At 45.0% G+C, this 57,671-nt stretch carries 45 protein-coding genes and 4 pseudogenes (1 of these 49 cut by a window edge); 25 read left to right on the top strand and 24 right to left on the bottom strand.

Features of this window, described 5'->3' with window-relative positions:
* Together AB4114_RS20730 and AB4114_RS20725 are read right to left on the bottom strand one after the other, a co-directional pair.
* A protein-coding gene (locus tag AB4114_RS20730) for a sensor histidine kinase (RefSeq protein ID WP_441990147.1) crosses the window boundary here: on the bottom strand, window positions 1-1,197 show its 5' portion. The gene continues 264 nt to the left of window position 1, outside the view; 1,197 of the gene's 1,461 nt are visible here — the first part of the coding sequence; the start codon lies at window positions 1,195-1,197; its stop codon lies beyond the left edge, outside the window.
* Window positions 1,194-2,186, bottom strand: a complete 993-nt coding sequence (locus AB4114_RS20725; protein ID WP_441990146.1) for a substrate-binding domain-containing protein — start codon at window positions 2,184-2,186, stop codon at window positions 1,194-1,196. The genes AB4114_RS20730 and AB4114_RS20725 overlap by 4 nt, the downstream gene beginning before the upstream one ends.
* A 604-nt stretch (window positions 2,187-2,790) precedes the next feature.
* Between AB4114_RS20725 and AB4114_RS20720 the strand changes: the two are divergent.
* The 8 genes and pseudogenes from AB4114_RS20720 to AB4114_RS20685 all read left to right on the top strand — a co-directional run.
* Window positions 2,791-3,423, top strand: a pseudogene (locus AB4114_RS20720) (ABC transporter ATP-binding protein); the annotation flags it as partial.
* Window positions 3,424-3,514: 91 nt separating this feature from the next.
* The gene (locus tag AB4114_RS20715; RefSeq protein WP_441990145.1) at window positions 3,515-4,309 is read left to right on the top strand and encodes an ABC transporter permease; all 795 of its coding nucleotides are present in this window, start codon (window positions 3,515-3,517) and stop codon (window positions 4,307-4,309) included.
* A 71-nt stretch (window positions 4,310-4,380) separates the two neighbouring features.
* Complete coding sequence (locus tag AB4114_RS20710; RefSeq protein ID WP_441990144.1) at window positions 4,381-5,079, top strand: response regulator transcription factor; 699 nt, start codon at window positions 4,381-4,383, stop codon at window positions 5,077-5,079.
* 1 nt (window position 5,080) lies between these two features.
* Window positions 5,081-6,016 (top strand): sensor histidine kinase, encoded by a 936-nt coding sequence (locus AB4114_RS20705; RefSeq protein ID WP_441990143.1) that lies wholly within the window; start codon window positions 5,081-5,083, stop codon window positions 6,014-6,016.
* 15 nt (window positions 6,017-6,031) lie between these two features.
* Entirely contained in the window at window positions 6,032-6,967 is a 936-nt protein-coding gene (locus AB4114_RS20700) for an ABC transporter ATP-binding protein (protein WP_441990142.1), read from the top strand.
* The gene (locus AB4114_RS20695) at window positions 6,948-7,628 is read left to right on the top strand and encodes an ABC transporter permease (protein ID WP_441990141.1); all 681 of its coding nucleotides are present in this window, start codon (window positions 6,948-6,950) and stop codon (window positions 7,626-7,628) included. The genes AB4114_RS20700 and AB4114_RS20695 overlap by 20 nt, the downstream gene beginning before the upstream one ends.
* Before the next feature lie 216 nt (window positions 7,629-7,844).
* Complete coding sequence (locus AB4114_RS20690; protein ID WP_441990140.1) at window positions 7,845-8,306, top strand: MarR family winged helix-turn-helix transcriptional regulator; 462 nt, start codon at window positions 7,845-7,847, stop codon at window positions 8,304-8,306.
* Complete coding sequence (locus AB4114_RS20685; RefSeq protein WP_441990139.1) at window positions 8,299-9,771, top strand: DHA2 family efflux MFS transporter permease subunit; 1,473 nt, start codon at window positions 8,299-8,301, stop codon at window positions 9,769-9,771. The genes AB4114_RS20690 and AB4114_RS20685 overlap by 8 nt, the downstream gene beginning before the upstream one ends.
* Window positions 9,772-9,832: 61 nt before the next feature.
* Here the strand turns inward: AB4114_RS20685 and AB4114_RS20680 are convergent, their stop codons facing one another.
* The 4 genes from AB4114_RS20680 to AB4114_RS20665 form a co-directional block, all read right to left on the bottom strand.
* Entirely contained in the window at window positions 9,833-11,593 is a 1,761-nt protein-coding gene (locus tag AB4114_RS20680; RefSeq protein ID WP_441990138.1) for an S-layer homology domain-containing protein, read from the bottom strand.
* A 90-nt stretch (window positions 11,594-11,683) separates the two neighbouring features.
* Window positions 11,684-13,432 (bottom strand): carboxypeptidase-like regulatory domain-containing protein, encoded by a 1,749-nt coding sequence (locus AB4114_RS20675; RefSeq protein WP_441990137.1) that lies wholly within the window; start codon window positions 13,430-13,432, stop codon window positions 11,684-11,686.
* A gap of 228 nt (window positions 13,433-13,660) precedes the next feature.
* Window positions 13,661-14,257, bottom strand: coding sequence for a response regulator (locus tag AB4114_RS20670; protein ID WP_441990136.1), 597 nt, complete (start codon window positions 14,255-14,257; stop codon window positions 13,661-13,663).
* 15 nt (window positions 14,258-14,272) lie between these two features.
* On the bottom strand, window positions 14,273-16,057 hold the full coding sequence (locus AB4114_RS20665; protein WP_441990135.1) for a histidine kinase N-terminal 7TM domain-containing protein: 1,785 nt from the start codon (window positions 16,055-16,057) through the stop codon (window positions 14,273-14,275).
* A gap of 279 nt (window positions 16,058-16,336) precedes the next feature.
* On the opposite strand from AB4114_RS20665, the gene AB4114_RS20660 reads away from it, so the two are divergent.
* From AB4114_RS20660 to AB4114_RS20650, 3 genes are read left to right on the top strand one after another with little or no spacing between them, the layout of a single operon-like run.
* The gene (locus tag AB4114_RS20660) at window positions 16,337-18,592 is read left to right on the top strand and encodes an EAL domain-containing protein (protein ID WP_441990134.1); all 2,256 of its coding nucleotides are present in this window, start codon (window positions 16,337-16,339) and stop codon (window positions 18,590-18,592) included.
* Between the two features lie 26 nt (window positions 18,593-18,618).
* Window positions 18,619-20,247 carry a thiamine pyrophosphate-binding protein gene (locus AB4114_RS20655; RefSeq protein WP_441990133.1) on the top strand — a complete coding sequence of 543 codons (1,629 nt, stop codon included), beginning with the start codon at window positions 18,619-18,621 and terminating at the stop codon, window positions 20,245-20,247.
* 11 nt (window positions 20,248-20,258) lie between these two features.
* Window positions 20,259-20,663 (top strand): carboxymuconolactone decarboxylase family protein, encoded by a 405-nt coding sequence (locus AB4114_RS20650; RefSeq protein WP_441990132.1) that lies wholly within the window; start codon window positions 20,259-20,261, stop codon window positions 20,661-20,663.
* A gap of 6 nt (window positions 20,664-20,669) precedes the next feature.
* On the opposite strand, the gene AB4114_RS20645 is transcribed toward AB4114_RS20650, so the two are convergent.
* The 5 genes and pseudogenes from AB4114_RS20645 to AB4114_RS20625 form a co-directional block, all read right to left on the bottom strand.
* Window positions 20,670-20,864: a hypothetical protein gene (locus AB4114_RS20645; RefSeq protein WP_441990155.1), complete on the bottom strand. Its 195-nt coding sequence runs from the start codon at window positions 20,862-20,864 to the stop codon at window positions 20,670-20,672.
* Between the two features lie 302 nt (window positions 20,865-21,166).
* Window positions 21,167-21,417, bottom strand: a pseudogene (locus AB4114_RS20640) (ATP-binding cassette domain-containing protein); the annotation flags it as partial.
* Window positions 21,418-22,081: 664 nt separating this feature from the next.
* The gene (locus tag AB4114_RS20635; RefSeq protein WP_441990131.1) at window positions 22,082-23,887 is read right to left on the bottom strand and encodes a carbohydrate-binding domain-containing protein; all 1,806 of its coding nucleotides are present in this window, start codon (window positions 23,885-23,887) and stop codon (window positions 22,082-22,084) included.
* A gap of 30 nt (window positions 23,888-23,917) precedes the next feature.
* A complete protein-coding gene (locus AB4114_RS20630; RefSeq protein ID WP_441990130.1) occupies window positions 23,918-24,598 on the bottom strand; it encodes a DUF4956 domain-containing protein in 681 nt (226 codons plus the stop codon).
* Window positions 24,595-25,332: a polyphosphate polymerase domain-containing protein gene (locus tag AB4114_RS20625; protein ID WP_171633468.1), complete on the bottom strand. Its 738-nt coding sequence runs from the start codon at window positions 25,330-25,332 to the stop codon at window positions 24,595-24,597. Before AB4114_RS20625 ends, AB4114_RS20630 begins: the two co-directional genes overlap by 4 nt.
* A 224-nt stretch (window positions 25,333-25,556) precedes the next feature.
* On the opposite strand from AB4114_RS20625, the gene AB4114_RS20620 reads away from it, so the two are divergent.
* From AB4114_RS20620 to AB4114_RS20575, 10 genes are all read left to right on the top strand, one after another.
* Entirely contained in the window at window positions 25,557-26,237 is a 681-nt protein-coding gene (locus AB4114_RS20620; protein ID WP_441990129.1) for a response regulator transcription factor, read from the top strand.
* Entirely contained in the window at window positions 26,237-27,502 is a 1,266-nt protein-coding gene (locus AB4114_RS20615; protein ID WP_441990128.1) for a sensor histidine kinase, read from the top strand. Before AB4114_RS20620 ends, AB4114_RS20615 begins: the two co-directional genes overlap by 1 nt.
* A gap of 500 nt (window positions 27,503-28,002) precedes the next feature.
* Complete coding sequence (locus AB4114_RS20610) at window positions 28,003-28,677, top strand: response regulator transcription factor (RefSeq protein WP_441990127.1); 675 nt, start codon at window positions 28,003-28,005, stop codon at window positions 28,675-28,677.
* Between the two features lie 3 nt (window positions 28,678-28,680).
* On the top strand, window positions 28,681-30,120 hold the full coding sequence (locus AB4114_RS20605) for an ATP-binding protein (RefSeq protein WP_441990126.1): 1,440 nt from the start codon (window positions 28,681-28,683) through the stop codon (window positions 30,118-30,120).
* Between the two features lie 43 nt (window positions 30,121-30,163).
* Window positions 30,164-30,949, top strand: a complete 786-nt coding sequence (locus AB4114_RS20600) for a DUF3919 family protein (protein ID WP_441990125.1) — start codon at window positions 30,164-30,166, stop codon at window positions 30,947-30,949.
* A 24-nt stretch (window positions 30,950-30,973) separates the two neighbouring features.
* The gene (locus tag AB4114_RS20595; protein ID WP_441990124.1) at window positions 30,974-32,008 is read left to right on the top strand and encodes an ABC transporter substrate-binding protein; all 1,035 of its coding nucleotides are present in this window, start codon (window positions 30,974-30,976) and stop codon (window positions 32,006-32,008) included.
* Window positions 32,009-32,212: 204 nt separating this feature from the next.
* Entirely contained in the window at window positions 32,213-33,871 is a 1,659-nt protein-coding gene (locus tag AB4114_RS20590; protein ID WP_441990123.1) for an ABC transporter permease, read from the top strand.
* 36 nt (window positions 33,872-33,907) lie between these two features.
* Window positions 33,908-34,984 (top strand): ABC transporter ATP-binding protein, encoded by a 1,077-nt coding sequence (locus AB4114_RS20585; protein ID WP_441990122.1) that lies wholly within the window; start codon window positions 33,908-33,910, stop codon window positions 34,982-34,984.
* A 77-nt stretch (window positions 34,985-35,061) separates the two neighbouring features.
* Window positions 35,062-36,075 carry an extracellular solute-binding protein gene (locus AB4114_RS20580; protein ID WP_441990121.1) on the top strand — a complete coding sequence of 338 codons (1,014 nt, stop codon included), beginning with the start codon at window positions 35,062-35,064 and terminating at the stop codon, window positions 36,073-36,075.
* A 77-nt stretch (window positions 36,076-36,152) separates the two neighbouring features.
* The gene (locus AB4114_RS20575) at window positions 36,153-37,622 is read left to right on the top strand and encodes a methyl-accepting chemotaxis protein (protein WP_441990120.1); all 1,470 of its coding nucleotides are present in this window, start codon (window positions 36,153-36,155) and stop codon (window positions 37,620-37,622) included.
* 46 nt (window positions 37,623-37,668) lie between these two features.
* Here the strand turns inward: AB4114_RS20575 and AB4114_RS20570 are convergent, their stop codons facing one another.
* The 7 genes and pseudogenes from AB4114_RS20570 to AB4114_RS20540 all read right to left on the bottom strand — a co-directional run bounded on the left by AB4114_RS20570 (window position 37,669) and on the right by AB4114_RS20540 (window position 42,558).
* On the bottom strand, window positions 37,669-37,845 hold the full coding sequence (locus AB4114_RS20570) for a DUF2524 domain-containing protein (RefSeq protein ID WP_441990119.1): 177 nt from the start codon (window positions 37,843-37,845) through the stop codon (window positions 37,669-37,671).
* 1,199 nt (window positions 37,846-39,044) lie between these two features.
* Window positions 39,045-39,780, bottom strand: a pseudogene (locus AB4114_RS20565) (NAD(P)H-binding protein).
* A 114-nt stretch (window positions 39,781-39,894) separates the two neighbouring features.
* A pseudogene (locus AB4114_RS20560) lies at window positions 39,895-40,044 on the bottom strand (TetR/AcrR family transcriptional regulator); the annotation flags it as partial.
* A gap of 171 nt (window positions 40,045-40,215) precedes the next feature.
* Complete coding sequence (locus tag AB4114_RS20555; RefSeq protein ID WP_441990118.1) at window positions 40,216-40,392, bottom strand: hypothetical protein; 177 nt, start codon at window positions 40,390-40,392, stop codon at window positions 40,216-40,218.
* Window positions 40,393-40,491: 99 nt separating this feature from the next.
* Window positions 40,492-40,950, bottom strand: a complete 459-nt coding sequence (locus tag AB4114_RS20550; RefSeq protein WP_441990117.1) for a hypothetical protein — start codon at window positions 40,948-40,950, stop codon at window positions 40,492-40,494.
* 52 nt (window positions 40,951-41,002) lie between these two features.
* Window positions 41,003-41,365, bottom strand: a complete 363-nt coding sequence (locus AB4114_RS20545; RefSeq protein WP_441990116.1) for a hypothetical protein — start codon at window positions 41,363-41,365, stop codon at window positions 41,003-41,005.
* Window positions 41,362-42,558, bottom strand: a complete 1,197-nt coding sequence (locus AB4114_RS20540) for an Alp7A family actin-like protein (RefSeq protein WP_441990115.1) — start codon at window positions 42,556-42,558, stop codon at window positions 41,362-41,364. Before AB4114_RS20540 ends, AB4114_RS20545 begins: the two co-directional genes overlap by 4 nt.
* A 300-nt stretch (window positions 42,559-42,858) precedes the next feature.
* Between AB4114_RS20540 and AB4114_RS20535 the strand changes: the two genes are divergently transcribed.
* Both AB4114_RS20535 and AB4114_RS20530 read left to right on the top strand, forming a co-directional pair.
* Complete coding sequence (locus AB4114_RS20535) at window positions 42,859-43,803, top strand: phosphodiester glycosidase family protein (RefSeq protein ID WP_441990114.1); 945 nt, start codon at window positions 42,859-42,861, stop codon at window positions 43,801-43,803.
* 18 nt (window positions 43,804-43,821) lie between these two features.
* A complete protein-coding gene (locus AB4114_RS20530; protein ID WP_441990113.1) occupies window positions 43,822-44,832 on the top strand; it encodes a GtrA family protein in 1,011 nt (336 codons plus the stop codon).
* A 71-nt stretch (window positions 44,833-44,903) separates the two neighbouring features.
* Here AB4114_RS20530 and AB4114_RS20525 read toward each other — a convergent pair whose 3' ends face one another.
* Both AB4114_RS20525 and AB4114_RS20520 read right to left on the bottom strand, forming a co-directional pair.
* The gene (locus AB4114_RS20525) at window positions 44,904-48,293 is read right to left on the bottom strand and encodes a flagellin N-terminal helical domain-containing protein (RefSeq protein WP_441990112.1); all 3,390 of its coding nucleotides are present in this window, start codon (window positions 48,291-48,293) and stop codon (window positions 44,904-44,906) included.
* Between the two features lie 173 nt (window positions 48,294-48,466).
* Window positions 48,467-48,649 carry a carbon storage regulator gene (locus AB4114_RS20520; protein ID WP_056622538.1) on the bottom strand — a complete coding sequence of 61 codons (183 nt, stop codon included), beginning with the start codon at window positions 48,647-48,649 and terminating at the stop codon, window positions 48,467-48,469.
* A 613-nt stretch (window positions 48,650-49,262) separates the two neighbouring features.
* On the opposite strand from AB4114_RS20520, the gene AB4114_RS20515 reads away from it, so the two are divergent.
* Window positions 49,263-49,436 carry a carbon storage regulator gene (locus AB4114_RS20515; RefSeq protein ID WP_441990111.1) on the top strand — a complete coding sequence of 58 codons (174 nt, stop codon included), beginning with the start codon at window positions 49,263-49,265 and terminating at the stop codon, window positions 49,434-49,436.
* Here the strand turns inward: AB4114_RS20515 and AB4114_RS20510 are convergent.
* Window positions 49,425-53,813 (bottom strand): AAA family ATPase, encoded by a 4,389-nt coding sequence (locus tag AB4114_RS20510; RefSeq protein WP_441990110.1) that lies wholly within the window; start codon window positions 53,811-53,813, stop codon window positions 49,425-49,427. The two genes, AB4114_RS20515 and AB4114_RS20510, sit on opposite strands and share 12 nt — an antisense overlap.
* Window positions 53,814-54,294: 481 nt before the next feature.
* Here AB4114_RS20510 and AB4114_RS20505 point away from each other — a divergent pair, with 481 nt between their 5' ends.
* The gene (locus tag AB4114_RS20505; protein ID WP_441990109.1) at window positions 54,295-54,648 is read left to right on the top strand and encodes a DoxX family protein; all 354 of its coding nucleotides are present in this window, start codon (window positions 54,295-54,297) and stop codon (window positions 54,646-54,648) included.
* 66 nt (window positions 54,649-54,714) lie between these two features.
* Here AB4114_RS20505 and AB4114_RS20500 read toward each other — a convergent pair whose 3' ends face one another.
* From AB4114_RS20500 to AB4114_RS20490, 3 genes are all read right to left on the bottom strand, one after another.
* Window positions 54,715-56,364 carry a stalk domain-containing protein gene (locus AB4114_RS20500; RefSeq protein WP_441990108.1) on the bottom strand — a complete coding sequence of 550 codons (1,650 nt, stop codon included), beginning with the start codon at window positions 56,362-56,364 and terminating at the stop codon, window positions 54,715-54,717.
* A gap of 144 nt (window positions 56,365-56,508) precedes the next feature.
* Entirely contained in the window at window positions 56,509-56,970 is a 462-nt protein-coding gene (locus AB4114_RS20495) for a phage tail protein (protein WP_441990107.1), read from the bottom strand.
* A gap of 87 nt (window positions 56,971-57,057) precedes the next feature.
* A complete protein-coding gene (locus tag AB4114_RS20490) occupies window positions 57,058-57,660 on the bottom strand; it encodes a class I SAM-dependent methyltransferase (RefSeq protein WP_441990106.1) in 603 nt (200 codons plus the stop codon).
* Between the last annotated feature and the right edge of the window lie 11 nt (window positions 57,661-57,671).

The following is a 57,671-nucleotide window of genomic DNA, read 5'->3' as shown; positions in this document are numbered from 1 at the left end:
GACTAGCGTTTCACCGCTCCCTTGTGTAATCGTGAGCTGAATGACAGCTCCTTCTTCCATCCCCTCGATGCCGTGTACGAACACGTTTTCGAGTATCGGCTGCAGTGTAAGCATTGGTACGGGAACGTCCAGTCCGCCCTCATCAATCTCCATCACAAACTGAATGCGATTGCGGAACCGAGCTTGCTGAATGGTAAAATATTGTTTGGCATGCTCCACCTCATCCCTAAGCCGCACAGGACGATCTAGCTTTCGCAAATTATAGCGGAGCAGATTCGACATCGTGACCGTCAAATCACTCGTTTGCTCGGCACCCTCCAACAGGGCAAGCTTGGACAGCACATTCAAGGAATTGAAAAGAAAGTGCGGGTTCATTTGATTTTGCAACACCTCGAGCTCCATTTCTTTCAACTGCTTGTCCTTTTCCAATCCTTCCGTTTCCTTCATAATAAGCGCTTTGAGATTATCTTGCATATGTTCAAAAGCTCGCGCTAACACGCCAAATTCATGCTCTGCGGGCAATTGTGGAATAGGCCCCTGTAGATCACCGTTCGACATTCGCTGCGCCACGTGTGCTAGCTGTCTGATTGGGCGCGAGATACCGAGTGAAATGCGATAGGCCAGCACGATACTGATCAAGGTAGTCAGGATGAAAATAACAACCCCCCACTGATTCATCCCCTCCGTTTGGACCAAAACTTGCCGATAGAGCGGCTGATAGTAGCTCAACTCCAAATCAATTAGCTGGTAGCCTTCTTCCTGTATGAATGCCGCCGTCCGCTCTGCTTCTTCATAAAAGGCTATATACGCTAACGTATCTGGGCTGCTGGCTGCTTGAATCACACCGGCTTCTTGTGCCATGAAGGTGTCGACCATATGGGTATAGCTGCGGAACGTGAGGTCGGTCGCCGGAATCGTGATCTGCGAGGCTAATTTCTGCTGCAGGGCCTCCAGCCCCTCCTTCTGACGCAAGAAGGCCAACTTGCTGTCTTCGCTTCGGTCCACGATGTAGCCGTTCATGGCGCGGAGATTGTCCTGCGTTTGCCCGGCAATTTGCTTATATAACAGTACCCGATCAAGCATAACATTATAGCTTTCCTGTACGGATCTGCCACTATGAAAGATGAAATACGCGACCGCGTTATTCAAAATAAACAGCGCAGGCAACACGATAAACAACATGCGACGTATGTTCACGGGGAACTACTCGCAGGCGTTAGCGTCGTCGCATCAAGGATGTAGGTGCCGGTGACATACTGTTGAGGTAATTTGCCACCTAGGAAATGAGAAGCTAGTAACTGTACAGCTACCGAACCGATTTCATGCGGTTGCTGCACAATGGAAGCCTTGATGGCTCCTTCTGTGATCCCCTGCCTTGTCGCTGCGATATCGTCGAAGCCGAACACAAGCATGCCATCTCTATGCGCTGCTTTCACCCCTTCCACGATGCCTGCCGCATCTAAGGCACTAAAGCCCACCATCGTCTGGATGGCGGGATATTGCTTGAGCATCGCTTCCGCCTGTTTCGCTGCCTGAATGCGGGAGATATTCGATGCGCGGATATCTATTATTTCAAATTGAGGCGTACTAGCAATAGCAGCACGGAATCCTTCCAAACGCTGCTGCTGATTCTCCGCCTGCTCACTTCCGATAATGACGCCGATTCGCCCCTTGCCGACTGCGGCTCTCGCTACGAGCTCCCCCATCCGTCTACCCGCTTCTCGATTATCCGTGCCCACATAGGTCAATCTTCGGCTTTCTGGTTCATCCGCATCTAACGTAATCACAGGAATGCCTTGATCGATCGCTTGGCTGATCAACCTATCATACTGCGGCTCTTTGATCCCTTGTATAAGAAGAGCATCCGGCTTAGCTGCTATCGACTTCTCCAGCAGGCTCTTTTGCTCAGCTGGATTGATACGAATTGGACCTAAGTAATCAATCTTCATACCACGGCTTGCAGCGGCTTCGCTCGCGCCCTTCTCCACCGTTCGCCAGAATGGGTTGTCCAGCTCTTGGGCGATGAGCACAATGTGTTTGAACGGCGGCTTCTCGGCCTCGCTATGCGGCTCCATCTGTCCGACAAGCTGGCCAATATGCATCGTGGAGATGAGAAATTGAAGCATCACATAGCAAAAAACAAGAAATAAGCCCAGCAGACCGAGTGTCCAGCCTTTATTTCGCATGGTGGCACCTCCTCATCAGCGCATTCGTCCGCTACCGCTAGGAGGAACGCTTTCTGGTTAGTATGAACCCGGTGGGGCATGCACATGCAGGGTTTGCCACGGGGAGGAACGTTTAGGGACTAACCTGTGAAGACAAGGAGCCTATTTGTGGATTGGGATGCGAAGGTGAAGGTTAGCGCGTGGCCGTGGATTGGGATACGAGAAGAGTAGCTAATTACTGATTAGCTGGAAAACCTCCATCTATTTTCGCCCCTGTAGCCTCGAATGGATGATTAGATGGATTTCATGCAGCTAATTCCTCTATATCCAGCTCAATGGCGTATAAGTGATCGAATTAGCTGTAGGTTTTCCAGTAAATCGCCGAATCGAGCTAAATTCAGCAGAATTAGCTGTATATTTTCCATTAAGTTGCGTTGGGGGGAGCTTTCGAAGAGTCTTCAGTAAGTCCTTAGCGGAATCGACAGCGGACACCAGAGAGTCCCCCCTCCTACTCCCCTCCACATCGAAAGACTTTCGTAAGGTTTAGGAAAGAGTCCTGCATGATGTGTCTAGTAAGATAAGCGTATGAAACTTATTGGAGGTAACGCATATGAACAAGTTGAGCATGCAACCCGTTGTCGAAGTACGTAATCTGACGAAGCGGATTCGACATAAGAACATCGTAGATCAGATCAGTTTTGAGCTTTTTCCTGGTGAGGTATTCGGATTCCTCGGGCCCAATGGCGCTGGCAAAACGACAACCATCCGCATGATAGTCGGCCTCATCGGCATGAGCGACGGCGATGTCGCGATTAACGGCTACAGCATTCGCACCAGCTTCCGGGAGGCGATTCGGCATGTCGGCGCGATTATCGAGAATCCCGAGCTCTACAAGCATCTCACCGGGATGCAAAATCTGAAGCAATTCGCTCGCATGGTCGGCAATCTCCCGCAGAGCCGGATCGACCAGATCGTGCAGCTAGTCGGGCTCACAGCCCGCATTCACGAGAAGGTGAAGACCTACTCGCTCGGCATGCGCCAGCGACTAGGCATCGCCCAAGCCCTGCTCCATAAGCCCGCCGTGCTCATCCTCGATGAGCCGACCAACGGCCTTGATCCCGCAGGCATTCGTGAAATGCGCCAGCTCGTCCGCAAGCTGGCCGCTGAAGAAGGCATCGCGGTCATGGTGTCCTCTCATCTGCTCGCCGAAATGGAGCAAATGTGCGACCGCTTCGGCGTCGTTACCGAAGGGCGTTTACGAACGACCTTCGCACTTGCAGACTTTCAGACGCAGACGAACACACAAACACTCGAAGAGAAATATATCGAGCTCACGGAGGTTGCTAGCTATGCTTAATTTCACCAAACTCGTGCAAAATGAAGGCATTAAGATCTTCACCAAAATCGGAACCTGGATGATGATTGCCTTCATTCCGATACTTGTTATCGCGGTAGCCTTCCTTTGTAAATATGCGAACCAAGAGGAGCTCGCCGTGAACAATGTGTGGGAGTTCTTAGATTTGTGCCTTTCCGCCATTCCAAATCTCATGGATATTGTCACTTTGTTTACGATTATCGTTGCCGCGGGCATCGTAGCGTCCGAATTCTCCGGCGGTACGATCAAACTACTGCTGATCCGTCCCTTCAGCCGTTCCACGATCTTACTTTCCAAGTTCGCGACCGTGCTATTGTTCGGGTTGGGTCTAATGCTATTGCTTTTATTGACCACTTTTCTTACAGGTGGCATCTTTTTCGGATTTGATGGTGCTTCCGAGCTTCATGCTGGTGCTGCGTTCTCCAATGCGGCTTACTCCTGGAAAGCTATTGGCTACAGCGGCATCGAAATGATTGTCATGGTTACTCTTGCCTTTATGTTCTCATCTGTATTTCGTGCAAGTTCCATGGCCATCGGGATATCCTTGTTTTTCTTATTAACCAGCGGGCAATTAGCCTACGTTCTAAAACAATTTGAATGGTCCAAATTTCTGATTTTCGCCAACACGAATTTGCTGAGTTATGTGGACGGCAGGCCGCTTATGGCCAGCATGTCTTTATCTTTTTCATTGATCATGTTGGCCTGCTATCAGCTGTTATTCCTCGCTCTAGCTTGGTATGTATTCGCAAAGCGTGATGTTTCAATTTAAGGTTGCGGCCGTTTCATTATGAGCGGACAAAGCAGTATACTGGAAGCATATGACATAAAGGTGGAAATGACATGCCTAATCACATTTTGCTTGTAGAAGATGACCCGGCAATTGCTGAAATGGTCCTGGGCCATTTAACCAAAGAGAGTCTCACCGTTCGACATGCCCCTGATGGGGAGGCGGCGCTGCGGCTCTTTGCCGAGGAAGCTTTTGATCTGATTTTGCTGGATCTGATGCTGCCTGGGGTCGACGGCATGGAGGTGCTGCGCAGGGTACGAAGCGGAAGTACTGTGCCTGTTCTCATTTTGTCCGCGAAGGATAGTGATGTCGAGAAAGCATTAGGTCTCGGCTTTGGAGCAGATGACTACTTGGCGAAGCCATTCTCCCTTATTGAGTTGTCGGCACGTGTAAAAGCGATTCTTCGGCGAGCTTCCCAATATGCCAGTCCTTCTGCACAGGCTGAGCAAGCCCTCTTGCGCATTCATGAGCTGACGCTTCATCCTGATGAGCATCTCGTGACCAAAAACGACGCGCCCCTTAACCTCACGGCGAAGGAGCTTCTTATTTTAAAACTGTTGATGTCTCATCCCAAACGCGCCTTCTCCAAGGAACAAATCTATCGCTCGGTATGGAATGACGCTTATTATGACGATGTGAATGCGATCCAGGTCCATATTTCCCGCTTACGGGAGAAGATTGAGGACGATCCTGCTCACCCGCGGTACATCAAGACCGTATGGGGGATTGGTTACAAAATGGGGGATTTCTGATATGAATGTTGTGTGGCCCAGCCTGTGTATCCTTCTTGCGCTACTTACTATCGTTCAATGGAAGATCAGATTCGACCAATCCCGTCATCTCCGCTATTTGCATTCGAAGCTAACCGATATTATCAACCGGAGATCCTCTGAGAAGGTTCATCTCCATACCGATTCCACACAGCTTCAACACTTACTCATTGTCATAAACCGACTCCTCGATGCAAATCGCAAAGTGGAAGCCGACTATACGCGTAAGGAAAATGCGATCAAAAAAATGGTCGCCAACATGTCCCATGACTTGAAAACTCCGCTTACGGTGGTCCTTGGGCTGACAGAAACACTCGTGCATGACCACACTGCCAGCGAGGAGGAGCGGAAGCGACTCTCCCTCAAAGTTCACGAAAGAACGCTCGACATCCTCAATCTGACGAATCAGTTTTTCGATCTGGCACGTCTGGAATCAGGCGATCGACCTGTCCCTTTATCCAAAATCGATTTGAGTGAGGCTTGCCGAAACGGCATCCTTTTCTACTACGAATTAATTGAGTCACAAGGTCTTGAAGTCGATGTCGCGATACCTGACGAGCCGATTTATGCGTATGCGAATACGGAGGCACTCGGACGTGTGCTGCAAAATCTACTTTCTAACGCAATTCGATATGGAAACGAAGGCGGTGTGATTGGCATCACGTTGCGACAAGATGAGACTAGCGTCTATATCGATGTGTGGGATCAAGGTAAGGGCATTGACGAGCGAGATCGCCTGAATGTCTTCGAGCGCCTTTACACGCTGGAGGATTCCAGGAACCAGACCTATCAGGGCAGCGGCTTAGGTCTCACGATTACGAAGCGGTTAGTTGAACTCATGGAAGGGAGTATTTCCCTGGACAGTATTCCCCATGTGAAGACCGTATTTACGGTCCGTTTTCCCACAATCCGCTTTTGAAAGGAATCTTATGTGATGAGCTTTATTCTTCAAACGAAGCAATTGACTAAAAGGTACAAAAAGACCGAAGTTGTATCCGGTGTCAACATGCGCGTTCGTCGTGGCGAGATCTATGGTTTTCTCGGCCCGAATGGTGCGGGCAAAACAACGGTCATGCGGATGCTTACGAATCTAATCGAGCCAACCAGCGGGGAAATTGAACTATTCGGGGCTCCGCTAACCCCCCATTCATACGAAACGATGAAACGGATGGGCAGTATGATTGAGTATCCGATCTTCTATGACCATCTGACGGCACGCGCTAATCTGAAGCTGCACTGCGAATATATGGGCTACTATGATAAAAATGCGATACGCGAAACACTGGATCTCGTTGGGCTGTCCGACATTGGCAATAAGCCCGTGAAGGATTTCTCACTTGGTATGAAGCAGCGTCTTGGCATTGGCCGGGCCATCTGCACGAAGCCCGAACTGCTCATCCTCGATGAGCCTGTGAATGCCATGGATCCATCGGGGATTCGTGAAATCCGCGATCTATTTCGCATGTTGAGCAAGGAATTTGGCATGACGCTGCTTATTTCTAGCCATATTTTACAGGAAATTGAGCAATTGGCTGATACGATCGGCGTCATCAACCATGGCAAGCTACTCGAAGAGGTATCCATGGAACAAGTTCGTGGAAGACATCACGAGTATACAGAGATTGTCGTGACGGATGTGCCGCGGGCTGTACTTGTCCTGGAAGATAAGCTGGCTATCGTTAATTATAAAATTATGGATAGCAGCACCATACGCATCTATGATCCCCGCCTTGCACCTGTAGAGCTGAATCGCTTACTTGTGCAGCATGAGATTGGCGTCGAGGCGCTGAACAAAAAGACCCGCTCGCTCGAAGACTATTTCCACGGGGTCATCGAAGGAGGGAACCGTGATGCTATGGAAGCTCATTAAGCTGGAACTGAAGAAAACGAAGTGGCGGGGGCTTATACTTAGCGCCGTGATCACCAATCTGGTGGTAGCGCTCTGGGTCATAGGCAGCGACGTACCGAATAATGAAATCAGAAGCTATGACCGGGCTTTCGAGAGCATCATGAACTATGCCGGGATTACCTTCATCATTTTCGCTTCCGTACTGATGTCCCGAATGGTCATTGATGAGTATCGGAATAAGACGATTACCCTTCTTTTCACCTACCCCGTGCCTCGTAATCAGATCTTCTTGGCCAAATTGATCATTATCGGAGTTTGGACCTTCGCTACGGTGCTATTCAACAATGTTTTCGTGTTGCTCTCGCTCCTATTTTTCAATTCACATAACCATTACATTATCGAAACGCTGACCCATGATCGGCTTATGAAAGAAGCGATTCGCATACTGATCTTCGCTTTTGCATGTGGGAGCGTGTCACTGATTCCGCTCTATTTCGGCATGATTCGGAAGACAATGCCTGCCTTAATCGTGAGTTCATTCCTGCTATCTAACGCTACGATGGTCATTGTCAATAACATCTCTGTCGAGAATGGTTATGGAAAATACGTAATGGCAGCCTTACTGTGCTTCGCGCTCGGGGTTCTTATGGCCTACGCAGGCGTGCGGCGGAGTCAGTTGTAGGTTGGATATTTAAACTTCTAGTGCCCGTTTCTGAGCGCTCCTGCGCTTTGATATGGGCTTTTTTTCATTCTAGAGGAACTGAATGGTGTTCATCTATCTGCACAAACTAGGACAAACAACCAAATTTATCAGTTTGACAGCACTTTACTAATGCTCCTATAATAGTTCGTATACGAATTATTCGCATGCGAAATTTAATCGAAGGAATGACTCCATATGGACGATCAGCAACAAAAGCGTACACTCGAAATCATTCAATCCGCTCGTGAGGTCAAAAAGGCCTTTCATCACGTGATGAATAAAGCTTCGCAGCATTTAAATGTTACACCGATTCAGTCCTTTGTCTTGCGAAAGCTAGGAGAGAAACCTGGCATCACCTTATCGGAGCTGGCTGAATGCATTCAATTGGGCAAAAGCACGACAAGTGGTATTATCGATCGCATGGTTAGAGATCAGCTCGTATCGCGTGAACAATCAAGCACTGATCGCCGGTCAGTCACCCTTAAGCTGCTAGACAAGGGCGAGTTGTTGCTTCAACGCATGCGAGAAAGTCAAGTGGAACGCTTAGCCCCGCTCCTGCAAATGTCGGATGAAGAAATCGACAGTTTGCTTCGTATTCATCAAAAAATTGTGCGCATTCTGCACCAACAACTGGAGGAAGATTCTACCTATGAGTAATGCTGTCACGAACACCCTACGAAGGGGCCCGATTGTTGCCTCCCTGCTAATCGCGGCTTTTGTTGCCCTATTAGCTCAAACCTTGCTAAATGTTGCTTTGCCGAGCATGATGAAGGATTTAGATGTCAATGAAAACACCATTCAATGGTTGATCAATGGGTATATGCTCGCGAACGGTGTTCTCGTCCCGATCAGTGCCTTTCTAATTTCTCGCTTTACGACGCGAAAGCTATTCTTAGCGGCATCCGGATTTTTCGCACTAGGCACCATCATTTGTGCTTTCTCCCCAGGCTTTAGCCTTTTATTGACTGGGCGTCTCGTTCAGGCGATTGGTGCTGGTATTCTCATGCCGCTGATGACGATCGTGTTCCTAACGATTTTCCCTGTTGCGGAACGTGGAAAAGCCATGGGTCTTATGGGTCTTGCCATGATCTGTGCACCTGCAATTGGACCGACATTGTCCGGTTGGGTCGTTGAGCATCATTCTTGGCGTGTTCTGTTCTATATTATTTTGCCATTATCCTTATTTGCACTGATTTTCGGCGCTTTTTCCATGAAAAATGTGATCAAAACGTCTACACCCAAATTCGATATCCTTGGCGTTATTTTCTCTACTCTTGGCTTCGGTGGTTTGTTGTACGGATTTAGTGATGCTGGATCCGATGGTTGGGGCAGCGCCACTGTTGTTAGTTGCTTAATTATTGGGGCGGTAGCCTTGCTTCTGTTCATATGGCGTGAGCTTACAATAGAGAAACCGCTTCTCGAACTTCGCGTGTTCAAATACAGCATGTTTTCCTTAACTACTGTTATTAATGTCATCATTACGATGGCGATGTTTTCTGCAATGGTCTTGCTGCCAATCTTCTTGCAAAATATCCGTGGATTCTCACCGTTGGATTCTGGACTTCTGCTTCTGCCTGGTGCCATCCTGATGGGTATCATGTCCCCTGTAACGGGTATTATTTTCGACAAAATCGGAGGACGTTGGCTCGCGGTCATCGGACTGACGATTACAACGATTACAACTTACGAATTCAGTCACCTTACTGTTGATTCTACGTATTCCCATCTCATGCTGATCTACACCCTTCGGATGTTCGGGATGTCCATGCTGATGATGCCCATTCAAACAGCGGGCTTGAATCAACTGCCAAGACGTCTGAACGCGCATGGCTCGGCCATGTCCCAGACACTGCGGAATGTCGCCGGTGCGCTGGGGACAGCACTTCTGGTTACAATTATGACGAACACAGCAACTTCCCACGCGAAAGACCTTGTTGTAGCGGGCAAAATCGATCCAAAAGACGCAGCAGCTATGGCCGACGTTACGCATCATGCCACGGTATATGGGATCAATTTCTCCTTTGAAATTGCAACATGGATGACGCTCGCCGCGCTGGTGCTGGCCTTCTTTATTAGAAAGACTACCCCAGCCGAAGAACCTATTGTAGAAAAAGCTGCTTAAGGCTAAAATAGAACGACAAAAAAGGTCATCTGCGAAAGATGACCTTTTTTGCTATGTCTGATTAGTTAATAAAATTTACATATTGCATTAATCGCTTCAACATAACAACAGCTTGAGCTCGACTTGCGTTTGCAGAAGGCACCAAAGTTGTATCCGTCATTCCGGAAATGATTTTTGCTTCAATAGATTGTGCTACGGCCACTTGAGCCCAACTGCTGATGGAGCTTCTATCATCGAAACTTGCCAAAAATTTGCTAGATGTAGTGGGATCAGCGACTTTTTTTCCTGCTGCGCTAATAGCACTTGCGATCATAACCGCCATTTGTTCACGTGTGATCGTGTCGTTCGGTTTGAAGCTGTTATCTTCAAAGCCACTGACTAGCTTAGCTTTTACTGCTGCACCTACGGAGCCAGCAAACCAATCACTAGATATAACATCTGTAAAAGTTGCTGAAGCTGTATCCGAAGTTAATCCTAATGCTCGAACCAACAAAGCTGTAAATTCCGCTCTGGTAATATTATTATCCGGAGCAAAACTAGTATCCGTAGCACCTTTAACGATTAGCTTATTTGCCATCAACTCGATATCGGCTTTAGCCCAATGCTTGCTTACATCATCAAACGATTTAGTAGAAGAAAGTACAGTATAAATACTGTTTCCATTACGCTTAAAGGTGACTTTAGTAGAGCCGTCTGATTGCTTTTCAAACAAGGCAGGCACGAACGAAAACTGCCCTGTTGTCGGATCGTAAAGGACTACCGTTGCATGTGTTTTATCAATAGGATTCGTCAAAACAATAGTTCTATTAACATAAGTTGAACCAAAGTTGTTCAATTCAACTGTTTTTCCATTTCCTTCTGCTGTAATTGAAAATTCAATTGCACTCCCTTGCTGGGAAGAAGAAATACCTTGAGCATCTGTTTTGATCTTTGCATTGATGTCTTTATTAACTGTAGAGATGTGGATTTGAATGTTAATATTCGCACTTGTTGTGCCTAAACTTTGTGCAAGTGCTGCAAAATCAATAATGCTAAGCGGTAATGAATATTCTCCATCATTGGTTTGTAAAGAAATGATAGCATTAGGTGCGGTTTTTGCTGCAGAATCCAACACCGATGCCGAAATATTAAAAACAACCGCTTCGCCAGATGGGTTATCAAAAGTGATATATACGATTGGAGCATCTCCATGGTTATCTTGGGCTGCTGCTTTCTTTAAAGCATCCATTAATGCTGGACCATCTTGTGTAACATTGTTTGTTACATGTCCGTTTGCATCTTTAGTTGGTTTAACTACATTTTTGCTGGTATCTACTTCTACAGGCACAGCATTTGAACCGATTGGGGTTACGGTGTTGCTTTTTGTAGGTGGAGTTATAAATCCTCCGCCCCCTCCGCCTCCTCCTCCACCACCACCGCTAGGAGGTGAGGCAATCGTTGCAGTGATGATCACATTAGTAATGTTAGTTCCTGCATGGAAGGTAATCGCCATTGAAGCAGTAGCACTTCCACCGTTCACTTTAAAAGTAACAGGGTGATCATTGTTTTCCGAATAGGATCCTTGAACTAATAATTGAGGTACTAGTCCAGATCCACCAAAAGTTCCATTGGAATTGATCGAAATCGTTCCAACAGTCTTACCATCTAAAATAGCCTCGATGGAACCGGAAGCAGGCGCACCAGTTGTGGAAATAACTGAACCGGACACAGACATAGGTAAACTAGGTGGAGCACTCTCATCTGCAAAAACTGACGTGGCTGAGAACAAAAACGTTAAACATATCATGAAGACTGCTGAAAATTTCAAAGTCCTTTTTTTCAAGTTAATTCCGCCTTTCAAATAGGTAACATTATTATCAAATGGCATAGATGGAAATAAAAAAAGGGGTACAGCATAATGTACCCCCCTGTATTAGCTTGGTCTATTGTAATAAACCCATGTGTTAAGATCCCAATCATTAAGATCACTAACATTTCCAGTAGAGATTTGTCCGATTAAGTTTGTTGCTGATTTAGCATATACCCAATAACCTAATGTATTAATGACTTGGCCATTATTATTGCTTTTATTATAAACAAATCCTTGACCGTTAGGGCTAATCAGCATTGGAATTATGTCAAGTGAATTTCCAGTTAAGAAATCTCTCGGAGATCCACCAATTTCCAAAAATGATGGTCCTACTAAATTCCATCCAGTTTTAATTGGTAAGACAGACGGTGGTGTGATATCTGAAGTTGCATTGAAGGTCGCATAAACGTCTTCATTAGTAGAAGCTAGAAGATTAATATACAAAGCTGTTTGTGGCTTTGATAAGTATTGTGCTTGATTCGCCGTTGTTAGTGCTACCCATTGGCTAGTTGTATTGTCATATGCGTAAGCTTTATCCAAATAAGCAATATGATCTCCAAGAATAGCTTGCAATGTGGCTGTTTTCAAGGCAAACGGAACTGATAATGTATTCCATCCTGTATATAGATGACGAGTCATCCATTTTTGTACGATAATTTCATTTGAATTATCGCCATATGAACAAGAATTAAATGGTGATGCTTGAGCTGCAGTATATTTGCCGGCGGGAACTTGGTCAAAGGTTAGAGTACCATTTTCATCAGCAGTACCACCGAAATCCCTATTTATGGAGCTATTGTAAATAGTAATGTTAGCATTTGGTAAAGCTCCCGTAATAACTACACCTGTTCCAGTTGAAGATAAGGAAAGAATTGGTGCATGAGGTTCTACGCTGAAGCTATTGGATCTGTCGTATCCACCGTTAATTTCGACTACTCTGTATCTTGCTACAACTGTTGCAGCAGCTGGGAATGTAACAATTCCATTAGCTGGAGCGATTGTGGATAAATAAACATCGGATGTAACCGTAGTATTATTTGTAGAATCGATTGACACGTGATACAATCTCAATTCTGCATTAGGAATAGCCTTACTTACAGTTACATCGCCTTGAGCATTAGTTACGATATCCATCGAAGGAAGGTAATTTGTAGCTAGGTATTTTGCTGAATTTGAATATGAAGTAAGTGCATTGTCGTCTAATGCAGTGAATTCCTGTTTTATAACATACCATATCCCGTTTGAAACACCCGTAAATACTGCTTCACCATTAATATCTGCTATTTGTGTTGGTTGAAGCAGCACTTCACCTAGTTGATATGCTTTTAATAAAGAAACTACTGCACCAGGTGTCAAATTAGTAACGTGAACTGTCCCAAGCGCTGTGGGATCCCAGCTGAAGGTGGATTCTGGGTGTTTAAGACCTAAAGTAATTTCTTCACTGGGTGCACTTTTAACTACTCCAGCGAATTCAGCGACTGTATAAAGACCAGGTGTCACATTTTTAAACTCAACATCCAGTAATGTTTGTCCTGTAGTTATTTGATTATTGACTACGGGATTTGCATTCACTGCAGAACCTGCTTCAACTCCATTAGCATCATATAGAACAACTTTTGATGTATCTGGGTCTAAGTTATATACGTGAATACTACCTGTATTTGAATCAGCATAATAATTAAAATCAGGTTGATACCCACTCACACGCGTAGATCCTCCACCTGCCGCAGATGCCATAGGCGCTACTGCACCGAAAATGACTAATGCTGCTAAAATTGAAGAGATGATAACTTTTTTTAATTTAAATATCATAGTTCTTTTCCTCCTATAAATCTATTTGTAATTCACTTAACGCTAATCTAACAGTGTGTGTTCAACCCTCATTCCTATCGATTTTTGTCATAACTCTATTTCTACTGGCAATTATAGACTTTACACCCATAAATGAGATGTAACTAAAGTTATAGTTATGAAAATAAATGTCGAAAAACCCATACAAATGTCACATATGGGCGCTTTACTTCTATGTAATTAGACCAATTAAGTCAACAGTCTCAGCTCTTTCAATCTAGCAACGGTTTGTACGCGTCGTTTAATGCCTAGCTTGCCATATAAGCGATTGATGTGTCCTTTGACCGTGCCTTCCGTTAGTCCGAACCGTTTGGCAATTTCCATATTGGACAACCCATCTACGATGGCTAATGCAATATCCAGCTCCCGATTCGTCAGTGGATCGATCAGCGTTTCCGATGAGGTAACAATCCTATCTAAGCCCGGAACTATCTCCGCACGAGCCCGCTCCACGGTTTTAACCAATCTTTCCAGGACAACTGGCTTCACGATGTAGTCGAAGGCATATACATCAAAGGCAGATAAGGCGTATTCCTTGTGGGAGGTAATAAAAACGATTTTGGTTTCTCTCCCACTCATCCGCACACGCTCAGCAAACTCCAAGCCATTTTCCCGAGGCATACTAATATCTACGAATACCATATCCACCTCATGAGTGGTCAAGTAATCGTAAGCTTCTTTCGCCACTGAGAAACAACCCATAACTTCGATGTCTGGCATTTTGGCGAGCATCCGCTTCATAATGAGATGCATGGCCTTCTCGTCGTCAATCAGGATGACTTTCATTTCTCCCACCCTCCCCTATGAACTGCTAGCTTTGGTTAACGCATAAGACCCTGTTGGCACGGTGAAATAAAACGTAGTCCCTTGCAACGGTACACTCTTAAACCAGATCTCCCCACCGTTTAAGTGAACGAACTCCTTGCATAGGGTAAGCCCAAGTCCGACACCTCGTTCTCCCGCGGTTCCCGTTGATGAAGCCGGATAGGCCTCTTTCAACAACGTATTTGCCTGATCAGAGGTCATACCTTCCCCTGTATCGCTCACCGAAACAACTACAGCATCAGCTTGATAAGCGACCTGCAACCGGATCGTGCCACCGATTGCCGTAAACTTAATCGCATTTGATAACAGATTACGGATAATAAGATCAAGCATTTCTTTATCTGCGTACACGAACGTATCCATGGGAATCTCATTGATCATCTCTATCTGCTTACTCGCACTGCGGACCTGCATCATACGCAAGTTTGTCTGTACGGTGTAGGCCAAATCTCGTTCAACGGGATTGAAAATCATCCCTCCCCTCTGACTCCGAAACCAATCTAGCAAGCTTTCTACCAGAGTAAACGTATTCTGAATCTGTTGGCTCATTTCACTTACAATCTCTTCATAATCCCCCTCGACATCGTGCAAATCATCTTCCATAATCTCTACCAAATTAATAAGGACAGCCAACGGATCACGAATATCATGTGCAACGACGTTAAACATTTTGTCCTTAAAGGTATTCAGTTCACTTAACTGCCTCGCGTTATCGCGCAGAATCTCTTCTGAGCGCACCATTTCTGTGACATCGCTTAACAGGAGTATTTTACCGGCAGGCTTTTGTGCATGATCATGAATATAGGACATGTGCACATTATAAAAACGCTGATCTGCGGGACCAGAAATTTGGATTTTGCTTTCCAAAGAGGGACCCTGTAAAACCCTTCCCAGCAATACCGGATATTGAGCAAAAACCTGACCAGCCGGCTGCCCAATCCAATTCGGATCAATGCCTGCAATAACACGCTTAGCTGACTGGTTAAAACTTGTCAGGATGTTATCCAAATCAAACACCATAACCGCATCCTGCATGGAGGCGAACACCTTCTGCAGGGCCAAGGGCGCTAATCGCAGCATATTGAATTGGTAAATTCCCCATAAATAGAAGATCCCTGAGAATAAAAAACCGAATGGGGAAATATCGATTGGCAGGTAGAAGAAACCGCTTAAATAAATCAATGTAAAGCCGAAAGGGCCCCATGAACCAATAATCATAAACGCGATTTGTTTCTTCATTCGGGGTGTTGCTCTACGGAACATTTGGATCAACATGCCCATACCGACTACAAAAAATGAATACGAGTAAGCAACATGCAACTTGTATAGAGGTCCTTTTTCCATGATAGCGAGAGGGAAGCCTTCGGAGTAATCTATTCTCATACTTGAATAAAATAAATGATGCCATTCATTCGTATTATGGGAAATAAATGTGATCATCGGTACAATCATGAGGAGTGCAACAATCCATTTGCTAACAAATTTTTGTCGACCTGTATACTGTAAAACGAGTACGAACCACAGGATGGTGCCAAATGGAATTCCGATATATTCGATGCGCAACCAGAACTGTATTTGCTCTATCGAAGTACTAACAACCTCAAAAGCATAGCCGAAGGTGTAAAATGCGCCTGTTAACACACCTAAACCATAGGTGATGGCAATGGGAAGCTCTCTTCTTTTCCAACAAAGGTAGGCAATGACTAGTGAACAACAGGTTGCAGCAATCAATAGGACGGATAAATACGCATTATAACTCATTGCTCTAGCCCCCATGCAGGTATCATCTTTCATTCCGTATGTACTATGTTATCAAATCTAACGCGTAATTTGTTGAATTTTGACGAAAAATATAAAATATTTATCTAAGCGTTTACAATTTTCATATAATCATTCACCTTCCATAGATAAATGTAATTTTATCTTTAAACTATGTTAGACATTTATCGACAAAGCATTAGGGATCGTTTACAATATTTATGAAACTTACTAAATACTTATGCAATACTGAGGTAATTCGGTAAATAGGGGGGCTTAATCGTGATAACAGCAAATAAACCTGCATTTATACAAGAGTCCAAGCTGTTTTGTGAACACATAGGCATGAATCCTAAAGAGATTCCTTTCCCCCAGAAGGTTCTATCACCCGATGAATTGAGGAATAAAAGGGAAGAGTACGAAGAGATTTTATCAGTCGTAAGTTTCTTTGGAGAAAAAATTCTTCATCATCTTAAAGGAACTCCACTTCTACTATCTGTTTCCAATGATACAGGTTTCATCCTTCATATGATGGGTGATGAAACGATAAAAAAAACCATCAACCAACTAGGAATTAGTTCAGGTGTGCAGTTTACTGAAACTAGCATGGGAACTAATGTTGTTAATATGGCTTTAAAATATAACCAGTCCCCCATCCAACTTATTGGTGATGATCATTATCACGAATACTTGCACGAAAGCGCTTGCTATGCTGTTGCATTCCATTACACAGACGTCAATGATCTTCTCGGAAGCTTAGTCATCATGACGGCTAAAGAGTTCCAGAATCCCATGCTACTAACAATGCTAGCAACTACAGTAGACTCAATTGAAAGAGAGCTCCTATTACGCAAGCAGAATAGAAAACTAAATATTTTGAACCAAATTATTATGGACAATACCCGTAATGGAATTATTCTGACGAATCGGGATGGAGAAATTACTACCTTCAACCAATACGCCGAATTATTTACTGGGAAATCTAAAGAAGACATGTTAGGTACAAAAGTTCAACGACTAGCCTCCATGGGAGAATATATATACGAAGTTATTCAAAATGGAAAAACATTTGAAGACGTTCAAATGACTTTTGAGCAAAGTTCTACAGAAGATCGGTTAGTTTGCCTATTCGATGCTTATCCGCTATATGATGAGAAAAAGCAGTTACTAGGCGCTTTTGGACAGTTTAGAAGTATTACTGAACGGGTACGAGCTGAAGAGCGATATAATTATTTGGCTAATCACGATGATTTAACCAAGCTCCCCAATCGTCGATATTATATGGAGAGAGTTACCCAATTAATTCAACAGACGCAAGCTCCAGACCATCAAGTTGCCATCGTCTGTTTAGATTTAGACCGCTTCAAGATTATTAATGATACGTTAGGCCACTCTAGCGGTGACTTAATCCTCATTATGGTTGCTTCACGGATTCAAGATATCCTGGAGCCTGGTGAGTTTGTAGCTAGAATGGGTGGAGATGAATTTATGTTCGTCTTCTCTCACATAACACGTGAGGAACAAGTTTTAGATCGGGTAAAAGCCATCCTTCATATTTTCAATATGCCCTTCAATTTAAATGGGTACGAATTTCATTTAACAGCAAGTGCGGGTATCTCTATCTATCCGAAAGATGGAGATAACCTTGAGAACTTAATGATTACAGCAGATACGGCCATGTACAGTGCAAAGAATCGCGGCTTAAACATGTATGCCTTGTATTCGCCTGATATGAACATATCGACACGCGAGAAAATGGCTTTGGAAAGTTCACTGCGGAAAGCTATTGAGAATAACGAATTCCGATTGTACTATCAGCCTCAAGTGGATATTAGAAGCGGTGAAATAAAAGGTGTAGAGGCGTTAGTCCGTTGGCAGCATCCTACTAAGGGGTTAATACCACCCAACGATTTTATCCCAATTGCCGAAGAAACTGGCTTGATCACTCAGATCGACAGGTGGGTTTTACGAACCGCATGCATGCAGAACAAGAAATGGCAAGATCAGGGCCTCCCTCCATTTCGAGTCTCTGTAAATTTATCATCACAGGAATTCCTGGATGATGCTCTTGTCGATGTGGTAAAAACCGTGTTGGATGAGACGGGTCTAGAACCTAAATACTTGGACCTTGAAATTACTGAAACGATGACGATGAACGTAAACCATGCTATCCCCATGCTTCGTAACTTGCATTCCCTAGGCATTCAAATAAGCATGGACGATTTCGGGACTGGCTATAGTTCTCTAAATTATTTGAAAAACTTTTCAATCGATCGATTAAAAATAGACCAAAGTTTTGTTAGAGATATTGGCAATGGTTCCAATGGGACTAACATTGTAAGTATTATAATTGCGATAGCACACAGTATGAATCTAGAAGTCGTTGCTGAAGGTGTAGAAGAGAAAGAACAGCTTCGCTTCCTGCAAATTCAAAAATGCGATGAKGTTCAAGGCTACTACTTTAGTCCCCCACTTCCGGGAGAAGAATTCGAAAAATCATTTCTGGATCTTATTTCTAGAATGAAAAAGTTGTACTGATAAACATTTAGGGGGATCAAGACCTTATGCCATCTGTAAGCAGTGTTCTAGTTAAGCACTTGTCAAAATGGGGAGTTACCCATGTGTTCGGAATACCTGGTAAGCCTGTAACACCACTTGTGTTAGAGATGGACAATGTGGGTATCTCGTTTGTGCTGAGCAAGCATGAAGAAGGGGCTGGCCTTGCGGCAGCAGGCTATGCTCTAGCACGGAATACCCTAGGTGTTGCACTTAGCACAGCCGGCCCTGGTGGAATAAACATGCTGACAGCGGCAGGTCAAGCGCTTTATACCAATGTTCCCGTGTTGTTCCTGACGGGCTCTCCGCCAATCCAAGACATCGGAAAAGTGCTTGGTCAAGACAGTACAATGTTCGGCACGGATCTCGTGAAAATGTTCGAATCTGTAACGAAATTCAGTGCACGAGTAGAACGTGGAGAGATGCTTAGAAGTTACTTAGCGCACGCTATGGAGCATGCATTCACTGGTGTCAAAGGCCCGGTTCATCTAAACATCCCTGCCGACGTCTTATTAGAACAAATAGATGACTTTGAATTAACGCTCCCAGATGCTTATCCGACAACCATAGCTTCTAATTTAGATCATGTTGCCACACTTCTAGCCGAGGCCAAACGCCCTTTATTATTCATCGGAGGGGCGCTTCACGCCTTAGACGCGTACAAAGAAATTGAAGCCTTTGCACAGAAGTGGGCCCTTCCAGTAACGACAACACCAGGGGGCAAAGGTGTCTTTCTGTCTAATCACCCTTTACATCTAGGACCATACGGCCTCGGTGGGAATGACCTTTCTGAAGCCTATCTCCGTGAGGGAGTCGATCTATTGATTGTGGTAGGGAGTCAACTAAGTGATCTGGAGATTCCTGGGTTTGCTCCTTCGATCTATCCTAAGCATATTATCCACTTTGATCACGAGCCCCGTTTTATAGGGAAAGCTGTATCCGTGGCTACTACTCCTGTACTCGGAAACATTCGTAGTAATCTACGAGCGTTGCTATCATTCGCCGATATTACAGTTGCACCAAGGCGTATGCCCGATACTTTTGACATAGAAGATAGCCCCGTATCCGTATCAGGTGAGCTGCTGCGTGGTAAACAAGTTATGGAGATACTTCGTGAAGAATTACCTGAGGATACATTGGTTTATGGGGATGCTGGCAGCCATTCTTTTTATGCTATCAAATATTTTGATATTAAGGTGCCTGGTACTTTTTACTTTGAGGAAGTATACGCCACTATGGGGCGTGCCATTGGCTATGCAGTTGGGGCCAAATTCGGGGCTCCGCATCGGACAGTCGCTTGTTTGACAGGCGATGGCTGCATGTTTATGAATGGGACTGAGGTTTCCACATCGGTCAACCACGACGCTCCTGTGCTCTTTCTGATCGCGAACAATCAATGCATCGACATGGTAGATAAAGGGATGGAACGACATTTAGGTCGAGCGGTGGGGACTACTTACAAGGCGCCGCTAGATGGGGCCAAATTTGGTGAGGCTCTTGGTGCACGAGGTTACCGTTGTACAACAGCTGAGGAGCTGAGACACGCCATTCAAGACGCAATTAGAAGCAATCAAACGAGCGTAATTGATATTATCATGGATCCTAAAGAAATTCCTCCAACGATGAAGAGGGGATAGAGAGGTTTTTAATGAAGGCGAATAAAACGAATCAAGAACGTTATGAAGCTGGTATCGATACACTACAGACGATGGTTGGCGACCATGGGGTCAGTATGATTAAACAAATCGGAGAGTTTTTCCCTGACTTCGGCCATACATTAGTAGCTTTTGGTTTTGGTGACCTCTACTCCAGAGATATCCTCGACTTAAAACAACGAGAAATGATTACAATTACATCTCTAATTACACAAGGAGCTACGGAGCAGTTGCCTTTTCATCTCCATGCAGGTCTTAATGTTGGTCTAAAACCCGAGGAAATCCTGGAAATCATCCTGCATTGCGGTGGTTACGCAGGATTCCCTAAGGCATGTGGTGCTCTTGATGTAGCACGTAAGGTTTTTATGGAACGCGGGATAGAACATACTAATAAATAAGTAATCCTAAGAGGCCACATCTCTCTTCGTGAATACCAGCCAAGCTACTAAATTAAAAATGAAAAAGTAAATGCCTAATACGATAATCGAGAATTGAAGTGTCATTCCGGTCTGATACGGGCGACCGCTCAAATACTGGGACAGATCAATATTAGCGAATAACAAGTATTTACTCCATTCGTAAGGCTGCAAGAGCTCCATGAAGATCGCTCCCGCAAATAGCGCAAAGATGGAGAAATTCGCCAGCCAAGCTGTCCCCCGCAACGATCACAAGTGAACAAGGTGATCAAGATAATCAACTGTGCCGAACCGTTAATTCCGCTCCACATGGTCCCCTCTTCCGGGTGGATATCATGATCGAGATGGTAGTCGTAACTAGCGATCTGCTTTTCGATGCTTGCCTTGCTCTCAGCACTCCGTTTCGGCTCCTTCAGCGCGTCTGTGAGCTCCTGCTTCTGTTCGATCACGTGATCCCGCCACGCATCGGTCTCTCCCGATTTGTCTATCCCTTCGGAACGTGTCAGATAACGGAGGTAATCACGCAGCTCACGTATCCCTGCAGGGTCTAGGCCATTCGTCCGGCTCGTCCAGAATGAGCAGTGACAGCCTATGCAGCAGTGCCTGAGCGACACCCAGTCGCTGGCGCATGCCCCAGCGAGTAATTCTTCACCTTGTCATGAATTCGTGTCTCCAACTGCACCAGCTTGATCACTTCGTCATTTCGTTCCTTCGTAACCCCAGGTATCATGCGTGCCTCTCCACTTCTTCTCCCTTCACTTCTTCTCTTCCCTCTCTCAAAAATGCAAAAGTACAACCTTTTCTACTAATTTATGGTGGAAATTAGTAAATGCGTGCAAATAGGCAACCTTTTTAACGTATTTCAGGATAATCTCCTGAAATCACTCCAAATTGATGCCTATTCGCATCAATTTCTTATAACAGAGGATAAACCCAATCGAAAGGTGCTTTTTTGCATTTTTGACGGGGGAGGGGGCTTGGGGGCTTGGGGGCTTGGGGGCTTGGGGACTTGAAAGTCATCAGAAAATCAACAACCTTGCTCCATCGGGCACTACATTTATCGCCTCCACTCCCTTGCTACTCATTGCTCCACATACTACTTCACATTACTCCACTTCACATTACTCCAAACTCCCCTACTACTTCACATTACGCCACTTTTCCCACATTCTTCTCTTTATCCTCGCTACTTCTAACTACTCATATTGGGGAGTCGGCGGAGAKGGTGCCTCAAGAAGAGCCCAAACATGCAAAATGAACGCTGCTTAATCCTCTTAGAATGAGTTCGTTTATAGGAAAATATAGCTACCTCCTGTGAAACAATTAAACTGACAAAAAGCTGTCCTCACATAGATGATCTACGTGAGGATAGCCTCATAAACATGCCTATTCGTTCGAATTTACTGTGCCGCTCGTTGTGGACGCTGTCCCCCACCTTGGGGAGGCATGCCACCGCCACCTCCGCCTTGTCTGCCGCCACCAGGGCCACCCATCATCCCGCTTCTAGCTTCGGTTACGCCCGTTTCGGACAACCAAGTGATCATTGTCGCTGTTTTGAAGTCGACAACTTTCGTCCCACCCTGGTACGTGCCACCTTCAAACAGGCCTTTCGTAGCGGTGCCCGTTGAAGATCCGCCCGAGCTAAGCGTGTACGAATTATCTTGCTTCAAGTTTGGTGAGCTGACGAACACCGACTGATAGTTCTTCGCTGGCGCAAAAGTGATAATGGTGTTACCTGCGCTATCTTCGAGATGAACCAGCACACCCGCTTGCTGGGTCTTGGTGTACGTCATCAGGACGCCGGCTTGCGTTGACTTGTCGGACGTAGCTTGCACCATGCCCGAGCTTCCCGCAGCAACAAGGAAGCCGCCGGTCATGACGAACGTGCCGTCATAGTCGAGGGAGCCGTTGTTGTTCTCGATCGGCCCGTTGACCACGACCGTACCGCCGCTCATCGTGATGGAGCCGTTCGAGTCCAACCCGTCGCCTTTCGAGTCGACGGATAAGAAGCCGCCGGTAATCGTCAGCATGTTGCTCGAATTCGCGCCGGACGCGCCTGGTGCGCCTCCTGGGGCCCTGCCAGCTCCGCTAGTCGCCGCTCCCGGAGCGCCACCGCCACCCTCGGCGGACTCAGCGTTGCCGCTCGAGATGTTCACACCGTCGTCCGTAGATACGACATTGGTTTTACCACCCGAGATCAGAACCGCGGGCGCCTCGATCCCTTCATTGCTTTGCGTGATATCGATCGTACCACCTGCGATAGCAAGAGATACTTCGGCGTGAATGCCATCGTCGCCAGCATTAATGTGAAGATCTCCACCACTCACATCAAGGCCACCGCTGCTGTGCAGCGCATCCTCGCCGGATTTGATCGTGAATGTTCCACCAGCAAGGCTGATGTAACCCTCCGATCCCTCTTTATCGTTCGTTGTTTTGATGCCATGTCCACCCGCATCGATGGTCAATGTACCGGCTTGGACAGCGACCAAGTCGCGACCCATCACGCCATCATCAGCAGCTTTAACATCCAGTGTGCCTGCTGTGATTTTCAGCTTATCCTTGCTGGTAATCCCGTTGTTGTAGTTCCCTTTCACGACAAGTTTCCCTGTGCCATTAATCGTCAGATCGTCTTTGCTGAAGATCGCCGAATTAGGCTCGTCGGTTGTTGCATCCGGATACACATACTTCGTTCCATCTGTAACGAAGTTCTCGGTTCCTTCTTGTAAGGAGATGATTGCCTTGCCCGCTTCTTCGACGAAGATCGCAGAAGACGTGCTGTTTGAAATCTCCACTCCGTTCAGAACTAAACGAACGACGCCCTTATCCTTCACATTGACCGTTATTTGACCATCTGTCAATTTACCGCTCACGACATACGTGCCAGCCTTCGTAATCGCAATCTTACTGCCCTTCGCCGCTGCGCCCTCACCCTCGATTGTTGCACTCGTACCCGTTAACGAGATCTTCGTCGGGTTCGCAGAAGTCCAATCTGTGTAGGCATCATCCGCCGCATACTCCACCTTCTGGATGACATCCGTGGTCACTGCTTTTCCACTTGCAGCAACCGCAGTCGTTCCCGTCGTTGTTGCAGTTGATGCAGCCTCCGGTGTCGTCGAAGCGATGTCAGTCGTTTCATTGCATGCTGCTAACACAACAACGCATAATAATAGGACACCTGCGCCTTTCATTTTCAACGGTTTTTTCATAGAAATCTTCCTCTCTGTTTGTAAAATGATTTAAAATTCAGCCGCTGTAGGGCTCATCGTCAATGTGATATCTAAATTTCCATTTCTGCATCTAATGGCGTCTAGGAATTCTTTCTGACTCGTCAAATGATCAATCGTCACTACGTAAACTAGCTCATATAAGCTGCCTAACTCGGTTGTGCGTACCTTTTTCAACTCATAGGCAATGTCGAACATCTTGAACACTTCATCAAACGCTTCTTCATATCCCAGACTCTCGGGAATCGTCACTTTCAATAACTTCTGAGCTGCCTTCTTAGCGCCAAAATTGGTAACTTTCAAGACGAACATCAAGACACAAAGTACAAGTGTGAAAAGTACCGCATAACCAAACGAACCAACCCCACAGGCAAGACCTGCCGCCATGGTGAACAAGACGAAAGCAATATCCTTCGGATCTCCAGGAGCGCTTCGGAATCGAATGATGGAGAATGCCCCTGCAAGACTGAACGCTCTAGCGATGTTGCTCCCGATTAATAGAATAATAATGGCTACGATGACGGGCAGAACAATCATGGTTAACGTGAAGCTTTGTGTATAGTTGGTTTGTGTTTTCATGTACGTTAAGCTAATCATGGCGCCCAGAACGATCGCTGTAATTATGGTTAATAAAGCATTCATGAGCGTTAATTCTGTACCTGCTGTGACTTGTGCAAAAATCGAATCGATCATAATTGAATCCTCTCCCCCGTTAGTTGTTCATGTCGCTTTTTCTTATATTCGTTGCCGTACTTCGAGAAGCTTGTTCGAAACATGTCATGTTCCGATAGCATCTTCGACAACCAGAGGGGAATCGTTTTCTCCGCCTTCACTTCCATAAGCCATTGCCCGCGGCCCATTAACTGCTCCCCATGATCACCACTTTCGAGCTTAAGATCATACCGTCTAGAACGGATATTCGTGTCAAAGGTGATCCGCAAATCTCGGTTATTTTTGCAAAACATCGCAATCCGGTCATACGCCAGATATACCTTCGGCTCCAGATCATATCGGCCTAAGAAATATTTAATCTCTTGGATCACTTGCTTGTTCATATATGGCTGCAGTTCAGGCTCCACCTTGGTTCGTACAAAGTCATACGACTCATTCAGCTTCAGCGCTGTTCTTCTTTTATTCACCAGGCCGAACACCTTCTTCTTCAGCTCTAGATACACCTTCGCATCTGCGTTTGGCACCCCGTAAGCTCTTATTCGCAGCTTCTCTCGGTATTTCGGCTTCGCCAATGAGTTTCGAATTAATGAATCATGCTCGGTATCGAAGTAGATGTTACTGATCGAATAGAATTGTTCATTCTTGTTGTAGGCGTCCATTTCCATATATTCGAGCAGTCGATTATAGATCGTGTAAAAGGCTTTCGTATCCATCAGATACTTATTTTCATACCGATTAAATACTTCAATCGCCATTGTGATGCGCCTCCTTCTTGTTCATATTGCTGCGTGTTGTTCGCTGCTTCATGACTGTATCTTAGCCCCCGAACCTTTAGTGAAACTTAAATGCGAAGAGAAATATGTTTTTTTCGTAAATCCGCACATGGAGTGCTACTATTAAGGTTGATTAAAGGTTCACAGGCCTATAATGAAGCCATGCCAGTGGAAAGCACCTTGAGGCACTAAGGGGGAAACGACCCATGAGAATTCTAATCGTGGAAGATGAAGTACATTTAGCTGAAGCTTTAACTCAAATTTTGAAAAAACACCATTACTCCGTTGACGCTGTTCACGATGGACAGTCCGGGCTGGATAATGCTTTAAGCGGTATATATGATCTTCTATTGCTCGATATTATGCTGCCTGAGATGGACGGGATCACGATCCTTAAGACACTGCGTGCCAAAGGGATTTCAACACCTGTCATTCTACTTACGGCCAAGGGAGAAATTTCGGATAAAATAGCGGGATTGGATTACGGCGCCGATGATTATGTGGCCAAACCGTTCTCAACGGAGGAGCTGTTAGCTCGGATACGCGCGGCGTTAAGACGCAAAGGCGAGGTCGTGCCGGAGGATGCTTTGAAGTTCGGAGACATCGAATTGCATACCGGAAACCTCAAGCTGACTTGCAAGGGGAAGGAATTGAAGCTGATTTTAAAAGAAAGCGAGCTCCTGGAGCTGTTAATGACGAGAAAGCAGGCCGTAACATCGAAGGAACAGATCATCGAGAAGCTATGGGGCTTCGATTCGGAGGTGGAGCATAACAACGTGGAAGTTTATATCTCTTTTTTACGCAAAAAACTAACTTTCCTGCACGCGGCTGTCCGTATCTCGACCCTTAGAGGCGTTGGATACGTGCTGGAGGAGGTGAGTTCCTGATGTTTAACAAGCTTCGCAATCGATTTCTTATCGTGAATCTCGTCATCATATCCTGCATCATGCTCATATCTTTCGCTACGATTTATTTCATCACCTATCAGAACGTGCGAGCCGACATCGATATGGAGCTGCATGGTGTAGCCAATTTCAATCTCAAGCCTGACGGAAAAAAGGGAAATATGAAGCCTGGACCTGATGGCGGGCATCACCCGCAAGAACCTCAGGGGTACAATGATTCACCACCCGAGCGATCGGTTTCCTTCATGCTGCAAGCCGATGCCCAGTGGAACCTTACAGCGACGAACTCCCGTTTTGACATGGATACGGCGTTCTATGAAACGGCCATTAAGGAAGCCTCCTTGGGCAAATCGGATATCGGCCAGTTCTCGCTAGATGGCAATCAATGGGCGTATATGGTGCAAAAGAATGACACCGGGTATAGTGTCATTTATCTCGACGTTACGGCTCAGAAGACCATTCTGACGAATCTCGTCTATACCTTCACACTCGTCGGATTGGTGATGCTGATTGTCATCTTCTTTACGAGCCGCTATTTTGCGAATCGTTCCATAGCGCCAGTTCGTGAAGCCTTCCAGAAACAGAAACAATTCATCGCGGATGCTTCTCACGAGTTGAAAACGCCGTTAGCCGTCATCAATACCAATGCGGATGTGCTTTTGGGCAACAGTGATGAAACGATTGAGAGTCAGTCAAAGTGGCTGCATCGCATCAAATCTGAGACGGAACGCATGAAGACGCTCACCAACGATCTCCTCTATCTCACGGAAATGGATGATACCAGAGCGGGAATCTTGTACAGCGAATTCAACGTAAGTGAATCTGTGGAAAGTGTCCTTCTCACGATGGAAGCCGTCGTATTCGAGAAGGATATTACGCTGGACTACGAGATTCAGCCCGACTTAACCTTGCACGGCAACAGCGAGCAAATCAAACAAGTCGTCATGATTCTTATGGACAATGCGATCAAATATACGCCGCCGAAGGGCGCCATTTCGCTCACCTTCAAGAAGCATCATAACGATACGCTTCTCACCGTGACCAATACGGGCGAAGGCATCTCGCCTGAGCATGTGGAGCGGATCTTCGACCGCTTCTACCGTGCGGATCCCTCACGTTCACGCAAGCACGGCGGCTATGGACTTGGATTAGCCATAGCCAAGTCGATTGTTGAGCAACATAAAGGCAAAATTCATGCCAAAAGCGAGCTGCAGGAGACAACGTCGTTCTATGTGCAGCTCCCTTGATAGATTATTATTTGGGAGCTAAGCGGCTTATCAAGCGTTTAGCTCTTTTTCGTTTACTAGCACACTCTGTGAGAGTAGTTCGGCAATTCCGGGTGCGCTATTCCTGCCTCCACCTGCCGCAGCCCTAGCGCGCGGAGCTGTAAGACCCAAAAAAGGCCTTACCCTGCGGTTATTTAGCCCTAAGCACTACAATAGCGCCGTTTTTGGGCGCTATCCCTCCCTCAACCCCGCCGCAGCCCTAGCGCGCGGAGCTGTAAGACCCAAAAAGGGCCTTATCCTGCGGCTATTTAGCCCTGAGCACTACAATAGCGCCCTTTTTGGGCGCTATCCCTCCCTCAACCCCGCCGCAAGCCCTAGCGGGCTTACCCTTTTCGGAGAGCCACATTTCATTCACGTATTTACATGTTGTAATCCTTGTGTAGAATGGATACACAAGGAACATGCTCATTAGTCGTGAATGAGGTAAGCAAAATGCGACCGGAAAGGAAGGAACTTTTCCTATGAATATTTTAATTATCGAAGATGATTCCAGCATTCAAATGCTGCTCAAATTAAGCCTTGAAGTAGAGGGGTTTCATCCTGTTGTTGCTGGCACTGTCGCTTCTAGTCTTGAGGTACTCGCCTCGGAGCCTATCGATTTCATCTTGCTGGATCTGATGCTGCCTGATCAGTCAGGCTTTGAGCTCCTAAAGACACTCCAGCAAATCCATAAAGAAATACCCGTCATTGTACTCACGGCCAAAAATGAAATGAATGATAAAATACTAGGCTTCCAGCTCGGAGCCGACGATTATTTAACCAAACCATTTGAGACACGCGAACTTATTATGCGGATTCGCGCTGTCATGCGCCGTGTAACATCGGATACTGCCGCACAAGCTGCTGACGTTCTTCATGTTGGCATGATCGAAATTGATAGAAATGAGCGATCCTTAAAGCTGGCTGGCAAACCGATTAAAACGACAAGCAAAGAGTTCGATTTCCTCTGGCTCCTGTGCAAAAATCCTAAGAAAGTTTTTACCCGAGAGCACATTCTGGACCAAGTATGGGGATTTGAATATTTCGGACAGACGCGGTCTGTCGATATGATGGTCAATCGTCTGCGGGAAAAAATCAAACCCTATGATCACGTGCTCGCCACAGTTCATGGTACGGGCTATAAACTGGAGGTTTAAGCCATGAAGCTTCGCAATAAACTGTTCATCCAGCACTCTATAACGATCATCATGTTCCTTGCCTCGATGTATGTTGTTGTGAATTATACACTGAGTAAAAGCATGATCGAGCGGGATACCCAAACCTTGGCCCAGTATTATGGTCTGCACCGCATTGAAGCTTTAAAAATCGTTAATGATAAGAAAATTAGTATTGAACAGCTCTTTTCTGGGACTTATGCTCCGCTGATTGCCTCCCACCTTGCAGCTAACAGCAACTTCCAAGTTCAGCTATTTGATCCGGAGGGTACCATTATCGGGGATAGCGGCAACAAAGAAGACTTGATGAAACGAAGCGATATTGACGCTGCACTAGCTGGACAATCCGCAACTGTCATCACTGAAGGTGAGAACAACAAAATTCTCATTTATGCCTCTCCATTCACCTATGAGGGCAAAATTGTAGGCGGATTCCGCTACCTGTTAGATCTGAATAAGCACGAGGAAACGCTATCTGAGATGCGATCTTGGTTTATTGGTGTTGCGCTCGGCTGCTTACTCATCGCATTGCTTGCAAGCTACTCCTTCTCCTTCTTTATCATGAGACCCCTGCACGCACTCCAACAGGCGCTGAAGCAAGTAACCGTTGGTGATTTCAGCCGAAAGATTGTTGTTACCAGTCAAGACGAAGTGCGGGAACTGGCCGATGACTTCAATCAAATGTCAGAAGCGCTCCAGGAGCATATCGAGCTCCTTCAGTATGAACAGAGCAAACAGAAGAAATTTTATGATAATGTGACGCATGAGCTTAAAACACCGCTAACCTCTATCATTGGCTTTTCCGATCTGATTGACAAAATGGAGCGTGTCGAAGATATTCGAACATGCAATGTCTACATCCGCAAGGAAAGCACGCGTCTGTTACAAATGGTTGAAGAGCTGCTGCAAACATCGCTCAAAGGCGATGAAGCTTGGCGTGTACAGCTTGAGCGCGCAGATTTGGCGGCAATCCTAACGGATAGTCTGCGAATTCTTGAACCTACGCTGCATAAATCATCCATTACGACAACCCTGCAGGTCGAACCGTGCGAGGTCTACGTTGACCCCAAGCGCACGCAGCAGGTCCTGTTCAATGTCATTGAAAATGCGATCAAGCATAGTGAATGCACACATCTCAATATCCGACTAGAGCAACTTGAATATCATTGCCACGTCCGAATCTCGGATAATGGTAAAGGCTTAAGTGAGCAAGATACAGCAGCACTGTTCCTCGCTTCTTCTGAGCACAATCAGAAGCGTCCCATTTCGACGCATTCCCATGGGCTTGGTTTACTGCTCTGTAAGCAATTAATGGAACTGCAAGGCGGTAGCATTACCGTACATAGCCGTGAGAAAATGGGTACTGAAGTCATTTTGATGTTTCAAACCGAACCAACCCTCACGCAAGGCTTGTTACAAAATTGATACATATCGATGATTTTTCTGAGATAAAAGGAGAGTAATCTACATGCAAGAGGAGAAGAAAGGGCTTTCATGGTTGCGTCTCATCTTAGTACAAATCGTTATTGGTTGTACGTTGATCGGCATTTTTGCCTATGTGTTTCGTATCGGCGTCGATGAAGTGCGGATCGTCCCTAAAGAAGCAAATAGCCGTGATATGTTCGACGGTGTCCCCATGCGCATGAATGTGACGTATCCTGGGGTGGGCACGATTTCCATTGATGATCCTAAGGAGCTAATCGCGTGGAAAGCATCGTTTACCCGCATATTAAACGGGGGAAAGCCGCAAACGCGTGCAAACGCTTCACGGTTGCTGTTAACGGGCTCCATTGCCTATCTGGATCAGGAGGATATCCCTTTCCAAATCGGTACCAGCGGCTTTCGCTTCGGGACAGACTCGGTCAATTCACTGGAAATTAGCGCTGAAATCCGGAAACTGCAGAATATGCTCATCGACAAGACGCTCACTGCGGATACAGTAAGTGGGGTTATTGCAAACAGAAGCCATCACGTATTCCGTTTGCAAGATGGCCTGCTCACAGCACTTTCCGAGGCGGATCGGTCTGCGCTAACGTTGCAAATGCGATCTGCAGTCAGGCTGATCGATTTCAGTCATTTCGACTTCATGGCTGAACAGCCTAGTAGCCACTATGTCGTGCAATTGACCGACGAAGCGGGGAACGGAAAGCATTGGCTGCATCTTGACCGGTATGATAACGCTTACTTCATCGTTTTCGATTTGTTAGATGAAACCAACCATAAAGCTTATTTCAAGTTAAGTGATGCCTCCTAACATATCGAGGGGATGGTTGATGAAATGGCTAGAAAGAAAAGCAATAGTTCTATTATGATCGTGTCGGTCATTGTTGTCGTACTGGTAGCAGGATTCTTTCTGTACAAATCAGGTGTTTTTGGCGGGACATCGAAAGGTAAAATTACGGTGTACTCTATCTTCCAAGAAGAAGAGGCCCGCAAGATCTTAGATAAATTCAAAGCAGAAACGGGGATCGACTACGACGTCCTTCGTCTGCCAAGCGGTGAGGCCGTGACCCGTGTACAAAATGAGATGGGCAAGCCTCAGGCCGACTTCCTGATGGGCGGTCCCGCTGATTCGCATGAGGTACTGAAAAAAGCCGGTGCGCTTGAAGCCTACACTTCGCCGAATGCCAAAGATATTCCTGACAATATGAAGGACAAAGAAGGCTTCTGGACTGGATTCTATCTTAATCCTATCGCTATTGGTATCAACGAACAGCGTTGGAAAGAGAAGTATGCTGCAGCTCCTTACCCGCAGACCTTCCAAGAGCTGCTAGACCCTAAATTTAAAGGCGAGATCGGAATGTCCGACCCTGCTACTTCGGGTACAGCCTACACAGCGGTAGCTTCCCTTGCGCAAGTATGGGGGAAAGATGAGATGCTGAAGTATGTTGCCAAACTTCTGCCTAATCTTAAGGAAAGACCGAAATCCGGCATTGAGCCGATTCAGAAGGCAGCCAAAGGCGAGTACACGATCGGTATTACTTTCCTTGGTGACCAGTTAAAGATGAAAAATCAAGGCAACCCGATTGTCAGTATCGTCCCTGAAGCCGCAGGCTATGAGGTTGGTGGACTGGCAATCGTCAAAGGCGGCGCTAACACGGCGGGTGCTAAGAAACTAATGGATTACATGTTAACCAATGAACCTGGACTTCTTTACACTGAGTCTGCTTTTGCAAGTTCCGTGAAACCGACTGTACCGATTCCTAAAGGCGGCATTGATATTAAAGCAACGAAATATAACACAACCTACAGCTTGTGGAAAGCTGCTGAACAGCGTAAAGAGCTGCAAGATGCACTAAAAGATCTTAAATGAGAAAACTTCTATCGAGGCCATTCACAGATGAGCGACCGCGTTAAGAGGTAAGTTTTATCGCCAATAAGAATGCCGTTTTCGGAAGCCGAAAACTTAAACTTTCTTATGTGGAAAAAGCCTATGTACAGGGCATTGAAGCAATACTTCTTATGCTGATCAATGCCCTCCTACACAATGAATTTGGAAGGTGGTCGTGAACCCCTTATGATCATAGAAAAAAAGGGTATGGGTTCCTCGATTGGCAGACTGATGAAAGATCCATCATCGCTGATCCTTGTCCTCATCAGTTTCGCTGTTCTCTGTCTCTTCGTCATTTATCCGCTTATTTATGTGATAGCGCTGCCAGGAGCAACGGATTGGACAACTTTTTTCAGCAAAAGTCGGTATGCCAAGGCTCTGCTCAATACCGTTGTTAGCTCCTCCTTATCCGCTCTAACCGCAACCATCTGCGGCTTTATTTATGCGTACTCCATTCATTACAGCAACATCGTGGGGAAAAAGTTTTTCCGCTTTATCGCCTTCCTCCCGATTCTCGCGCCTTCTGTTATGACTGGCCTGGCCTTCCTGCTTTTATTCGGCAGAGGAGGTATGGTCTCACAAACCATGAAAGCATGGTTTAACGTCGAACTGGACTTATACGGACTGCCGGGCCTCTGGATCGTACAAACGATTTCGTATTTTCCACTTGCCTACATGACCATAACAGGCGTCCTTCGCTCCATTTCGCCAAATCTAGAAATTGCTGCACAGAATCTAGGTGCACGCGGCTTCAAGCTTTTCCGCACCATTACGTTTAAATTAGCACTTCCCGGCGTCATTAACGCCTTTCTGCTCGTCGCAATCAACTGTTTTGCGGACTTTGGGAATCCGAAGCTGATTGGGGGCAATTACTCTCTCTTAGCTGTTGAAATCTACGGAGAAATCATTAATAACGAGCCTGGTCTCGCATCCGTCATGGGTGTTATTCTCGTCATTCCTGCCCTGTTGGTATTCATGATTCAAGCCAAGCTGCTGTCCAAAGGTTCCTACTCTACCATCACTGGAAAGCCTGTTTCAGGACTCAACCGGGTGAAGACTTCCCGTAAGACAGATATCTTCCTTTTCATATTCAACAGTATTATGGCGCTCTTTATCTTGTCCATGTTCGCGATCACCATCCTGTTCGCCTTTACCAAAAACTTCGGACGTGACAACACCTTTACGCTGGATCATATGTTCAAAATCGTGTTTAATCCCTCCAGCCCAGCTGTCATGAACAGCTTAGTCTTATCGCTCATCAGTTCTATTCTGGCTGTTGGCTTCGCCCTTGTGTTGGCCTATGTTGTTGTACGCAAGCCATTCCCCGGCAAAAAATTGTTGGATTTCACAGCCGTATTGCCGATTGCTTTGCCTGGAACATTCGTTGGTCTTGCCTTGATCGTCGCTTTCAGTAATGGACCTATCATGCTGCAAGGATCAGCTATTCTCATTATCGTCGCCATGCTGCTTAAGCAGATGCCAGTCGGCTATCGTGGTCTCACCGCTTCCTTTAAGCAGGTAGATAAATCGATTGAGGAAGCTGCAACGAATCTTGGGGCGGACAGCCGCCGCACATTAACAACCATCGTATTTCCTATGCTGCAAAAGACCATCGTTGCGAACTTMGTCTATGCATTTATGAAAAATATGAACACCCTAAGCACAATTGTCTTTCTTATTACGCCCAAATGGGTCGTCGCCGCTGTATCCATCTTCAATTATGCAGAGACCGGCACTTACTACTGGGCAGCAGCTGTTGCCGTCGGTTTGATGGGAACAACGCTCGCTACGCTTGGTGTGATGAAGCTCATTTTCCGCTCGAAGGTCAAAATATTCGATTTCTAACTATACGTAACACTGACGTCCTAAGGAGTGAGAATCATGAGTTCACACATATTGTTAGATTTAAAAAATGTGGGTAAAGTGTTTGGCAGCAACCACGTTCTTAAACAGATCGATCTGCAGATTGAACGCGGAAAGTTTATTACTTTTCTCGGTCCAAGTGGATGTGGGAAAACAACTCTGCTGCGCTCGATTGCCGGCTTTTATACCATTGATGAGGGTGAAATTCGGATCGACGGTCAGCTCGTCAATGATCTGCCCCCTTATAAACGCGGAACACCGATGGTATTTCAGGAATACGCCCTGTTCCCGCACATGACGGTATTCGATAATGTGGCTTACGGGCTGGATATTCAAAAGCGCCCTGAGGCGGAAATACAGGATCGCGTTAGGTCTGCGATGGCTAAAGTGAAACTGACCGGACTTGAGGAGCGGTATCCGCATGAGATGTCCGGGGGGCAACAGCAGCGGGTAGCTATGGCGCGGGCACTCGTCATGAACTCGCCGATCATCCTGCTTGACGAGCCGCTAAGTAACTTGGACGCGAAGCTGCGTGAAGAAGTACGTGTGGAGCTGCGCAGCATCCAGCAAGAGCTTGGTTTAACCGTCATTTACGTCACTCATGACCAACTGGAAGCCTTATCGATGTCCGATCACATCGTTGTCTTCAACAAAGGCGCGATTGATCAGTACGGCACACCACATGATATTTATTACAAGCCTCGCACGCCTTACGTCGCCGACTTTATCGGGACAACGAATTTCGTTGATGCCGTTGTACGTGAATCTGCCAATGGCAAAGCTACTGTGGAATATGGTACGAGCAAGCGTACGGCAAGCGTGACGATTGATGAAGCTGTGACGGCAGGTGAGAAAGTGCTGCTCAGTATTCGACCTGAGTCCATGCGTATTAATGCAACGAATGCCGGCGAATTTATAGTGAGCGGCTTCGTGAAATCTTCCATGTTCCTCGGCGAGAAGGAACGATACTTCATCATAGATGATGATATGAAAGAATGGATTGTCGATGCTTATGATATCGGTTTGACAAGATATCAGGGGAATGTCACGATTAGTGCAGCCGATGACAAAATTCATTTAATTAAAATAAGTTAATTCAACATATGAAATAGCAGCGGGTTGAAAAGGGAAACTTCGGTTTCCTTTTTCGGCTGTTCAGAGGAGGTTTCACCATGTGGAAAAAAGGTTTATTCGTACTCATCGTCGGTATCGGTGTGTATCTTGGATATCTCGTCTTAKGGGAGAAGCAAAGTAACCAGCCTCTTAAGGTATACGTCATCTTTCAGGAGGATGCAGGGAAAATTCTGCTCGAGACGTTCAAGGAACAAACAGATCAACCGTATGATATTATCCGGATGTCCAGTGGTGAAGCGAGCTACCACCTGCTAACGCTGGGCAAAACGGGTATTGACGTCGTGCTCGGTGGCCCTGCTGATCTACACGAGCAGCTCAAAAATAAGAGTAAATCGATTCGTTATTCATCTGCCTCCGCTGGCAGCATCCCCTCCAAGTACAAAGATACGGACGGTTATTGGACTGGCATTTACATGGGTGCACTGGCCATTGGCGTCAACCAAACTGTCTGGCAGCAAGATCCTCAGCTGGCGAACCTTCCGCTGCCACAGCGGTACGAGGATCTGCTGCGCCCTGAGCTTAAGGGCAAGATCGAGATTCCTGACCCAGAGACGTCGGGGACAGGCTACACACTGCTCGCATCGGTTGCCCAGCAGCGCGGGGATAGCGCAGCGATTGATCTCATGCAAGCGTTGAAGAAGCAAAGCGCCTCCATGACGTTCGCCGGCAACACGAGCGCACAGCATCTAGCTGAAGGCGAAGTGGCAGCAGCTGTCTCCTTCCTAAGCGACCAGCTGCGTTTCAAAAACTCGGGCTATAACATAAGTTCGCTTATTCCACCACAGGCAGGGTGGGAGATCGGTGCTGTCTCCATCCTAAAGGGAGGCAACAACCCTGCTGCAGCCAAACAGCTTGTTGATTTCATGCTCTCAAAGGAGGTTCAAACCGATTACATGAACACGGCATTTTCTTTCCCTGTAGCGCTAGATATCCCTGTGAATCCGCTACTCACGCCAGTAAAGTTGGAGAATCTCCTTGCTGCGTACCGCTTTGATCTAGCTGCGCAGCAGCATGAAAAGCTGCTGAATCAATGGCGGGAAGCGTTGGATTAGTACCCGTTAAATTTATGTAAAAATTTGTCGTTTCATGTTATCATCTTAACGTAACATTATAAGGAAAAGGTGGACGGATGATGAATTATATGGAGACATTGCACCGCCGCAACAAACTGCTTGTGAATATTATTTGGGGAATGCTTGCCCTCGGCATAGCTGTCGATTTCCTTACGGCTGCAGGTATGGATTCGATCATCGTCCTTCTCGTTGTCGGCACATTGACCAGCGGATTGGCAACCGTTCTTACCTATAAACGTTGGCTAACCACCTACATCATGTACATCATATCCGCCATTATCACACTACTAACGTGGTTACTCATATTGACGGGTCCCATCTTCACAACCTATCTCCTAGTCTACGTGAATCTAGCCATTATGACGTTGTATGGCAGCTCGCGCGCAATTGCATTCTCCAGCTTCTTGGGTGTCGTTCTAACGGCCTACTTCTTCATAAGCCCTTATAAAACCGAGATTTTCGGCGACAACGATATGGTAAATATGTACATGTACCTTGCTTTAATTGCTGTGCCCTTATTCGTATCTACGAAATTCAGCGAGAAATTACAAAAAGATATCTTTTCTGAGCGGGAACAGGCCGTTCTGGAGAAAAACAAATCCGTCGATTTGGTTAATCTCGTCTCCTCTTCTCTAGTCTCACTTACACAGTTCAGCTCAAATCTGAGGCAGAATGCGACAGCAACGGGCTCTATTTCTAGAGAAGTAACCTTAGCCTTCGGGGAAATTACCGCAAGCACGGAAACGCAAACGTCCAGCATTAATGATATTACCGAGTCCATTCGACATATCGAGCAATCCGTCACCTCCTTTGCTGGCCGCTCAACGGAAATGAGAGATCTCTCCGTAAGCTCTGCCCAACTGACCCAGGTGGGGAGTGAAGAAGCAGAGTCCTTAGAGATGCAAATGAAAAGTGCCCACGAAACCATGGATTCTTCCGTTCAGTTGATGAACGATCTCGACAGTCAGAACTCGCGGATCAGTGATATTGTTGCGACGATTAAGCATATTTCGACGCAGACGAATTTGCTTGCACTGAACGCAGCCATTGAAGCCGCACGTGCAGGCGAGCACGGTAGAGGATTCGGCGTTGTTTCACACGAGATTCGTAAATTAGCCGAAACCTCGCAGCAATCTACCGAGCAGATCGAGCAGATTCTCGAGGATATTCGTTCGAAAACAACGCAAGCCGCGGCGCAAGTCTTACAGGGGCAGCAATCCGTAGCGGATGGCAGTAATGCCGCACAGAAAGTCGTACAAGTCATGCATGCACTGGCGACCGATGCGGGTCAACTGGAAAGTCAGTCCGCTCACGTAGAACAATCAGCGGAGAATCTTCACCAACAGTACACGCGAATTACGGACCAGATCGTCACGATTGCTGGTATTACCGAAGAAAACATGGCGTCCATCCAAGAAATGTCCGCAAGTATGACGACACAGGACAGCCGAATTCGCGATATTCTGGAGAGCTTCCTTCAGCTCGACAAGCTCACTTCCGATCTCAATCGGATGACGAAGGGTTAATGTTAAAAGAAGTCCATGCCTCTGATGTAGAGGGCATGGACTTTCTTCACTTAGGGTTATGTTCATGCGTGATGGAGCATTTATTCTGTATAAATTGGATCTGATTTTTTAGTCGATTGCGCTGCTCTTCCGAGCCTTGGAACTGTTCAAGTTCCTGTATTAAATTGTGCAAATCATCTCCCGAATTCGCGCAATCATAATTGCTTTCTACATTTTCGAGCATATTCCAGCCTCCTCATGTACGATCAGCGTTATTTTCCACCTTTGTTGCTGCTCTGGTCCTCTGTACGTGTGGTTGTATTTTTTCTGGATTGTCCTTGCTGTTTGTGACCTGACATGTTGCTCACACTCCTTAAGATGTAGTTTGAGTTAATGCGAGTTTATTATAAGCAGTTGATTGAATTTGATACGATCCAAAAAATAAAAAGTCTTGCAACGCTTAACGAATTATTCGACTACCTTTGAAATCTGGGATGTGCTTGTTTGAAATGTTCCACTTATTATTGAAACGTTAACTGTTGTTGCATCAAGTAGCGCTGACGAGGGCAACGTTAACTTTATGGTTCGATGACTTGAATCAGCAGAATCGTACTGGGCCGTTGCTACCGTAACATTGGCTTCATTTGATGTAATTTGAAAGAGAGCTGGATCTAACCCATATGAATATCTAGTGTCGAATCCACTTGTATAATCATCTCGGTTCCCGTTTTATTACTAAAAGCATAAAGCACTGTCATGTCAGTCAACATATCTTCCAGTACTCCGAGTGCTGTTTCTACCTCGGTTAATTTATTTCTGCTAGTTTCAGTGACTAATCTTTTCTGATTCTCTGTAAGACCACTATAAGCAGAGCGTGCTGCGTAAATAGCATTTTTATGAGATAGCTTCACTTCTAATGGGGTTTGGTAACTGCTCAATGGCCGCTGTTACCGCAAATGCTGGCATTCGTATCTTCAAGTGACACATGAAGGAAGACTTCAAGTTCAACTAGCCCGCTGAAGGCAGCTCCGTTTGTAAAAATAATCTTGATTTGATCCGATGAAATCGTATTGAAATCGACCTGATTCAGTGTATTTGCAGTGTTGCCTCTGGCATATTAATTGCCGCTGTTGGTGTCTCAGGCGTTTTTTACGCTAGGAATATTCACCGTTGGTTCGTAGTGAGTACGACTTGCAAAGCTCGCTACTTCAAAGAATAACTGGATTTTCTGAAGCTAAAATTCAGCTTTTCATCATTTTGGCGCAAATAAATGGATTTTCTCATGTTAATTTCGATGAATTTCTCCATAATGTACGATTAGAACCAAATTAGCTGTAGTAAATCCATTTAAACCTTCGAAAGTAGAAATCCCCACGAAATTAGCTGTAGAATATCCATTTAATCCATTCATAAAGCTCACACTCGGAACGAGACAGTTAGTCTCTACCTCTTTAACTGATGAATTGTAGCCGCAATGCCCTCCTCAAAGCTGATTGCGGGGATCTGCCCTATCCAACGTTCGTACTTTTCACCACTAAGTCGAAGCGGATCCGTCGTAGCCGCATCTGGTAAATAAACATACTCACGTGGCACATCCATGTTCCCAATGAAGAAAGCCATCTTGCCAGCAGCAACGGCTTCTAACGTAGAACCTAGATACGAGGCTTGATTGGCCGTTGGGCCATAATAATCGGGCAGACGAGCAATCAATGGGCGTGCTTGCTTCCACCGCTTGTCGAAAATCATCTGTTCAAATTGCAGCCTAATCTGTCCTTTTCGCGTGTGAGGCTGCTTAGGGTGCTTCTCCGTAAAAATGCGCTTGTTTTCTTCCATAGGGGTAGATGCCATCAACCGCGACCACCTTGAGACCCAGTCGGTCAGCAGCCTCCATAATTGCCTCTCCCAGCGGAAGCAGCCGCGTAGCCATCTCATGGTAAGGGACATTTGCGCAATGGAACAATACATCGGCATCTAGAGCTGCGGCTGCCACATCATCTGCTAAGAAGGCATCTCCTACGGCAAGTGTTAGATGTGTAGGATGGCCCAACCGAGCAGCGAACTGCTCTAGCTTCGCGAGCGAACGCCCGAAGGCAATGACAGGAATCCCTCTATTCACTAATTCCTCCGTGACAGCAGCACCAGTTCCGCCAGTTGCTCCAATAACAATCGCTTTTTGCATAACAAAAATCCTCCTCAAGGTTGAATTGTAATTGATCAATCACTAACTTATAATGTCACTACATCAAATTATTAGTGATTGATCAATAACTAAATAATTCGGCTTTGCAGCCTTTTAACTCTTCATCAGCTCTGGCAAGCCCAGTGCCATAGAAATATTGCAAAGCATGCCACGCGCAAGAAAGAGCAGCGTCCACTCCTCTGAATTCGGAATCGCATTCGTCTGGAAGGCTTCGAGAACAATGCCTCGAATCTCTCTAAAACCAGCCTGTGAAAAGCTCCCCTCATTCGTAATGAGTGATTAATCAATCATAGTACTAGTGTAACAAGAAACAAACCAAAGCTCCACTGCTTCTCACCTTCGTTGTCGTCAGGTAGACATCAAAAAGGCCATCCTAAGTAGGATGGCCTTACTTTGTAAACTTTATCGAATCCTCTATTCGTGCTGCTCTTGATCGCTCAAATCCGCTGTCGAGGAAACCTCGCATGCCTGATTGGCTGCCGCTTCAAACTCTTCCTCATTGCTCGATCCCAACTTGTCCCCATACTGGTCAAGCCTGCCAGGCTGCCCTGCTGGGCCGTCATTATCTGGCTTATTATTTCTTCCGCTCACATGATCACCTCTTAGCGTTGATGGTTCGATTGCCAGACACATTGGCCTTGGCATACGCTTTAGTGTGTCTCATTTGGCTCCAAACCATCCTCACTCAGCTTAGATCGCGATTTGTAGCCAATCGGGGTATTCATCCAGGTAGCCATATTGACTTAACTCTCGTAACGAATTGCGAATGCTAAGCTCATCCTCACCGGATTGGCTCGTTAATTCCAGTAAGTCATGCAATTGAATGTGCGGGTTCTCTTTGCAAAAGATAAGTAAACCCTTAGCCGCCCATGAGAGGCGATCATCTTGGAAATCGCCAACCATCCGGCGAAACAGTTTGTGCGGAAGGATTTTAAGATCAACGAGGTCTTGCAGCGCCTTCATCGCCTGCTTGTCCGTCATTCTCCCAAGAATGGCAATCTCCGATATCACAGGGAAATTGGACTCAGAGCCAAAGCTTTTCAAAATAATGTAGACCATTTGAGAACACAAATCTAGACCTGGTTGACGGAAAATATCATCCGACAGTGTAAAATTACGTGTACCCTCACTTACTTGTCCGTTAGACATGTCGATGTCCTCCTTTTCATTATGATCGGAGTTCACCCCACCCAGTTACATCCTACATAAGCTTGCCGGCATTACGACCAGCTTGGCGAAATATATCTTCTAAACTGAAGTTCTTCTGTCTGTTAGAAACCGGGATATCCACAGATTCCTGGTGTTCCATGGGTGCGGTAAAGAAATGATCATCCTCTAGGAATGATTCGATAGTATGATTGAGATCCTCTTCGCCTACCAACGTAGCTAGCGATTGTTCGTGAAGGATATGCTTGGTCAAAATCTCCATAATGCCATGACTAAACATGCCTTCAGCTTTCAACTGGTTCATATACGCAATGACCTCTGGCGATGTTTCTGTCGGAATGTATAGGGTCACATCCTTACCCGGACTCACCAAAACAGTCGATCTCCGTTTCTTCAATCCGCTCCGCTCCCAGCCTCAGTTTCCTTCTGGGTTTCCTTGCTTGCCGCTGCTTCATTATTTGTTTGTTTCAAGGCATGCTCCAGCAAAAAGAAAGTACCGCGCACATTGCGGAATTGACTGTACTCTGATTTATCAAATCGGATCGGCAAGCCTAACTCCGCATTTAGTTTCTCGATCCAAGGTTGCAGAACGATGGCCCCGCCCCCGATAAACCAGAACTCATTCGCATAGCGAACATGTTTCCAAGAGTTGCGGGCGTATTTTAATACCTTTTCGGCTAGGATACGCATGTGACGGTTTACGAGGTTCGTCATGTCAAAAGCCACTTTACCCTCAGCGTAAATTTCATACTCCTTGTTGACTAGCATGATCGTCAGTTCCGCGGTGCTTGAGATTAACTCTTCTCCTTGGGCGTTGATTTCATTACGAATGCTTTCCAACGCATCGTTTAAATAGATTTTAGCCCCCGTTGAATGCCGTTGATCCAGATCAAGCCCTGGTCTGAAGAAAGCAATATCCATATCGACACCGCCAACGTCTGCAATCCCGAAGCCTTTATGTGACAACTGTGACTTGGTTGTAGCCTCCATGTCATAAACACCTGACACATCATCAATGCTGATATCCGATGGCAGCGTAAACTCCATTTCCACTGTTACGCCTTTAAAAATCGGTGTCGTAACAAACGTAATGGAATGAACGCCACCTGTTATCTTTTGTGCAAATTCTTCGCTAAACTTCGTAATTTCTCTTATAGGCAAACCTGTTCCTAAGTGCACCGCAGCTTTAATACGATTCTTACCTCGTTTAATCGCATCCTCATGCTTCGTGGCAATGGCATAAGCCGCAGCCGTTAGGAGCGTAACCATGGTTTCAGGCCGCTGCGCTTTCTTTTGTACCGCTTTATCTCCGACAATCTCATGAACGATTCCTTCGTCACCAATAGCCAAGTTTCCAACGTAGACATGACGATATTGCTCTGTATCAATCGCTGGCGATGTGATTTGCACATCTAAGAAATCCAAGGGATCTCCTTGTTCCATCAGTAAAAAGCGCTCCCCAAAAGGTTGTGCGACAACATTAGGGAAAATAAAGCTGTTGTTCAAATCGTCATAGATGCCTTTAATATGACTGCTGCCGTTATCAATGGATAAGTGAATAGTTGTGGTAAGAATATCATGTTTAGCCATGTCTATTTCCTCTCCCAACCTTAATAGATACTATAAATAGATTCGGTTGATAGCGGAGATTTAAGACGGTTACTAGGAATTTTTAACAATTCTGATTTGAGGGAGGTAATGAAGTTTAACATGGTAAAGTTTGGAGTTTGAAGTTCGAAATTTAACGTTTAAAGTTTAAACTTTAGTGGTTAAATCGTACACTTTGAACTTTATGTAAGTGTGATAACAGTCACTCATTTGCCTATCCTGCTGACATTTAAGCTTCACTAAAGGTTGCCGCACTACAATGATTTTATGAACCGGAGAGGAGTGATCATCATTTTCCCCCAGCGAAAAAGAACCAAAATTATCACCATCATCGTTATATTTCTATGTATCATTGCTGCGATTCTCTATTGGCTTGCTAATCGTTATTTATTCGAGCACGTCGAAGTCGTCGTCGCCCAGAATAACGTCGTAAATCAAGATTTGCCCGTGAAACAAGCAGCGTCACAAGCGCAATCCGATGACTGGAATTATAAGGACGACAACCAGACGATTAGCATAAAACAGGTGCAAACGGGCACCGGAGCTGATACGATCACTTATTTCGTCGCCGACGTGACTTTCAACAATAGCACGAATCTGCTCACAGCTTTTGCTAAAAATGCCTTCGGCACCAACATCATCGAGAATACTTCGACAATTGCTGCAAGCAACAACGCCGTATTCGCGATCAACGGCGACTATTACGGCTTTCGCAACGACGGCGTCATCATTCGAGGCGGTACCGTTTACCGCGATGAACCAGCGCGTGACGGCCTTGCCTTACTCAACAATGGCACTTTGCAAGCTTATAACGAAGAGGAGATATCTTCACAAGATTTGCTTGCTAAGGGAACAACAAACACCTTTTCCTTCGGCCCTATCCTCGTCAAAGATGGCGAGATAGCCGGAGATTTCTCCGCCGTGCAAATTGATAAAAACTTCGGAAACCGATCGATTCAAGATGCCAATCCGCGCACCGGCATTGGGATGATCTCGCCGAATCACTTTGTGTTTGTCGTGGTCGACGGACGAAAAACCAACTATAGCCGTGGCATGACGTTAACTGAATTCGCGAATCTTTTCCATGAACTCGGCGCTACCGAAGCTTATAATCTCGATGGCGGCGGTTCTTCCACGATGTATTTTATGGGCAGAGTCGTTAATAATCCACTTGGCAAAGGCATCGAACGAGGCGTAAGCGACATTATCTATATTCCTAAATCTTAAGCAAGGAGGACTGATACCATGACCATCCTCATCCCCTCCTACGAGCCGGACGAAAGGTTAATTTCCCTTATCCATCATCTAAAAGAAGTTAGCGACGATTCGATCCTTGTCGTTGACGATGGCAGCGGTGAAGAATACCGCGGTATTTTTGATTCAGCGAAGCAAGCTGGTTGTACCGTGCTCACGCACAAGATGAACCAAGGGAAAGGCAGCGCATTGAAAACGGGCTTTGATTATGTGAGACAGCATGGTGGTAGTGATGGCGTTGTCTGCGCTGACAGTGATGGACAGCATCTGCCTGAAGATATTCTAAGGCTCACGAAAGCCGTTCGCGAGCACCGTAATCATATCGTACTGGGCAGCAGACAATTCACGGGCAAAGTTCCCATGCGCAGCCGCATCGGGAATTCGGCTACGCGGATGGTTTACGCTCTGGCGACGGGCAAGCCCATACAAGATACGCAAACTGGCTTGCGGGGCTATTCCTCCGAAATGTTGGATTGGCTATGCCAAATTCCAGGCAATCGATTCGAATATGAAATGAATATGCTTCTCGAGGCTCCCCATGTGGGATATGACTTGGTTGAGGTGCCGATCGACACCGTCTATTTAGACGACAATAAATCTTCGCATTTTCGCCCACTCGCCGATTCTGCTAGAGTTTACTTTCCCTTCCTGAAATTCTGTGCATCTTCAGGATTCGCCGCAATCTTGGATTTCCTATTGCTGATCTTGCTGCAAGGGATGACCTCCAATTTGCTCGTTTCCATCATTGGATCACGATTGTTAAGCTCCATATTCAATTACACCATGAATCGCAAATTTGTTTTTGCCAAAAGGAACGGAGTGGCTATCCGCAAATCGTTGCCCCGGTATTTCTCTCTCGTTCTCATTATCATGTTATTGAACTACGGTATTATGTACCTGTTTCATGAAAGCATCGGCATACCGCTCATAGCTGCAAAGCTTATTACGGAAGCCTTATTATTCTCATTCAGCTATTGGGCACAGCGAAAGATCGTATATTAAAAAGCAAAGAGCTCAATGGAAATAAAAAATGGACTCTAGAAAATCTAGAGTCCATTTGATTAAAGCTATGATTAACCACGAAGTAATTGAAGAACACCTTGAGGCTGTTGATTCGCTTGAGCAAGCATAGCTTGTGCAGCTTGTGCAAGGATACTAGCTTTGGACTGGTTCATCATTTCTTTCGCCATGTCTACGTCACGGATACGGGATTCAGCAGCCGTTAAGTTCTCGGAAGACGTATTCAAGTTGTTGATTGTATGTTCCAAACGGTTTTGGTAAGCACCTAAGCTTGCACGTTGTGTAGATACTGCGTTGATCGCATCATCCAATACGCTAATAGCTGCAGTTGCTTTTTCAGTGGAGGAAATATCCAACGCGAATTCTGTATTCGTGTTGCTAGTTCCGTCTGTTACTGTTGAAACTGCTGTGTAGGATGCTGTTTTGCCATCGCTAGCTGTTACAGTTCCTGTAGCAGAATCACTGATGTTTAATGCTTGGCTACGCATATCAGATACACCAACAGCGATCGTTTGCTCAGCATTTGCGCCTACTTGGAAACGCAAACCTTTGTCTGCAGTAGCAGCGCCAGCAGTGCTAGTTGCATTTGTTACATCTAGTTTCAATGTTTTTGCCAAGTCACCAGCTGAAATGCTTACACTTCCAGCAGCTCCGTTAGTACCCGAAGTGATTTGGAATGCTCCGTCTGTGAAGTTAACAGATGCATTAGCAAGTGCTCCACCAGCTGCACGAATTTGTGATTGAAGATCAGATGCTAGACCACCTGTTGTGTAGTTTTGAGCAGCAAGTGTAATGTTAACAGCAGTTCCATCAATTGTGATTGTTCCTGTGTTGTTAGCATTGCTTCCTTGCGTGTTCGTTGTGGAAGTTAAGCCTAAAGCGTTAGCTGCTGAACCTGTAACTGAAGTAATGCTGCTTTCGGAGCCAGACAAGCCGTTTGTGAAAGTCAATTTATTACTTGCATCGAAGGAAGCAACAACGTTACCTGCTCCAAACGCAGTGTTCAATTTTCCGTTCAGATCAGCTAGTAAGCTAGTTTTGTCACCAGCGTTAGTAAAATCATACGTTGCATCAGACAACGTAATGCTCTTGCTAACACCATTTGCAGTAATATTCAGCGCATTGTTACTGCTTGAAACGCCTGCTGTAAAGGAATCCGCAGGAGCTGCTTTCAGAAGAGCTGCCGCCCCACCGCCATCGATAGTTATTGTGTCGGATGCATTTTTCGCTGCGAAGACGACTTTATTGCTTGCATCAAAGCTAGCATTGATGTTACCTGCTCCAAATGCTGTATCCAATTTGGATTGAATGTCAGCTAGGAAATCAGTCGCACTGTCATTGCCGCCAGCACTATAATCAGCTGTAGCAAGTGTTACTGTTTTGGATACGCCATTGTATGTCACATCCAACTTGTTGGACTCTGTACCTTGTGCGCTGCCGCTCAAGCCTAGAGCTGTTGCTGCCGTACCACCGATGTTGTCGATAGTGCTCGCAGTACCCGTTGTATTGTCAGTTAACACCAATTTACCACTGCTAAATGATGCGGCAACATTACCTGCACCAAATGCAGCATCTAATTTCGCATTGATATCTGTTACGAAGCTAGTTTGCTGACCAGCATTGGTAAGGTCTGTATAGTTACCTGACAATGTGATTGTTTTGTTCGTACCATTTACAGACAAGGACAATTGGTTGTTGGCAGTTGGTGTGCTAGCAGTCAATGAGTCAGCCGCGCTGTTTTTAACCACTTTATCTAGCAAACCGCCACTGTCAAGCGACAACGTGTCACCAGCATTTTGTGTTGTGAATTTAATATTCTTGCTTGCATCTAGGGAGGCAGTAACTTTACCTGCACCATAAGCTGTTGTCAGCTTAGCGTTAAGATCCGTTAAGAAGTCTGCTGTTGTTTTACCTGCAGTGCCATCATAATCGTTTACCGCCATTGTAATGGTTTTTTGTACGCCGCCATACGTTAATGTTAAGGAATTGTTTTCAGTTCCTTGCGTAAGTGTCGCTGTATCCAATCCAAGCGAAGCTGCTCCGTTACCCGTAATGCTAGTAATTGTGCTGCCTGAACCTGTCGCACCATCAGTCAACTTTAACTTACCTGCTCCATCAAATGATCCAACAACGCTACCCGCTCCGAATTGAGCGTCCAATTTCGCGTTAAGGTCAGCCAAGAATGTAGCTGCTCCGCCCCCTGTCAAATCGTAAGTAGCAGATGCTAAGGTAATATTTTTAGTTGTACCATTAACAGTCAAGGATAATGTATCATTCTGTGCAACGGTAGTTGTCGCTAAAGCGCCACCTAAATGTGATGTAGCTAGTCCACCACCATCAACACTGAAAGCAGTACTTGTTCCTGCGTAACCAATTTCTATTTTATTGGTTGTAGCATTCAAGCTCACACTGATGTTGGTATCTCCACCCGCGGCAGTTCGCATTGCAGTTTGAAGATCAGCGGCAAAATCAGTAACCGTATTTCCAGCAGTACCATCATAATCTTTAGCTGTCATTGTTGCGGTGTATGTGGATCCACCGACCGTGAACTGCAATTCATTGTTTAGCGCTGTGACGTCTGGACCTACAGCAGTAGCATAAGTCGATGTTCCAACCGCTTCTTGATGTGCAGAAGATGAGACTTTGAAAGCTGCATTCGTATTTAGAACCGTTCCACCAACCGCAGTTGCACCAGTCGTCGCAAGGTTAGGCCCTACTGCAGTAGCATAGTCATTGGTACCTGTAACTGAAGGAGCAAATGCACCAACGTTTTGTGCAGTTAGAGCCGCACCTGTAAGAACAGCTTTCGTTTCACCAACGTTAGGTCCGGAGTTGTTAGTACCCGGCGTAGTAAATGCTTTAGTACCCGTAACTGTTGGTCCACCTACAGCAGAAATTTGTGTGGAAGTACTAGTAAGAGCAGTACCTTTTGCTGTAGCTTGCGTAGCAGCAGCTAGAATGTCAATGTTACCGGAGGAAAGTTGTCCACCTTTAACATTAGCTGTAACAGCTGGTGTTACGTTGATTTTTCCGTTAAGCAATTTAAGATTATTGAACTCAGTTGTGTTACCGATACGGTTGATTTCTGAAGTCAATTGGTTTACTTCGGATTGAATCGCATCACGGTCATTCGCTGTGTTCGTACCGTTAGCTGCTTGTACAGATAGCTCACGCATACGTTGAAGAATGTCATGAGTTTCGCTAAGTGCGCCCTCAGCTGTTTGAATCAAAGAGATACCGTCTTGCGCGTTACGGGAAGCTTGATCTAAACCGCGGATTTGACCGCGCATTTTTTCGGAGATTGCTAGACCTGCTGCGTCATCACCTGCACGATTGATGCGAAGACCGGAAGACAATTTCTCGATAGATTTGCTTTGGTTTGCTGTGTTCGTGCTCAACTGACGGTGCGTGTTTGTTGCTGTAATGTTGTGATTAATTCTCATAATAGACTACCTCCATGTGGGTTTTTGAATACACATCCGTTTGCATTCATTAAAGCTTAGGGATACGTTCCGACAATTGCTCGTTGAATGCGCGCTTATCCAACATCAATCGTAAGATCCGTAACCCTGCTCATCCCTGATCCACACCACTCGGCCTTGAATGGAAGGTAATCTTATTCGTTATCTATATGTTTATTTTTCATTTCCTCTTCAACCAATTCTCCACGAACAATTGAAATATCCCGCGGTGCATCGATCGCCAGACGCAAATGTCCTTCTTCACTTTTGATGACTTTCACCGTAATCTTGCCGTCAATCAACACATATTCTCCAGGTCTTCTTCCTAAAACCAACATCCATCTCATCTCCCTATGAGTTAGTATGAAAAAAAAGATGAGCAAACGACTCGATGTCTGTCTTCATCCTGAAGATCGACAATCGAGCTATTTGCTCATCCGTAAGTCACTCTATGCTATTGGTCTTGCATCTTAATCCCTATTTCTAAATCTAAAAAAACACAAAAAGACGAGTAAATTAACATAGCTACTTTTCAGTCAACCTGAAAAATGCCATGCTCATTCACTCGTCCTTGAGTGGATATGATATCCTTTACCTGATATATCGGCGGTAGACGTTTAAATGTGAATACCTTTTTAAAATAAATTCTATAAATCGACATCTAATTACTTCGGAACTTCTATTTTGCACTTCATGTCGAATAAAATTGAATACAACTTTCGTTATACTCCTGATCGTAATGTCATCCTTATGCCTTCTTTTTGTATCACTTCAACTCTCTCGTTTGATACCGAAAACCTAGGACTTATGCCCTATTCCACTGTCATAATTATTATTTTTGATCCGTTATAACTTTCGTTAGATTACTTTTTCAGGGCAACCAACTAAGATAATACTCATAACCGATACTCGTTGAGTCTCATGGGTAAATACGATTAAGGAGTGCACAATATGCTGGTTGTTGGAAGAAAGCCGGGTCAATACATCGTGATTGATGAGAAGATCATAGTAAGAGTGATTAAAAGTGATGAGGGTCACTTACGTCTCGCCATTGAAGCACCACAAGATATTCAAATTATTCGTGGGGAATTGCTTCAAAAGGAAATCACACACTTAGTTCAATAGTTGAAGCTCTCTTGCTTTGGAAATGGCTTGTACCCTTCGATTTACTTCCAGCTTTCCATAGATGTTGAAAGCGTGGCTTTTTACAGTTCCTTCCGTAATATCTAACTGTACAGCAACTTCCTTATTGGACAAGCCTTCTGCCATTAAACGAAGAATTTCTATTTCTCGACTCGAAAGCGATTCAATTAATGTGGGTGACACTTTGACATCCGTATTTTTTACATCCTCAACGGAATTGATCCTTATATAGGACATTCGTGAGAATATCATTTCTAATACTTCCAACCGATCTGTGGTAAATGCATCAGATGTTAGATTATTTTCCATGTACAAGATGCCATCTCGGTGATCTGTATATCGAAAAGGTAAACACAATATTGATTTAGGTTGGTTCACCCGAATATAAGGATCTGTTACGAATATACTTTGACGAGCATCACCAAGAATGAGCGATTCTCGTGTTCGCATCACGAATTGTGCCACGGAAGTTGAAAAGTGGGCTCTGGTATCCCCATGGCTCTCTTTCTTATGGTTGCTTTCCTTTTCTGCCTCTACAGTCCACATACCCTCACTTCCTAATAGGATACATCCCCTTTCAGCGCCAACATTATATATGGCCAAATTAAGAAAATCATTGAGTAACTCCTTCTCCGCTTTACCCTTTGAAACAATCTTTGAAGCTTGTCGGAGCGTGTCCATATCTAATTCGCTATTAAGGACATTATTGGGCCTTTTATCAACTGCCGCGGTTTCTTTCACTGCATGGTCGCTACGATCATCGGAAGGGTTCATCTCATTGAAGATGATGGCCATCAGTGACGGATTGCGATCCTGTAAACTTTTCACCTTCCCAAAAGCCCCCCATTTATAATAGGCCTTACAGGCGTCCTGAAGGTAAACTTCCGCTCTTTTATGGTTATCCAACTGCAAGTAATAGTGAGCAACCCTTTCATTCACAATCGCTTCATCCTGTGGACATTCGTTCTTTTGCGCCCATTGAATAGCTTGATCATACAGGGTCTCTGCTTTGGCAAATTCTTGATCCCAAATAGCCAATTCTGCAAGCATCGTCCAATATCTAGACAATGTGCTTTCCGGAACGAGCTTCGTCCATTGTTTCATTCGAGACAACAGTTGATTAAAAATTTTGCGATAATGACATTTCATACGCTGCGTTGCGCTTGGATATATAGCAATAATGGATAATGCATAATAGAAGCAGTGTTTCTGCTTGATTGGCACCAGCACTGCTGCCTCGAGATCCTTCGATTGTTCCGCTATCGCCAGAGCTTCCGGGTAATGGCCATATAGGTACGAGACCTCAAGCTTACAAGTGTAATAGTAATACAGATTGACATTGTGCTGAGCGAACAAGAATTCTTCCTGTTTCAGTTGGCTCTCGTCAAAATACCCTTTGTTAAAATTCAAATGGTTGGAATCCGTCGTATTTTGCAAGAGATCAACATATTGCATCGTTTGATTTAGTACTCTCAACGTCAATTTATCCAAAACTCGGGTAGATTTTTCAGCATTCATTTTACATATATGATCTAAGTGCCGCAAATCCTTGCTGCCCGCAATTAATTGGCAGGATAGGGCATGTCCAGCATAAAGTAAATCACCGCCTTCCAAACTTAACTGTCCCGCTTTTTGAAAGTACGAACCTGATTCCTGAGGTCGCACCAATTGTAAAATTAGCCCTACAATAACTTGAATTTTCCCTTGCAGTAGGAGGCTGTCCGTTTTCTCGGAATAGTGGAGCGCGATCTCGGCTAGACGTAACGCAGTTCCATAACTTTTAAATCCGAAAGCAAGTGTCATGGCATACGAACCAAGCGCAATGGCCAACGCTTCGGCGTGCCCCTGATCCAAGGACATTCGTACGTATCTTGCAAACAAAATGACGGCCAGTTCATCATTTGCAACAAATAAAATCGACGATGAGACCATAACTATTTCCGCTAATACTTTATGCAGTGGGTCTTGGCTCAGCGGTAAGTCCTTTAAATGACTGCGCTTTCCTGCAAGCATGACTTGCGTGTAGATAATCTCCCTCATAATGGATAGCCGAGAAGATTTGGATGGAATAAGAAGCCCAAACTCAGCCATAGCTTTTAAAGCAACGTCGCTCGCTTGTCCTACTTTTTTTTGAAATGCATACATCGTAATTTGGATAACATAGATCTTTGCTCTATCCAAAACATCATTTACATGTAGCAATAACTGCTCGAGAACAGTTTCCGCTTGTTCAAAGTAACCGCAGAAATACTGGCATTCCGAACATTCAATTAGAAGTTTGGCGTAGAGATCAAAGTGCTGGGACCACCCTTCGGTCGCAATTAATTGAGAGCCCTTCTCCAATAGTTCCAATGCCTGGACATAGGCTGCAGATGCTTTAGCCTTTCTTCCTGCTCGTAAACATAGCTCGGCCAACTTTTCAATTTCCACCGGGTCCGTCATAAGCTCGCTGCCTAAATTTAGATGATGTACAATCTCAAACAGATGCTCGTCCCACGGTTCTGATTGTAAATAACAAAGCATCAAGCGGCCTATTTTCAAATGGACATGCGTTTTCTCTTCTTTCGGTATGTAATCATAGGCTACCCTCTGCACCTGATCATGTAAGAACACATAGCGATCATTTTCAATTAATACCAAACCTGCACTTAGTGCGGGCACTAAATCCTGTTCCGTTTGTTCCGTCTCCTGCCCACATAGCATGGACAACATATGAATTTTAAAAGATTTTCCAATACAACCAGCTAAATGCAGGACTTCACGAGTTTCATATGGAAGCGTTTCAAACCTTCCCACGATTAAGCTACTTACATCCTGAAAGCCGTCACATTCTCTAATCTCTTGTATATGCCATTCCCATCTCTTCTGGTTCAAATCGAAATAGATTAGCTTTTTCTCATAAAAAATTTGTAACATTTGCTTTAAATAAAAGGGGTTTCCGGCTGTTTTTTGATAAAGGATTTTGGCCAACGGCATAATTCTGCTTTGATCGGTATGAAGCGCATCCGCTACATATTGTATTACGCTTAGGTAGCCTAGTGCCTCAAGGTTAATAGAGCGAATAGACGTATCTCTTATTGGTGAGAGGTCAGAAAACATGCCAGTTATTTCATGTTCTTCATCGACTTCGTTATTTCGAAATGTCCCGATGAGGAAAAGATATTTATTCGAAGGATCAAACATTAAAACCCGAAGCAAATCAATCGAGGCAGAATCGGCCCCTTGCAAATTATCCAACCAAATCACCAAAGGATGATCCTTATCTGCAAAGACCTTAATAAATTTGCAAAAAAGCGTTTGAAATCGGTTTGTTGATTCAACTGGAGGCAGTGTCTCAACCTGAGGTTGTTCCCCTATTATTAAGGCTAGCTCGGCAATCACTTCAATAAGAACAATGCCACATTGTCCTATGGCCTTTATAATCTTTTGACGCCATAAGGAAATATGATCTTCATCTTCTGTAAGTATCTTCCTAATTAAATTGCGAAATGCTGCAATAAGTGATGCGTACGGGATGGATGTATGTAATGGATCGAACTTACCTGAAATAAAATACCCCTTATTATGCATAACGGACGTTTGAACAGCTTGGACTAACGTTGTTTTACCACTTCCAGCATGACCACCGATGAACATGATCTCCTTAGAACCCGAACAGGCTCGTTCATAAGCCTCTTGCAGCTCCTGCTGCTCTTTTTCTCGGCCATATAGCTTATCCGGTAGCCGAAATCGGCTAAGTTTATCTATTATACCTAGTGGAAAGGACTCAATCATTCCATTCTGCTTTAGCTGGTCCGAACATTTTCGCAAGTCATCCAGAAGTCCATATGCGCTTTGGTAACGCCTCCCCACTGTTTTGGACAGTAACTTCATGATGAGGTCGCTTAACATAGGTGGAACTCCCTTTTTAACTACACTCGGAGGCAATGGAAGCAACGCCATGTGAGCATGAATCCATTCGTTAGCCGTATTCGCTTTAAAAGGTAGCTCCCCAGTCAGCAACTCATATAATATCACACCTAACGCATACAAATCGCTGCGTTGATCRACCTTCCACTTCATGCGGCCAGTCTGCTCTGGTGACATATAAGCAAATACTTTGATAAGGTCCTCATTTTGTTCCAACGTTAGCACATTAATCCGATGTGAACTGGATTCGGAAATCAGTTTTAGCGCTAATCGCCCGTCTTTGGATTGAATAGAAATATTGTCAGGGCTTACATTATGCAAAACGACACCGCTACTATGTAATTTTCTAATCCACTCCACTAATTCCAAAGCTACGTATAAAAAAAACCAAAGATCGGATGAATTCTTTTGTATATATGAACTTAATTTCATCTCGTTGTGATCTTCCAAAGCGCTATCCCCCCATGTGGATAAACCTATACTTTGTGCGTAGGCTCATTACGGTAAGCCCTACTACCTGTAAAGCAAAATGATGATTGAACAACCTACGGAATGTGGATAACCAAGGGTGTAGTCTCGACGGTCCACAATTAACATTCTCTAATACTAATATCCCTCCCTATTTACTTGCCTATTAACGAAAGTATAGCATGAAATATGTCGACGTAGTAGGACTTTTGTCATGGTATTTTATACCCAGTAATTTCATTCTATCGCTCAAAATGCAAATTACTCTCTTTATTGGACAACCCCAGGTTATTCTCCAGATAAAGGTCGGAAGGTCGGGCATGGCCCGGAAAAAGCACAGACATACTAAGTATGGACTGCGATCTTCTTCATATAACTTATAAGTGCCTACTTCCTTAATCGAATACTTGCGCTTATTATACCTGTAGAGTTGTCAAATAGTAATAAGGAGGTTATACCATTCATGAATATCGCACTATGGATCATTCAAGGTCTTGCAGCAATAGGTTTTGTCTATTCTGGTTGGTTGAAGGCCTTTCAGTATGAACAAGCCAAAGCCTCTTGGGGGTGGGTTAAAGACGTATCAAAATCGTTCGTTGTCTTTATCGGGATCGTCGAATTAATCGGAGCACTTGGACTTATTCTGCCTCAGGCGATGAATATTGCTCCTATATGGACGCCAATTGCAGCAACTGGGCTTGCCGCAGTCGTTCTTCTAGGCGCCCTATTCCATGTCTCTCGAAAGGAATATCGGGAAATTGGTGTGAATATTGTGTTCTTCGCGTTAGTTGCATGTATTGCGATCTGTCGGTTTTAAGCCGACGTATATCCAAAGAAAAGAGACCGTCAGCTATCGACGATCTCTAACTAATGGGTTCTTAACTTAATAACTAATTCTAACCGTTCGTGTTTTGTCCTCATAATCTACCTTAGCGCCAAGCACTTCAGACAGCAATCTAACTGGGATAATCGTAGAATCGTTGTCCAAAATAGCTGGTGAATCCGTCGCCATTTCCACACCATTTAGCGCATAGGCATTTTTGGTCGTAAAGAGGGTGATGGTTCTGCCTTGTTTCGTGTATATAGCTGCCTTCTGTTTATCATCCCATTCTACGGATGCCCCGAGTGCCCCTGCTAAATCTCTAATCCAAAGGTAGGAGCTGCCATCTTTAATAATAGGTTTTTGCTTCATAGGCACCTTAACATCATCCAAGATAAATTTATTATCTGCTAGTCCAAAAGAAACCACATGCTGCAACTTGCCAGATTGGTTCATTTGCTTCACATACGCGGTAGAATCGTTATGCAATTTACTTTTCCCCACATACGCAATAGGTTCCGTACGGAACTCCCACTTCTTTTCATAGATCTTGGGTTGATTATCTTCAATGACAGACAACTTAACATAAGCCGTGTAGACCGTATCCGGGGAGAGTGGCTTAGTCGGAATTAACATAACTTCACTTTGCAGATGATCATCGTCTAGAGGCGTATTCAGCAAGAGATCCAGCTCCTTGCCCGTACTATCCGTCAGCTTGGATTCGACTAATTTGACATCTCTAACAAATCTTCCTGAAAGTTGCGCCATGATGGGATAACCAACAGGGTACTTGGTACCGGCATGGTTTCGGATCGGGTCTGGCGTCTCATGACCGTCAAAATCAATCGGAACATAAGGATCGCCCGGAGCCGGAGAAACGACTAATCGCGAGTTCCATTCATTCGTTAGTCCAAATTCAATAACCGTATAATCACCTTGTTTATCAAGACCAATTTCTATGGCATCCAGTGTTAAGAAAGGCGTACGGTGATAAGGGGCATCGAAAAGGCCATCGATCGCTTGTGTAATCGTTGCTTGTGAGTTTCCATTGTAAGAGACGTCTTCCGAGAAATTTCCGCCATACGAAGCGTACATACCGCGCTCATACAACTTACTTCCGATATAACCGGGGAGCTTACTATTTTCTTCGTGCATGGATACCCCAGACTCACTAACCTTGTTCGTTTCTAAATATTGCGCATGCAGTTTGGCCGCATACGTTAGGTTCTTATTGAAGGTAAGGGGATTCAAACCATGCATAACCCTGTAATCGTTAATCGCTTTAATGCCTTCTAATTGCTGAGCCGTAGGTGCCCCAGGCAGATCAGAAATGGCTTTTTCGTCAACACGAAATGTCCAACTCTTCTCAATCGGCATGTAGCCGTCCTCTTTAAGCTCCAATACAATATTAACGGTATGCTCTCCTGCCTTTAAATCCGCCGTTGGCGTATAAGACAGGATCATTCTACCAATGTCCCATTGCGCGTCTACTTTGACTTGGTCGATTTTCATCGTATAGCTTTTGAACTCGGGTGTGATATCGCTTTTTACAAATTCAAACACGATCGTTGGCTTCATCAATCCAACTTTTCCTTGCGGATACCAATAGGAAGAATAAGATGCCGCCTCCACGTGTGGCTGAGCCATACATAACCCCGAAACTGCAATAAAGAAACCCAGCAGCACTTTTAGAAATTTATTTCGATATACCATAGATGTGTTCCCCCTGCGTTATAGACCTACCAATTATTAACATTCTATGTTTTTCGACCCATTTCCTTCTTTTTTGCAATGAAAAAATAGATATCTCACATGTATTGTGAAATATCTACCTTTATTTACACATATCTTCGAAGACTAGTATTGTCCTTTAATTACAAAATACGAACCTCGAATCGTTCCAGCTAGTTTGGACTTCTGTCTAGCAAACTTAAACTTCGGTTCTAGTTCCTTGGGAATCTCCATCCCCTCAGAAAGCTTAAAGCCAACTGCCCGCTTCTTAGGGTCATCCACCGTATACATGACATTAACGCTAAGACCATCCTCATAAAAAACGTAGGTAAACTGAATGTTTTCCACTTGAAAACGCGATGTTTCTAGAGGTTTGGCCGCGAACGCAATATCACGTTCTTTCAAAATTTGGTTCACATAATCAAGGTTCTCCTGACTTTCGCTAGCGGGTATAACCGTAAATTCATGTTTGTATTTGTTCATAAAGTAACGGGCTTCATTCGCACGTAAACCAGCAAGCGCTTCTACGACAGGTGAAGACTCTAAACCTACCGTAGATACATTTTTAAAATCAACGATATACGACATTTACATCCCTCGTTTTCTCTCACTATTTCCTATTATTATACCAAAAATGAATTCAATATAAACATTTGCGTTTGGGAAGTGGCAAGTTTACTTTTGAGAATCAAGAATAAACATAGATGCATCTTGCCCCATGAATATGTTGCTTCCCTGATAAAACGTTTTCGATTGAATATTCTTGTAACCTATCTTAGCCATAACGTCAGTTAGCTTCTCCTGATTAAATCCGTTATGAACCATATCGGACATTACTTTTTCATTTTTATCAAAGTCAACGATTAGCAAATGCCCTCCTTCATTGAGAACATCAAATAATCTGGATAAAACGAATTCGACATCCGGAATATGCAGTAGAACCTGTGCCATAAAAATATAATCCGCATGCAAATCCGATAAACCTTCCTTTTCAAAATCAAAACATAATGTATCTGCATGCTGAATTTGTAAATCAGAAATTTTCTGGTTTAGCTGCGTAATCATGTTTGGTGAAGTATCTAGAAACAACATCGAGTTAAACTCGTTTAACAAATTCATCCCGACAAGACCGGTTCCACACCCAAAATCAATCGCGTTCTTACGATTAGCGTCAACGACATATTCACGAATGGCATCTGAGGATACCTTGGCAATTTGAATTCTTTCAGGCGTGTCGTATACATTAGCTATCATTTCAAACTTATCCGTATTTCCCATTATTATCTCTC

The organism is Paenibacillus sp. 2RAB27 (assembly GCF_052115445.1).
GTDB lineage: Bacteria > Bacillota > Bacilli > Paenibacillales > NBRC-103111 > Paenibacillus_E.
Note: the sequence above shows the minus strand (reverse complement) of the source record. Positions and strands in the feature narration are given on the sequence as shown.

Bases quoted from the DNA above. Each gene is read 5' to 3' on its own strand.
- AB4114_RS20630 (WP_441990130.1), bottom strand. From the start codon at position 24,598: ATGATCGATTCGATTTTTGCACAAGTCACAGCAGGTACAGAATTAACG.
- AB4114_RS20690 (WP_441990140.1), top strand. From the start codon at position 7,845: ATGGACGATCAGCAACAAAAGCGTACACTCGAAATCATTCAATCCGCT.
- AB4114_RS20490 (WP_441990106.1), bottom strand. From the start codon at position 57,660: ATGGGAAATACGGATAAGTTTGAAATGATAGCTAATGTATACGACACG.
- AB4114_RS20625 (WP_171633468.1), bottom strand. From the start codon at position 25,332: ATGGCGATTGAAGTATTTAATCGGTATGAAAATAAGTATCTGATGGAT.
- AB4114_RS20615 (WP_441990128.1), top strand. From the start codon at position 26,237: ATGTTTAACAAGCTTCGCAATCGATTTCTTATCGTGAATCTCGTCATC.
- AB4114_RS20530 (WP_441990113.1), top strand. From the start codon at position 43,822: ATGACCATCCTCATCCCCTCCTACGAGCCGGACGAAAGGTTAATTTCC.
- AB4114_RS20715 (WP_441990145.1), top strand. From the start codon at position 3,515: ATGCTTAATTTCACCAAACTCGTGCAAAATGAAGGCATTAAGATCTTC.
- AB4114_RS20670 (WP_441990136.1), bottom strand. From the start codon at position 14,257: ATGAAAGTCATCCTGATTGACGACGAGAAGGCCATGCATCTCATTATG.
- AB4114_RS20665 (WP_441990135.1), bottom strand. From the start codon at position 16,057: ATGAGTTATAATGCGTATTTATCCGTCCTATTGATTGCTGCAACCTGT.
- AB4114_RS20705 (WP_441990143.1), top strand. From the start codon at position 5,081: ATGAATGTTGTGTGGCCCAGCCTGTGTATCCTTCTTGCGCTACTTACT.
- AB4114_RS20605 (WP_441990126.1), top strand. From the start codon at position 28,681: ATGAAGCTTCGCAATAAACTGTTCATCCAGCACTCTATAACGATCATC.
- AB4114_RS20635 (WP_441990131.1), bottom strand. From the start codon at position 23,887: ATGAAAAAACCGTTGAAAATGAAAGGCGCAGGTGTCCTATTATTATGC.
- AB4114_RS20525 (WP_441990112.1), bottom strand. From the start codon at position 48,293: ATGAGAATTAATCACAACATTACAGCAACAAACACGCACCGTCAGTTG.
- AB4114_RS20645 (WP_441990155.1), bottom strand. From the start codon at position 20,864: ATGGAGCTCTTGCAGCCTTACGAATGGAGTAAATACTTGTTATTCGCT.
- AB4114_RS20495 (WP_441990107.1), bottom strand. From the start codon at position 56,970: ATGTCGTATATCGTTGATTTTAAAAATGTATCTACGGTAGGTTTAGAG.
- AB4114_RS20550 (WP_441990117.1), bottom strand. From the start codon at position 40,950: ATGTCTAACGGACAAGTAAGTGAGGGTACACGTAATTTTACACTGTCG.
- AB4114_RS20610 (WP_441990127.1), top strand. From the start codon at position 28,003: ATGAATATTTTAATTATCGAAGATGATTCCAGCATTCAAATGCTGCTC.
- AB4114_RS20520 (WP_056622538.1), bottom strand. From the start codon at position 48,649: ATGTTGGTTTTAGGAAGAAGACCTGGAGAATATGTGTTGATTGACGGC.
- AB4114_RS20570 (WP_441990119.1), bottom strand. From the start codon at position 37,845: ATGCTCGAAAATGTAGAAAGCAATTATGATTGCGCGAATTCGGGAGAT.
- AB4114_RS20515 (WP_441990111.1), top strand. From the start codon at position 49,263: ATGCTGGTTGTTGGAAGAAAGCCGGGTCAATACATCGTGATTGATGAG.
- AB4114_RS20710 (WP_441990144.1), top strand. From the start codon at position 4,381: ATGCCTAATCACATTTTGCTTGTAGAAGATGACCCGGCAATTGCTGAA.
- AB4114_RS20725 (WP_441990146.1), bottom strand. From the start codon at position 2,186: ATGCGAAATAAAGGCTGGACACTCGGTCTGCTGGGCTTATTTCTTGTT.
- AB4114_RS20695 (WP_441990141.1), top strand. From the start codon at position 6,948: ATGCTATGGAAGCTCATTAAGCTGGAACTGAAGAAAACGAAGTGGCGG.
- AB4114_RS20585 (WP_441990122.1), top strand. From the start codon at position 33,908: ATGAGTTCACACATATTGTTAGATTTAAAAAATGTGGGTAAAGTGTTT.
- AB4114_RS20600 (WP_441990125.1), top strand. From the start codon at position 30,164: ATGCAAGAGGAGAAGAAAGGGCTTTCATGGTTGCGTCTCATCTTAGTA.
- AB4114_RS20655 (WP_441990133.1), top strand. From the start codon at position 18,619: ATGCCATCTGTAAGCAGTGTTCTAGTTAAGCACTTGTCAAAATGGGGA.
- AB4114_RS20540 (WP_441990115.1), bottom strand. From the start codon at position 42,558: ATGGCTAAACATGATATTCTTACCACAACTATTCACTTATCCATTGAT.
- AB4114_RS20505 (WP_441990109.1), top strand. From the start codon at position 54,295: ATGAATATCGCACTATGGATCATTCAAGGTCTTGCAGCAATAGGTTTT.
- AB4114_RS20675 (WP_441990137.1), bottom strand. From the start codon at position 13,432: ATGATATTTAAATTAAAAAAAGTTATCATCTCTTCAATTTTAGCAGCA.
- AB4114_RS20595 (WP_441990124.1), top strand. From the start codon at position 30,974: ATGGCTAGAAAGAAAAGCAATAGTTCTATTATGATCGTGTCGGTCATT.
- AB4114_RS20575 (WP_441990120.1), top strand. From the start codon at position 36,153: ATGATGAATTATATGGAGACATTGCACCGCCGCAACAAACTGCTTGTG.
- AB4114_RS20700 (WP_441990142.1), top strand. From the start codon at position 6,032: ATGAGCTTTATTCTTCAAACGAAGCAATTGACTAAAAGGTACAAAAAG.
- AB4114_RS20620 (WP_441990129.1), top strand. From the start codon at position 25,557: ATGAGAATTCTAATCGTGGAAGATGAAGTACATTTAGCTGAAGCTTTA.
- AB4114_RS20500 (WP_441990108.1), bottom strand. From the start codon at position 56,364: ATGGTATATCGAAATAAATTTCTAAAAGTGCTGCTGGGTTTCTTTATT.
- AB4114_RS20685 (WP_441990139.1), top strand. From the start codon at position 8,299: ATGAGTAATGCTGTCACGAACACCCTACGAAGGGGCCCGATTGTTGCC.
- AB4114_RS20650 (WP_441990132.1), top strand. From the start codon at position 20,259: ATGAAGGCGAATAAAACGAATCAAGAACGTTATGAAGCTGGTATCGAT.